We start from the raw sequence: 57671 nt of genomic DNA on the forward strand, positions 1-57671 counted from the left end.
GGACGCCACCGGGCGCCTGATGTTCCAGACCACGGCCATCCACAGCACGCTGCCGTCGGACCTGCCCATGGGCAAGGCCGACAACCAGATCCTGGGGGTGGTGCGCGCGCTCCAGGAAAAGTACGCCGACCGCGAGGTGGTGCTGGTGTCGAAAGACATCAACATGCGCCTGAAGGCCCGCGCGCTGGGCATGGCGGCCGAAGACTATTACAACGATCACGTCCTCGAAGACTCCGACCTGATGTACTCGGGCGTGATGCAGCTGCCCGAAGACTTCTGGAACAAGCACGGCAAGGACGTCGAATCGTGGCAACAGGGCGGCACGACGTTCTACCGCATCCGCGGCCCGCTGTGTGCGCAGTTCGTGGTGAACCAGTTCGTCTTCTTCGAAGGCCAGATGCCGCTGTACGCGCAGGTGCGCGAGGTCAGCGGCAAGACCGCCGTCCTGGCCACGCTGCGTGACTACACCCACGGCAAGAACAACGTCTGGGGCATCACCGCCCGCAACCGCGAGCAGAATTTCGCGCTCAACCTGCTGATGAATCCCGAATGCGATTTCGTGTCGCTGCTGGGACAGGCCGGTACCGGCAAGACGCTGCTCGCGCTGGCGGCCGGCATCACCCAGGTGCTCGAGACCAAGCGCTACACCGAGATCATCATGACCCGCGTCACGGTGCCGGTGGGCGAAGACATCGGCTTCCTGCCGGGTACCGAAGAAGAGAAGATGCTGCCCTGGATGGGCGCGCTCGAGGACAACCTCGACGTGCTCAACATGGGCGATGGCGAAGGCGGGGCCGATTGGGGTCGCGCCGCCACCATGGACCTGATCCGCTCGCGCATCAAGGTCAAGTCGCTGAACTTCATGCGCGGCCGCACCTTCCTCAACAAGTACCTCATCATCGACGAGGCGCAGAACCTCACGCCCAAGCAAATGAAGACGCTGATCACGCGTGCCGGCCCCGGCACCAAGGTGGTCTGCCTCGGCAACGTCGCCCAGATCGACACGCCCTACCTCACCGAGGGCAGCTCGGGCCTGACCTTCGTGGTCGACCGCTTCAAGGGCTGGCCGCATTCGGGCCATGTCACGTTGCAGCGGGGCGAGCGTTCGCGTCTGGCCGACTACGCCGGCGACGTGCTCTGACCCCACGCCGCGTCATCGCGCCATCCCCGACCCGCGCTTCGGCGCGGGTTTTTTCTGGCTCGGTGTAGCATCCTATATTGTCACGGTTACGCCTGCCGCTCCTCCCGCCCCTCCATGACCGAATCCGCTCCCGCTTCCTCCGCCCTGCCCGTGGGCATCACCATGGGCGATGCCGCCGGCATCGGCCCGGAGATCATCGTCAAGGCCTGCGCCCAGGGCTTGGGCGCGCCGGTGGTGGTCTACGGCGATGCCGGGGTGCTGCGCCGGACGATCGAGGCGCTGGGCGCAAGGCTGGCGGTCCGCGAGATCGACGACGCGCGCGAGGCCCGGCCGGACGCCGGAAGCATCGACGTGGTCCGCACCGTCGCGCCGCTGGCGGCCGACCTGCCCTTGGGCAAGGTCAACGCCGCCGCCGGCCAGGCCGCCTACGACTATCTCTGCGCGGCCATCGACGCGGCGCAGGCCGGCACGATCCGGGCGATCGTGACCGCGCCCCTGAACAAGCACTCGATGCACCTGGCCGGCATCGACCAGCCGGGTCACACCGAAATCCTGGCCGAGCGCTCACAGACCCGCCAGTTCGCCATGATGCTGGCCAACGACGAGCTGCGCGTGCTGCTGGTCACGATTCACGTCGCGCTCGCCGACGTGATGGCGCTCATCACGCCCGAGTCCGAGCTGGGCGCGATCCGGCTGGCCGATCGCGCCTGCCGCCAGATGGGCATCGCCCGTCCCCGCGTGGCCGTGGCCGGCCTGAATCCGCATGCCGGCGAAGACGGCAAGTTCGGCCGCGAAGACATCGATATCATCGCGCCGGCCGTGGCGCAGGCGCGGGCCGAGGGCCTGGATGCCTCCGGCCCCTGGCCCGGCGACACCATTTTCATGCGGGCACGCCGCGGCGAGTTCGATATCGTGGTCGCCCAGTACCATGACCAGGGCCTGATCCCGGTCAAGTATCTGGGCATCGACCACGGTGTCAACGTCACCGTCGGCCTGCCCTTCGTGCGCACGAGCGTCGATCACGGCACCGCCTTCGACATCGCCGGCCAGGGCATCGCCGATCCGGCGTCGCTGGTGGCCGCGTTCGACCTGGCCCTGTCCATGACGCCCTGAGCCTCACCCCCGACTTCAGAACATTCATCACCATGTCCAGTCTCATCGTTCACGGCGGCACCCCGCTACGCGGCGAAATCCATCCGTCGGCCAACAAGAACGCGGTGCTGCCGATCCTGTGCGCCACCCTGCTCACCGATGCGCCGCTGCGGCTGCATGGCGTGCCCGACATCACCGACGTGCGCAAGATTCTCGAGATCTTCCGCACGCTGGGCAGCGACGTGAAGCTCGACCCCGTCACGCGCACGCTGGATCTGCACCATCACGCCACCACGTTCGACGCCAGCCGCCATCGCCTGCCGGAGGAGATGCGCTCCTCCATCATGCTGGTGCCGCCGCTGCTCGCCCGCTTCGGCGTGGCGCGCCTCGAAGACAACGTCAAGGGCTGCACGCTGGGCGTGCGCGAGATCGATCCGCACGTCGAAGTGTTCCGCCGTTTCGGCGGTGAAGTCGAGCGCGCCGAAGGCTCGTTGCTGGTGCGCGGCGCGCGCCTCACGCCCACCGATCACTGGCTCGACTACGCCTCCGTCACCACCACCGAAAACTTCGTGCTGTGCGCGGCCGCCGCGAGCGGCGCGTCCACGCTCACGAACGCCGCCTCCGAGCCCCACGTGCAGGAGTTCTGCCGCTTCATGACGCTCATCGGCGTGCGCATCGAAGGCCTGGGCACCTCGCGCCTCACGGTGCATGGCGGCCAGCCCTTCAAGGGCGGAGAGTTCCGCTTCGCCGAAGACTTCCACGAGATCACCACCTTCCTGGCGCTGGGCGCGATCACCGGCGGCGACGTCGTCGTGCGCAACACCACGCCCGAAGACTTCCCGCTGATCGATCGCACGTTCGCCAAGTTCGGCGTGAAGATCGTCCACGAAAACGGCTGGTCGCGCGCGCTGCGCGATGGCCCGCTCAAGGTGCAGACGCCGTTCACGAGCAACGTGCTGACCAAGGTCGAGGCGGCGCCGTGGCCGTACGTGCCGGTCGATCTGCTGCCCATCTTCATTGCGCTGGGCGTGCGGGCACAGGGCAACGCGATGTTCTGGAACAAGGTCTACGACGGCGCGCTGGGCTGGTCCACCGAGCTCGGCAAGTTCGGCGCTCACGTGTTCCAGTCGGATCCGCATCGCCTGATCACGTTCGGCGGCGGGCCGCTCACGCCCGCGGTGGTCGAAAGCCCCTACATCATTCGCGTGGCCATCGCGCTGTTCATGGTGGCGGCCAGCATCAGCGGGCGATCGGAGATCCGCTATGCCGCCCCGATCCGCCGCGCCCACCCGCACTTCGTCGAAAACCTCCGGGCACTCGGCGCGGATGTGGAGTGGACGGCCGAAGACTGACGCCTCCTGTCATCGTGCGGGCGCCGTGGCGCGCCCGCACGATGTCCGCCTGTCCGCAGACCTGAATACAAACTGACCGACAGACCTTGCAACGAGGTCTACAATAGCGGCGCTTCATCGGTCCAACCTCACGCTTGCCCCATGTCCCGCCTCGCCCGCTTTCTGCCCGACCGCTTCACCCTGCTCCTCGTCACCACCGTCATCATCGCCAGCCTGCTGCCCGCGCACGGCCAGGGCATCGAGATCTTCGGATGGATCACCAATATCGCGGTCGCCCTGCTGTTCTTCCTGCACGGCGCACGACTCTCGCGCGACGCCATCGTCGCCGGCGTCACGCACTGGCGGCTGCACCTGACGATCTTCTCGGCGACGTTCCTGATGTTTCCGTTGCTGGGCGTGGCGCTCAAGCCCGTGCTCGAGCCGCTCGTGACGCCCGAGCTCTATCTCGGCATCCTGTTCCTGTGCTGCCTGCCGGCCACGGTGCAATCCGCGATCGCCTTCACCTCGATGGCGCGCGGCAACGTGCCGGCCGCGGTCTGCAGTGCGTCGGCCTCGAGCCTGCTCGGCATCTTCATCACGCCGCTGCTCGTGGGCACGGTGGTCGCCAGCACGGCAGCCGCGCCGATCTCCTTCGATGCCGTCGGCAAGATCATGCTGCAGCTGCTGCTGCCCTTCGTGCTGGGCCAGCTGCTGCGCCCCTGGATCGGCGCCTGGGTCCACCGCCGCAAGTCGATGCTGAAATGGGTCGACCAGGGCTCGATCCTGCTGGTGGTGTACACGGCGTTCTCCGAGGCCGTGAACGAAGGCCTGTGGCAGAACACGCCCGTGCCCGCCCTGCTCGGTCTGCTGGCTTGCTGCGCCATCATCCTGGCGCTGGCGCTGCTGGGCTCGCAACTGATGGGCAAGCTGTTCGGCTTCGACGTCGCCGATCGCATCACCCTGCTCTTCTGCGGCTCCAAGAAGAGCCTGGCGAGCGGCATTCCGATGGCCCAGGTCATCTTCGCCGGCCAGGCCGTCGGCGCCATCGTGCTGCCGTTGATGCTGTTTCACCAGATCCAGCTGATGGTGTGCGCGGTGCTCGCCTCGCGCTACGCGCGCCGCCCGGAGTGACATCTCCGGCGCCCCATGCAAAACGGCCCCGCGGGGCCGTTTTGTTTTGGGTAGCGCCTGCGCTCAGTACTGCGGCTGCGCGGTGTAGTTGAGGAAGCGCGTGCTCATGCCCTGGAAGGTCAGGCGCACGGTGCCGATCGGGCCGTTACGCTGCTTGCCGATGATGATCTCGGCCGAGCCCTTGTCCGGCGAATCGGGGTTGTAGACCTCGTCGCGGTAGATGAACAGAATCAAGTCCGCATCCTGTTCGATGGCGCCCGATTCGCGCAGGTCGGACATCACGGGACGCTTGTTCGGACGCTGCTCGAGGCTTCGGTTGAGCTGCGACAGCGCGATCAGCGGGCAGTTCAGCTCTTTGGCCAGGCCCTTCAGCGAGCGCGAGATTTCGGACACTTCGGTGGCGCGGTTCTCGCCCGCCGAGTTGGCCGACATCAGCTGGAGGTAGTCGATGATGATGAGGCCGAGCTGACCGCACTGGCGCGCCAGGCGACGGCAGCGCGCGCGCACTTCCATCGAGCTCAGTGCCGGCGTTTCGTCGATGTAGACCTGGGCGTCCTGCATCAGCTGCACCGCGTGCGTGACGCGGGGCCAGTCTTCGGCGATCAGTTTGCCGGTACGCATCCGGTGCTGGTCGAGCATGCCGACCGAGCCCAGCATACGCATGGCCAGCTGCACCGCGCCCATTTCCATCGAGAACACGGCCACGGGCAGGCCCTGCTCGATGGCGACGTGCTCGCCGATGTTCATCGAGAACGAGGTCTTGCCCATGGACGGACGGCCCGCCACGATGACGAGGTCGCCGCCCTGCAGGCCGGAGGTCATCTTGTCGAGATCGGCAAAGCCCGTGGGCACGCCGGTCACGTCGGAGTCGCTGTCGCGGTGATAGAGCTCGTCGATACGCTCGACCACCTGCGTGAGCAGCGGCTGGATTTCCTTGAAGCCGCCGCCGCCCTTGTCGCCTTCCTGGGCGATCTTGAAGACCTTGGACTCGGCCTCGTCGAGCAGCTGCCGTGCTTCCTTGCCTTGCGGGTTGAGCGCGCCGGCGGCGATTTCGTCGGCCACCGTCACGAGCTTGCGCAGCGTGGCGCGCTCGCTCACGATCTCGGCGTAGCGGCGGATGTTTGCGGCCGACGGGGTGTTGTGCGCCAGGGCGTTCAGGTAGGCCAGGCCGCCCACGTCCTCGGACTTGCCGGCCGTGGTGAGCGCCTCATTGACCGTGATCACGTCGGCGGGACGCGCCAGCGAGATCAGCTTGGCGATCGACTGCCAGATCAGGCGGTGGTCATGACGGTAGAAGTCCTCTTCGGTCAGGACGTCGGCAATGCGGTCCCAGGCGGCGTTGTCCAGCAACAGCCCGCCCAGCACCGATTGCTCGGCCTCGATCGAGTGAGGCGGCACACGCAGATATTCGAGCTGCTTGTCGGCAGGGGTATTCATCGCAGAAAAGACCTCAGGGTGTCGGCCACCCGGAAAAAAGCACGGACGTCGCTGCCGGGAATCTTGCCGGCCAGGGGCTGCAGCACGCGAGCCAGGCCGCAGATGATGCGGGCGAGGCGGTTCAGCGCGGCGCGCACGGCGGGATCGGGATTGACGTCGAAATAGGTTTCGAGAATCAGTTTACCCATGACTGGCCGGTCGGCGTCGGGGATGCGCCCGAGCGCGATGACCGAGTTCAGGGTCTGGTACAGATCATAGGCCTGCGCCAGGGGCAAGGACAGCGCCCCGCCGATGTTCTCTTCGAAATCGATGCGCCAGAGCAGGCCGTCGCGCATCGTGACGTTGCGCACCTGGGCGCCGCCGTGCCAGAGTCCGCGCACATGGAAAGCCGCCAGATCCGCGGCCAGCATGCGGGTCAGGCGCAGGCGCTCGGCCGTGTCGGCCTGGCGCAGCAGCGGCGGCAGCGATTCGCCCACGTATTCGAGCACGACGGTACCGGGCTCCTGCCACCACACTTCGGGGACGCGGCAACCGGTCTGCAGCAGGCGGCGCAGACGCTGGGCTTCGTATTCCAGGCCGTTGCGCAGCAGCACGCCGGGGCGCGGAAACTCGCCCAGCAGGATCTTGCAGCCCAGTCCGAGCAGAAAGGCGCGCAGATATCGCAGCACGTAGCTCAGGCCGCGCATCACGCTGGGCCGGCGCCGTTTGACGACGCAACGCACGCCGTCGATGGTCACTTCCTTGACCGACTTCACCCGCGCCGCTTCGGCGCTTTCCAGCCAGGCACGCAGGCCGGGCGGCGCATTCTGGTGTAGTGGCGACTGTGTCAAACCAATCCTCTGAAACATCAAGGGCGCACCGGGGGCAGGTGCTGCCGTATGCGGAATCCCGCATTATCCGCCATGCGGATGAAAGCACGTCGCGCGGCGCCGGCGCGGTGGCGGGCGCCCTGCGCGCGCCGCGCGGGACAGAAAAAAAGCCGGCACGAGGCCGGCTTTTTTCATGCCTGTGCGGGCAATGGCTTTAGGCCATTTCGCCTTCGACCAGGACGGTCACGTCGACCAGCACGTCAGCGTGCAGGGCAACTTGAACCGGGTACTCGCCGACGGCCTTGAGCTGGCCGTTGGGCAGGCGAACCTGCGACTTCTCGACGCCTTCGAAACCAGCCTTGCGCAGACCTTCGGCGATGTCGGCATTGGTGACCGAGCCGAACAGACGGCCATCGACACCGGCCTTCTGCGAGATCTTGAGCTGGTAGCCGTTCAGGCGCTCGCCCAGGGCTTGGGCAACGCCCAGCTTCTCGGCCTGGATCTTTTCCAGTTCAGCGCGGCGGGCTTCGAATTCCTTCAGGGCGGCGTCGGTCGCACGACGGGCCTTTTTCTGGGGAATCAGGAAGTTACGGGCATAGCCGTCGCGCACACGCACGACTTCGCCAAGGTTGCCCAGGTTGACGACTTTTTCGAGCAGGATAACTTGCATGTCAGGCCCCCTGGATCAATTGTGGTTGTCGGTGTAGGGCAGCAGAGCCAGGAAGCGGGCACGCTTGATAGCGGTGTCCAGCTGGCGCTGATAGATAGCCCGGGTACCGGTCAGACGAGCCGGAATGATCTTGCCGTTTTCTTGCACGAAGTCGCGCAGCGTGTCGAGATCCTTGTAGTCGATCTCTTCAACACCAGCGGCCGTGAAACGGCAGAACTTGCGGCGCTTGAACAGCGGGTTCTGCTGCGTGAACTTGCGTTTTTCTTTGCGTTTTCCGAAGAAAGCCATGATATGTGCCTCTTTGTTTGGGGTCGGGACCGGCCGAAGCCGTATCGCCGTAATCTGTCTGGTCCTGCCTGGCGCTCAAGCCGTGAGGGGATCCCTGCCCACGCTGCCGCTCAACCTGCGGGCCAGCTGCAAGTGCAGCTTGACCTTCACCGAATCCTTGCGGGCCGGGGCCAGAAAGCCCTCTACCTGCAGTTCGGTCCCTAACGGGATGTTGGCCATCAACGTGGCGATATCACCCAAAGCCACTGCGGTGATCGTCAGTTCGACGCGGCGCGGATGCCCCGCTTCGATCACTTCCGATTCATGCCCCAGCAGCATCTCCAGAGCGGGCAGTCCTGCCGGGGTGTGGCGCAGCGGGTCACATTCGAGGACTCGCGCGTTCAATACCAGCTTGTTCATGCCTGTTGCTTCCGGAGGGCTCTGACGCCAGACTTTGCACCCGGACATTCAAGCCAATCAGCTCGTTTGCCGGATCGCAGTCTCGGACCTGCCTGTCCTGAGCTTCATCAGCCCAAGACGTGATCACTGAATTGTCAGTTACTCGGCCTGGACGGCAGCGGCTTCAGCCGACGCCTTGCGGGCTTCTTCACGCTCGACCGACTTCATCATGATCGAGGGAGCGGTAACGGCCTTCTTGGTCTTGATGACCAGGTGGCGCAGGACAGCGTCGTTGTAGCGGAACGAGTGCTCGAGTTCGTCGAGGGTGGCTTGGCCGCACTCGATGTTCATGCAGACGTAGTGCGCCTTCACGAGCTTCTGGATCGGGTAGGCCAGTTGACGGCGGCCCCAGTCTTCCAGGCGGTGAACCGTGCCGCTTTGGCCGGTCACGAGTGCCTGATAACGCTCGACCATGGCGGGCACTTGCTCGCTTTGGTCGGGATGGACGATAAACACTACTTCGTAGTGACGCATGTATTACTCCTTGAGGATGTCTTGCGCCGGAAACATGTAAACCTGCGCAAGGGGCAGCCCGCCATCGAAGATGGAGCGAGCAAGAAAGCTCTCGATTATCGCGCATCGGATGCCGATGTGCAAGCAAAAGGCACAGCCCGCCGGGAAATCGTCCCCGAAATCGTCACCTGACGTCGCGCGAAGGCCACTCGGCCAGGAACGTGGCGCGAAGGGCACCCGATCAGGAAACGGCGGCCGCCGCCGGCATGCCCTGCGGCTCGCGCGCCCCTGCCCCGCCATAGGGCATCGGGCGATTCACCGCGCTCACCATCACGTAGCTGATGATCATCAGCAGGAACCACGACCCCAGCTTGGCCAGCGACACGAGCTGCCAGCCGGCCGCCTGATTGGGATAGCGCCAGGCATGCGCGAAGGTGCCGATGTTTTCGGCGAACCAGATGAAGAGCGCCACCAGCACAAAGCCCAGCAACAGCGGCATGCGGCGATGCGCTCGCCAGATCCGGAAGTGCACCCAGGTGCCGCGAAACAGCCAGGCCGTCCAGGCGAACAGGATCCAGCGCGCATCCGGCACATAGTGATGCGAGAAGAAATTCACGTAGATCGCCAGCGACAGCAATGCCGTGGCGCGCAACGACGGATGGCGGGTGAAGCGGAAATCGAACAGGCGCCACACCCGCGCGAGATAGCTGCCCACCGCGGCGTACATGAACCCGGTGAAGAGCGGCACCCCACCCAGACGCAGCAGACTGGCCTCGGGATAGAGCCAGGAACCGGCCGCCGTCTTGAAGATCTCCATGGCGGTGCCGACCACATGGAACATCAGGATCACGCGCGCCTCGTCCCAGGTTTCCATGCGCGTCATGAGCAGCACGCCCTGAATGGCGATCGCGGCGAGGGTCAGGAAGTCGTAGCGGGCAAGCGCCGCCCCCTGCGGGTACCACCAGAAGGTCGCCAACAGCAGCGCGCACATCAGGCCGCCGAACAGACAGGCCCACGCCTGCTTGACGCCGAATCGCACGAACTCGTAGACGGCGGTGCGCCATCGGCTCTCGCCCGTGAAGGCATCGGCCAACGCACCCTCGCGTTGCTGCCAACGCGCGATCAGAGGCCATTCCCGGGCGGCCGGATCCAGCGGCATAGTGAAATTCCGTAGCGTCAGTCAGCGTATGGGGAGGGGGGACCGGCTTTTTCAGGGCCGCCGGCGCGGCGACGGCCGCGCTCCGGAAACACGACGGCCGCGGGATCTCCCGCGGCCGCTGCTGCCGGCACGGCTACCAGGCCCTGCCCGGCACCGCGCCCGCCCTGCATCAGAACAAGCTCAACCCTCGACCACGGCATAGGCCGAGTGGTTGTGGATCGATTCGAAGTTTTCGGCTTCGACCGTGAAGCGCGCGATGGCCGGATGGGCCTTCAGGCGTGCCGCCACGTCGCGCACCAGGTCTTCGACGAACTTCGGATTGTCGTAGGCGCGTTCGGTGACGTACTTTTCGTCGGGCCGCTTCAGCAGGCCCCAGAGCTCACACGAGCCTTCGTCTTCGACCATGCGGATCACCGCGTCCATCGCGATGTCGCTCGACAGAATGGCCGAGACGGTGACGTGCGAGCGCTGGTTGTGCGCGCCGTATTCGGAGATCGCCTTGGAGCACGGGCACAGGCTGGTGACCGGCACCAGCACCACCAGCTCGAACTCGACCTGGTCGCCCTGGGCGCGTGCGATCCACTTGACCTCGTAGTCGAGCAGGCTTTGCACGCCCGACACCGGGGCGGACTTGTTGATGAAGTACGGGAACGACGCCGTGATGTCGCCGCGCTCGGCATGGAGCAAGCCCAGCATGTCGCGCGACATGTCGGCGAACAGCGCCGGGGTCATGGGCGTGGTGCGGTACTTCTCGAGCAGCGCGATGAACCGCGACATGTGGGTGCCCTTCTCTTCGGAGGGCAGCGCCACGGTGAGCGTCCAGTTGGCGACGGTGGGCTGGGCCACGCCGTCGCTGCCGACGACCAGCATCGGGTGGCGCACGCCACGGATGCCGACGCGCTGGATCGGGATGTGTCGGGTGTCCGCCGTGCTCTGGATGTCGGGCATCACGATGGCGGAATCGATCGGGGAATTCATGTCGTTACCTGTCAGGGCGGATGGGATACAGCCAGCCCCCTGTTATCTAACCGGGGAACCATTATTACCCAATCCGGGTGCGGGAATGGGGAAAACCCTTTTATTCGTAGGCCGCCGCCCGGGACACACTGTTGCGTCCATGCGGCAAACGGCCGGCCCGCGGGCCGGCCCGGGTTTTCACAGATCCGAAAAACGGCGCCGGATCGAGGCCTCGATGCCGGCGGCATCCAGACCCAGCCCGGCCAGCAGCGCGCCCTGCTCACCGTGATCGATGAACTGGTCGGGCAGTCCGAGCTGAAGCACCGGCATCGTGATGCCGGCCTCGTTGAGTGCCTCGGTCACGGCGCTGCCGGCGCCGCCCATGATGGCGGCCTCTTCGACGGTGACGAAAGCCGCATGGCTGGCGGCCAGCTCGGCCAGCAGCTCGCGGTCGATCGGCTTGACGAAGCGCATGTCGACGACGGTGGCGCCCAGCGCCTCGCCCGCAACCAGCGCGGGTTGCAGCAGCGTGCCGAACGCCAGAATCGCGATGCGCTCGCCCTGGCGGCGCACCACGCCCTTGCCCAGCGGCACCGTTTCGAGGTCGGTGCCGGGATCGGCGCCGCAGCCCGCGCCGCGGGGATAGCGCACCGAGGCCGGTCCGGGGTACTGGTAACAGGTCGAGAGCAGGAGACGGGTCTCGCGCTCGTCGGACGGCGTTGCCACCACCATGTTCGGTACGCAGCGCAGGAAGGCGATGTCGTAGTTGCCGGCGTGGGTGGCGCCGTCGGCGCCCACCAGGCCCGCGCGATCCAGCGCGAACGTCACGTCGAGGTTCTGCAGGGCCACGTCGTGGATCAGCTGGTCGTAGCCCCGCTGCAGGAAGGTGGAGTAGATCGCCACGACCGGCTTCTGGCTTTCGCAGGCCAGGCCGCCCGCGAACGTGACGGCGTGCTGCTCGGCGATGCCCACGTCGAAATAGCGCAGCGGAAAGCGCTTCTCGAACTCGACCATGCCGCTGCCTTCGCGCATGGCCGGCGTAATGCCGACCAGGCGTTCATCCGCTTCGGCCTGATCGCACAGCCACTGGCCGAAGACCTGGGTGAAGGTGCGGCGCGAGGGCGTCTTGGCCGGCGTGATGCCGACGGCCGGATCGAACTTGCCGGGGCCGTGATAGAGCACCGGATCGGCTTCGGCGAGCTTGTAGCCCTGGCCTTTCTTGGTGACCACGTGCAGGAACTGCAGGCCGCGCAGCGCCTTGAGATTCTGCAGCGTCGGCACGAGCGCATCGAGGTCGTGACCATCGATGGGGCCGACATAATTGAAGCCGAACTCTTCGAACAGCGTGGCGGGCGTGACCATGCCCTTGGCATGCTCCTCGAAGCGGCGCGCCAGCTCGAGCACCGGCGGCACGTGCTGGAGCACGGCACGGCCGACGTTCTTGGCGGTTGCGTAGAAACGGCCCGACATGAGGCGCGCCAGGTAGCGGTTGAGCGCCCCGACCGGCGGCGAGATCGACATGTCGTTGTCGTTCAGGATCACCAGCAGATTGACGTCGGAGGTGACGCCGGCGTTGTTCATGGCCTCGAAAGCCATGCCCGCCGACATCGCGCCGTCGCCGATCACCGCGATGTGCTGACGCTCGATGCCCGCGTTGCGCGAGGCCACGGCCATGCCGAGCGCGGCCGAAATCGAGGTCGAGGAGTGCGCGGTTCCGAACGCGTCGTACTCCGACTCGCTGCGCTTGGGGAATCCCGAAATGCCGCCCTGCTGTCGCAGCTTGGCCATCCCGGCGCGGCGGCCGGTGAGAATCTTGTGCGGATACGACTGATGGCCGACGTCCCAGACGATGCGATCGTGCGGCGTATCGAACACGTAATGCAGCGCCAGAGACAACTCGACCGTGCCGAGATTGGAGGACAGGTGCCCGCCCGTCTTGGACACGGACGCCAGCACGAACTCCCGCAGCTCCTGCGCGACCTTGCGCAGGTCACGGCGATCGAGTTCGCGCAGTTCGGCCGGAAGTTGGAGGCGGTCGAGGAATTCAGTCGTCATGCTTGATGGTTGTCTCGAGAGGCCGCGCGCAGGGCGCACGGCCAGATAAGGTTTCAGCGGTCGCGCAGCACGATGAAATCGGCCAGCTGGGCCAGGCGCGCACTCGAATCACCCAACGGCCCGAGAGCCTGAAGGGCCGTCTGCCGCAACTCGCCGGCGAAGGCGCGCGCACCCTCCAGCCCGAGCAGCGACACGTAAGTCGGCTTGTTGTCGTCGGCATCCTTGCCCGGCGTCTTGCCCAGGGCGGCGCTGTCGGCCGTGACATCGAGGATGTCGTCGACCACCTGGAACGCCAGTCCCACGGCCTGCGCATAGCCATCGAGCGCCTGCCGTGCCTGCGAGCTCGCGCCCGCCACGATGCCGCCCAATGCCACGCTGGCGGCCAGCATCGCGCCCGTTTTCATGCTGTGCATGGTCTGGAGCTCATCCCTGGCAAGTACCGTGCCCACGCTCAGCAGATCGATGGCCTGACCACCGGCCATGCCGAGGCTGCCCGCGGCGCGGCCCAGCACCTGCACGGCCTGTCCGACCAGCGCGGGCGCGATCGGCATGCGGGCCAGCAGTTCGAAGGCCAGCGGCTGGAGCGCGTCACCGGCCAGCATCGCCGTGGCTTCGTCGAATTGCACGTGGGTGGTCGGACGGCCACGGCGCAGCGTGTCGTCGTCCATGCACGGCAGGTCGTCGTGGACCAGCGAATAGGCGTGGATCAGCTCGACGGCGGCAGCCGCGTGATCGAGCGAGGCGTTCACGGCCACGGCGCTGCCGGAGACCGGAACCGCCTGGCCCGCGGCATACACCAGGGCGGCGCGCACACGCTTGCCGCCCCCGAGCACCGCATAGCGCATGGCTTCGTGCAGCCGCGCGGGCAGGACGTCGGCGGCGGGCAGGAAATCGTCGAGCACGTGCTCGACATGCTGCGCGCGCACCGACAGCCAGTCAGGAAAAGCGAGATGGTTCTGCGTCATCGATGCAATCAGTCGTCGTCGAGCGCCGCGGGATCCAGCGGGCGCAGCAAATCGCCCTCGAGGACCTTGACCTGCTGTTCGGCCTGAGCCAAGCGATCCTGGCAGATGCGCGTGAGCGCCACGCCGCGCCGGTAGGCGGTCAGCGATTGCTCCAACGGCAGGGAGCCGTTTTCCATGGTCTGCACGAGCGATTCGAGCTCGGCGAGCGCGGTTTCGAAATCCTGCGGCAGGGAAGACGGATCGATCTGCGGATCGGCTTGCTTAGTAGAGGCCAAGCGGGTCTCCGGGCACTGAAAAGGGGGTTGTTCGATTGGATCCCCGAATTGTACGGGAATCGCGCGCTCACCCCTGGGCAGCGCTCCCCGAGAGCCGCACGGCGATCTGCCTGAGCGCCGGCGCGACCTCTTCGCGCAGGGTCTGCTCCGACAGCAGGGACGCGGGGCCGCCGCAGCTCAGCACGAAACGCCCCTCCCCCGTCAGCGCGGTGAACGGCACGGCCGCCGCATTGATGCCGGAGAGCCATTGCCCGATCGCGAAGCAGCAGCCGGTGGCCTCCATATCGGCCAGCGCGTTCTCGATCAGCTCGTTGCCCGGCGCCCGCGCGCCCATCTGCGCGAGCAGCTCCGCGCGCTGCGCCGGCGTCAGACCGGCCAGATGCGCACGCCCCATCGCGGTGTCCAGGCTCGCGCGGTACCCCACCGGCAGGCGCAGATACAACGCCGACGAGCCGTGGATCGCCTCGACGTAGACCATCGCGTCGCCGTCGAAGGTGCCGAGCGCGATGGCCGCGCCGGTCTGGGCGGCGAGCGCCGTCATGTCGGCCTTGGCGAGTTCGCGCACCTCCAGACCGGCGAGCAGACCGAAGCCCAGGGCCAGCGCCGCATGGCCGGGCGAATACTTGCCCGTATCCGTGTGATAGCGCAGGTAGCCCAGCTGGATCAGCGTGTAGGTGATGCGGCTGATCGTGGGCTTGGGCAGCCCCGTGGCGCGCGCGAGCTCCAGATTGCCCAACGGTCCGCCCGCATGACTGAAGACGCGCAGGATATCCAGCCCGCGCGCCAGCGCGGTGATGAACTCCGGCGAAGACCGCCCCGACTCGAGCGAAGCGCGCTTGCGGCGGGCGGGCCCGCCGGGGGAATCGGAAAAAGGTTGCATTTCGCGTCTCGGATTTTTATAGTTAGTTTCAACTAACAAAATTAAATTTCGTATTCCGGAATTTAAACCGTTCTGCCGTGTTTTGGAAAGCCTTGCCGTAGTGCGCCAGTCTTTTGCCTTATCCGTGCGCAGTTACAGCATTGCCTCCCCCGGTTCGCGGTGGGTTTTGCACAATCAGCACAAGGGAAAAAGTATGCTTCGCACCACGCTCAAGATCTGCAGCGCTCTGCTGCTCTCGGCCGCCGCCGTCGGCGCCGCTCAGGCCGACACCTATCCGAGCCGCCCCATCAAGGTCGTCTCGCCGTTCCCGGCGGGTGGCGCCACCGACGTGCTCACGCGCATCCTGGCCGAACGCATGGCCAAGGACCTGAGCCAGTCGATCATTGTCGAAAACAAGGCGGGTGCCGGCACCTCCATCGGCGCCGCCTATGTGTCGCGCGAAAACGCCGACGGCTACACGATCCTGATGGCGACCAACTCCACGCTGGTCACCAACCGCTTCCTCTATAAAGAGCTGCCGTACGACCCGGACAGCTTCGCCCCGATCGGCATGGTCGGCATCGGCCCGCTGGTGATGCTGTCCTCGCCCAAGCAGCCGTTCAACAGCGTGAGCGACGTCGTCACTTACGCCAAGGCGAACCCCGGCAAGCTGACCTTCGCCACCTTCGGTCCCGGCACGTCGTCGCACCTGGCCGGCGAGCTGTTCAAGGAACAGGCCGGCATCGACATCCTGCACGTGCCCTTCAAGGGCGCCACCCAGGCCCTGCCGGCGGTGATCAGCGGCGACGTGGATCTGTTCTTCGACATGGTCGCCACCGGCATGCCGCAGGTCGACGCCGGCAAGGTCAAGGTGTTCGGCATCACGAGCCCCAACCGCCTCGCCTCGCAATCCAAGCTGCCGACGCTGGCCGAACAGGGTTACCCCAAGTTCGACATGAGCGCGTGGTTCAGCTTCGTCGCGCCCAAGGGCACCCCGCCTGAAGTGCTGGCGCGCCTGCAGACGGCCCTGGCGAACACGCTCAAGGACGAAACCGTGCGCAAGCGCATGCTCGACATGGGCATCGACCCGCGCACCGGCACCGCCGAAGAACTGACGCAAAAGATGAAGACCGAGCAGCCCGTCGTGTCGCAGCTCATCAAGCAGGCCAACATCGTCCTGCAGTAAGGCTATTCCGCGGGAACCCGCCGGTTTCCCGTTCTTTTGCCGCCCCGCGCCGCCCGGCCCAGGGCGGCTTTTTTTATGCGCCACGCACGCGCCGGGCAAATGCGTTAACGATTGCGGCGCTTTGCAACCACATGGAAACGTGCGGCGCGGGCCCTGGCAGCAGGCACGGGGCTTGCAGTAACCAAGGGCAAACACAGCCGCTAACGGCTCGATACAGGATGGCCCTGTTGCGCTGATATGGTCGGGACTCGGTGTCGCCGACACGCAACATCCAGGAGCTGCATGGTTCACCCGCCCTCGCCCCTCACCCGCACCGCCCCGCGTCCCGACGCGCTGCCGGATGCGGACCGATACGCCCGGCTCGACGCCGCCCGCTGGCTCGCCGCGCTCGCGGTCGTGCTGTTGCACAGCGCCGCTTCCATCGTGTCGGAACCGGCAAATTACGGCAGCAATGCCTGGCTGGCGGCCAACCTCTACGACTCCGCCGCCCGCTGGTGCGTGCCGGTATTCGTGATGGTGAGCGGCGCGCTATTGCTGGACGGCTCGCGGCCCCAGGACGCGCGCAGCTTCTATAGCCGGCGCGTCGCGCGGATCTGCGCCCCCCTGCTGTTCTGGACCGTGTTTTTCCTGACCTGGCGCAGCGCCCTGGACTGGTGGGATGGCGGCCTGGTGGACTTTTCGTTCTGGCCGCGCAAGGTCGCGGCCGGCGAGCCCTACTACCACCTCTGGTACCTGTACATGATCGTGGGGCTGTATCTCTTCGCCCCGCTGGTGCGCGCCCTGTACCTGCGTTCGAGCGTGGCCGCGCGCCGCCTGTGGGTGGTCGGCATTCTGAGTGTGGCCATTCTGGACGCGCTCTACCGCCAGGCGCTGAACGCGCCGCACGGCTTCTTCCTCACGTGGTTCCTGCCGTATCTGGGCTACTTCGTGGCGGGCCGCATGATTTTCGACGGCGAACTGCGGATCCCGCGTCCGGCGCTGGTACTGGCGCTGAGCGTCGCGGCGACGGCCTGGGGCGTCGCGCACTTCTCCGATACGCAGACGCTCAATCTGTATTTCTACGATTACTTCAGCATCACGGTGCCCTTCATGTCGCTCGCGGCCTTCCAGTGCATCGTGTCGAATCCCCGCCTGCCGGCGCTGCGCAACCTGGCGCCGCTGACGTTCGGGGTGTACCTCGTGCATCCCGTCTTTCTGGACGTGGCGCACCGGGTGGGCGCGCCCTCGCAGGCGCAGGCATGGCACGTGCCGGCGCTCGCCCTGGCCGTGTTCACCTTGTCGCTCGCGACCGCGTGGCTGCTGCGGGGGAACAAACTCACGCGCAAGCTGGTCTAGTTTTGAAGGGCAGGAAAATGGCGCGGACAGCAGCTGCGCCATGGTCCGCCAGCCGGCACTGAAGCTAACCGTACATAATCGGCCCGCGCGCCGGAAAGCAAGTATTCACGGGGATTACGCCCGTCCGCCCTGGCCCCCTGAACCCTGTATTCGGGTACAATGCAAGGTTTGGGATCGGCCAGTCCGATTTTTCTTCGCGCCAGAACGGCTGACGGGCATATCAGAGATAAAACTCGCGCCCTGACCGTCCTGGCTTTTTCATCCGAGCGGAGGGAATCATGACCGACATTGGTCGGATGGCACATGTGGTGCCAGCTCGCACCCAGCTTCCGGTCAGCGCCTATTTTGACGAAGCCCGCTTTGCCCGCGAGCAAGAACTCATTTTCAAGCAGTCGTCCATTTATGTCGGCCACGAAAAACTCGTGCCCGAGATTGGCGATTGGCGGACTTTGGTCCAGGAGAACGGGGGACGCGTACTGGTTCGCAACCAGAAAGGCGTCGAACTCATCTCGAATGTGTGTCGTCATCGCCAGGCTCTGATGCTGGGAGGCGAGGCAGGTAACGTCAGTGGCAATGTGAACAACAGCGGTTCGCTGAAAGGCACCGGGGGCAATATCGTCTGCCCCCTGCACCGCTGGACGTACAACAATCAAGGCGAACTGCTGGGCGCGCCCCAGTTCGAGTCCACCCCCTGCATGAATCTGCAGCGCTACACGCTGCGCGATTGCCATGGCCTGCTCTTCGAGGGCCCGCGCGACCCCGCCACCGACATGGCGCCGCTCTTCGGACGGCCCGAGTTCGATTTCGGCGACTACGTGCTGGACCACGTCGAAGTGCACCAGTGCAATTACAACTGGAAGACCTTCATCGAGGTCTATCTGGAGGATTACCACGTCGGGCCGTTCCATCCGGGCCTGGGCCGTTTCGTGACCTGCGACGACCTGAGCTGGGAATTCAACGACTGGTACAGCCTGCAAAAGGTGGGCGTGCATCAGGCCCTGGCGCAGCCGGGTTCGGATGTGTATCGCCAGTGGCATGATCGCCTGCTCGATTTCCGGGCGGGTCAGGCGCCGGACTTCGGCGCGGTGTGGGCCACGTATTTCCCGACCCACATGATCGAGCTGTATCCGCACGTGGTGGTGCTCTCGACGCTCTACCCCAAGAGCCCGCAGGAAACCGTGAACGTGGTCGAGTTCTATTACCCCGAAGAAATCGTCGCTTTCGAGCGCGAGTTCGTCGAGGCACAGCGCGCGGCCTACATGGAAACCGCGGTCGAAGACGACGAGATCGCCGAGCGCATGGATGCCGGCCGCAAGGCCCTGATGACGCGCGGCGTGAACGAAGCCGGGCCTTATCAGTCGCCGATGGAAGACGGCATGCAGCACTTCCACGAGTGGTATCGCACCATCATGGAAGAGCCGGGCGCCTGACACGCCCTCCTTCCTGCCCGAACAACCCCGGCCAGCGTGTGCGTTGGCCGGGGTTTTTCTCGGGTAACGCCGGCGGCTGGCTCAGCCCAGTACCTGCGCCACGGCATTCTCGCCCAAGGCCAGCCCCACCGTCATGCCCACGCCCGAGTGCATGACCGCCACCGTGGTCTGCGCATCGGCCCGCATCACCGAGTACGGCGCGGGGCCGTGCGCACCGTACACGCCCTGCCAGCGTTCGAGCACGCGCAGCGGCGCGCCCAGTGCCTGCGAGGCAAGCGCCAGCATGGCGTCGTCGACCGCCTCGTCATTGAACGGCGGCGCATCGGCGCCATAGCGATGCGAGTCGCCCACGATCAGTTCGCCGTGCGGCGTGGGGCTCACCAGCAGATGGATCCCCTCGCGCATCAGGAACGGGCTGCGTTCCTCGAACACCTGCCGCAGCCGGACGGCGCTCGGCAGGTCCGAGAAGGCGCCGTAATGCACGCAGGACAGCCCGGTCAGCAAGGGGCGATCGAGCGCGAAGCCCTGCCCCGCGAACGCCACCCGCAGCATCTGCAGCCGCGACACTTCCAGGTCCAGCGGCGCGAACAGCTCCGGCCACAGCGTGAGGTAATCGTGGCCCGGGCACACGAACACGTGCGGCGCGCGCAGCTCCCCCGCCGTCGTGTGCACCTCGCCCCCTTCGGCGCGGCGCGCCAGCGTGCCCGTGATCATGGTCACGCCCAGGTCCTGCTCGAGGTGCCGGGTGATGGCTGGCAAGGCCTCGCGCGAATAGATCTGCAGGTCGTCGGTGCCCCGCAGCGCCGCGCAGTGGTGGTCCAGGCGGCCGTCGTACAGCGCGCCCAGCTCACGACCGCTCAGGAGTTGCGCGGCATAGCCCTCGGCCTGCAGGCGCGTGGCGGCGAACTCCTCCAGCACGTCCTGCTCATGCGCGTTGCGCGCCAGGACCAGGCTGCCGTTGGCCCGCACATGAAAGCCGGCGCCTTGCGCCAGACCCAGCCACAGCTCGCGCGTCTGCCGCGCGAGCCGCGCCATGTCGCCCGGCGCCTGGCCGGTCACGAGCACCTGACCGAAGTTGCGAATCGTGGCGCCATGCGCCTGGCGGGCGCGCTCGACCACCGCCACCCGCAGGCCACGGCGGGCGCAGGCCCACGCGTGGGCCATGCCCAGCATGCCGCCGCCCACGACGATCGCGTCGAATGTCTTCATCTCAATTCTCGTCCTGCGTTGAAAGGGGCGCACGCACGCGTGCGCCCGGGAAAAATCACTTCTTGCGCGGCTCGGACTTGCCGTCGTAACGACGCGACCACTCGGCGAGGATGCGATCACGCTCGGTCGCGGCCCAGACGAAGTCGTTCTTGATCATGCGCGCGGCCAGATCCGCGGGGAGATGCGGATTCGAGGTGGCCACGGACGGAATGGCGAGCACGGCGAAATTCGCCTTGTAGAGCTCGTTGGCCGCCCGGCTGGCCGAAAAATCGGCGACCTTGCGCGCCGCGTCGGCGTGCTTGGTGCCGCGCACGATCGCGGTGGCTTCGACTTCCCAGCCCAGGCCTTCCGACGGGAAGATCGGCTCGATCGGCGCGCCGTCGGCCTTGAGCTTGGCGGCGCGGTAATCGAACGACACCCCGATCGGAAACTCGCCGGCGGCGGCCAGGTTGCAGGGCTTGGATCCCGAATGCGTGTAAGAACCGATGTTCTTGTGCAGCGCGTCCATGTAGGCCCAGCCCTTCTCTTCGCCGAACATCTGCAGCCAGGCGCTCACATCCAGGAACCCAGTGCCCGACGAGGCGGGGTTCGGCATGACGATCTTGCCGGCATAGACCGGCTTGGTCAGGTCCTGCCACGAGGTCGGCGCGGGCAGGTTCTGCTTTTTGGCTTCGATGGTGTTGAAGCAGAGGGCCGCGGCGAAGGCATCCATGCCGACCCAGGCCGGCACGGTCTTGGCATCGCGCATGTGCGGCGCGATCTGATCCAGGCCCTTGGGGGCATAGGGTTCCAGCATGCCTTCCTTGTCCATCAGGCCCAGCGAGGTGCCGGCCAGGCCCCAGATGACGTCGGCCTTGGGATTGTTCTTTTCGGCCAGCAGCTTGGCCGTGATGATGCCGGTCGAATCGCGCACCCACTGAATCTTGATGTCGGGATGCTCGCGTTCGAACGCGGCCTGATAGGCCTTGATCTGGTCGGCCTCGAGGGCGGTGTAGACGGTGAGCGTGGTCTGGGCCACGGCGGCGCCGGTGGCGGCGGCGCTCAACGCCAGGGTCAGCAGGCAATAGCGGGAAAACCGGTACATGGAGTCGCTCCAGGTGAGAAAGCAAAAAGGGGAAGCCGTGCGGCTGCAAGCGTCGGGATCAGGGGCGTTCGCCTCGCGCGAGGCGGGCCGCGATATCGGTGAGCACGTCGGGGAGCTCGGCGACGGTGTCGATCAGGTAATGCGGCGCGGCCGGCGCCAGCACGGCGCGCGCACGCTCGCGCGCGGCCTCGCGGCCCGCTGCGTCGAGCGCGAGATAGTCCTGCAGGGTCAGGCCGGCGGCGTTGCCCGAGAGCAGCAGGCCCACCGACCACATGCCGGCACGCCTGCCCTCCTCGATGCCCACGTCCGTGTCGTCGACCTTGACGCAACCCGCCACATCGGCGAGGCCGAGCGCGATCACGTTGTGCAGGGCCATGGCCGGCGCGGGGCGCGCACGCGGCACCTCGTCGCTGGCCACCACGCAGTCGGGCGCGATGCCGCCCTGCGCGGCACGGGCCAGCACGCGCTGCATCACGCTCGCCGGATAGCCTGAGCACGACCCGACCTTCAAGCCGCGCTCGCGCACGGCGCGCAGCGTCTCGAGCGCGCCCGGAATCACGTCGGAGTACTGCGCCACCTTCTCGAGCTGCATCGGCAGGAAGCGCTCGTAGATCGACGTCACCGCGGCATCATCGGGCAGGCTGCCGAAGCGCGCCTCGTATTGGCGCCCGATGACAGGCTCATCGCAGAGGGCGCGGATGTGGTCCCACTTGCCCATGCCCATCGGACCTCGGGCCTGCTCGAGCGTGATCGCGACACCGAACTGCGCGAAGGCCTCGACGAACACACGGGTGGGCGCGAACGAGCCGAAGTCCACGAGCGTGCCGGCCCAATCGAAGATCACGGCCTCGAGCCGGGGAAGATATGCAGTCATGAATGCGGGTCCAGTTGAAAGAAAAGAGACACGGGGGCTCAGTCGCGCGGCGCGAGGCGCCAGGCCTGCGTCCGGCGCACCAGCGCGTGGCTGGCGGCGTGCAGGAGCAACGCGACGGTGGCGGACGTGGCCATGATCACCGTGCACATCGCGGCCGCCGGGCCGATCGAGCCGGCGTCGTCCATGTTGAGCACCGCCACGGCCGACAGCACGGTCGAAGGGCTGTACAGAAACACCACGGCCGAGACCGTCGTCATGGCGGACACGAACAGATAGCGGGCGGTGGCCAGCACCGCGGGCAGACACAGGGGCAGCGTCACGCGCCAGAACGTCACGAAGGCGGGCACCTTGAGGGCGGCCGAGGCCGACTCGAACTCCGGGTCGAGCGCCCCCAGCGCCGTCACCGCCGTGAGGTGCGCGCTGGTATAGAAATGCACGACGGTGCAGGCCACCAGCAGCGCCATGCCGCCGTACCAACCGTTGAGCGGATTGGACGGGCTGTTGAAGAAAAAGATATAGCCCAGGCCGAGCACCAGGCCCGGCACCGCCATCGGCGTGAGCGCGAGCAGGCTGACCACGCCGCGCAGACCCCGCGCCGCGCCGCGTGCGGGCAGCTTTTCCATCATCCACGCGCCGCAGAACACCACGGCCGTGCCGATCAGCGCGGTCGAGGCCGCGAGCTGCAGGCTGTTGCGCCAGGCGAGCCAGCCGCCGCCATCCATATTGTCGAAGTCGTAAGAGCGCAGCGACAGCGAGAGGTTGTACGGCCACATCTTGATGAACGAGGCCCATACCGCCACCCCCACCAGCAGAAGCAGCGCCCCCGCGATCACGGCACTGGCAAGCACAAAGCTTGCGTCCCGCACCGCATGCGGTCCCGGCGCGTATCGCTGCGCCCGGCCGCTCAGGCCGCCCCCTTGACGCGTACGCAGATGGCGATCGAGCAGGAAGGTCAGCACGGCGGGAATCAGCAGCATCAGCCCGATCGCCGCGCCGCGAGCGAAGTTCTGCTGGCCCACGACCGCCTTGTAGGCCTCGATCGCCAGCACGTTGTAGTCGCCCCCGACCACCTTCGGCACGCCGAAGTCCGTGACCGTGAGCGTGAAGACCAGGCAGCACGCCGAGAACACCGCGTAGCGCGTGCCGGGCAGCGTCACCGTCAGGAACGTGCGCAACGGCCCGGCGCCCATGGCGCGCGCCGCGTCGTATAGGCGGCCATCCGCCAGCGTCAGTCCGGTCACGAGGATCATCAGCGCGTGCGGGAAGGTGTAGAAGGCTTCTCCCGCGACGATGCCCCAGAAGCCGTAGATCGTCGCGCCACCCAGCAGGTCCTTGAACAACCCCTGATTGCCGAACAGATAAATCAGGGCGATGCCGGGCAACAGCGATGGCGCGAGCAGCGGCAACAGGGCCAGCACGCGCCAGAGCCCTTTGCCGGGCAGCCGGGTGCGGGTCAGACCGTAGGCAAAGCAGTAGGCGCACGGCACCACGATCGCCAGCGTCGTCAGCCCCACGGCCAGGCTGCGCCCCACCATGGCAAGAAAGTCGGCCTGTAGCACGATGTCGCGCAGCAGCGCCCGTCCGCCGGCGTCGCCGGCCGCGGCATTCATCAGCACGGCCGCGAGCGGCAGCGCGAGAAACACGATCAGCGCGAGCGCGTACGCGCCCTGCCCGGCCAGCAATGCACTCCGGCCCAGGCCCCCGGGCAGCGGCCGGCGCGCGATCGATTGCGATAAGGCGGGAACGGCGGCGGCGGACCGGCCAGCGTCGGCCTTGTTCGGAGGCATCGGGGCCTCAAGCGTAGGGACGTAGCGCATGACGCGGCAGCTCCACCCAGCAACGGCCGGCAGCATGTTGGTCGAGCAGGCCATCGCCCGCCTGCGGCGACACCACCGCACGCAGGGTGTGTCCCGGCATGCCGTCGATGCGCAGCGCGACGCGGTAATGGCTACCCAGAAAAACGCCATCCTCGACCTGAGCCAGGAAGGTGTTCGGCGCCGGCGCCGAGCCGCCGGCCTGGCCGGCCTCGGGCGCGGCACTCAGCCGAATGGCCTCGGGACGCACGAACAGCCGGCCCCGCGCGGCGGGCGCCGCCGCATCGAGGTGCAGCGTCTGCCGCCCGACGCGTACGGAATCGCCGTCAGCCCCTTCGTAGGACAGCCAGTTCGCCTCGCCGACGAAATCGGCGATGAAGGCCGTGGCCGGGCTGCGGTAGAGCGACCGCGGGGTGCCGTACTGCTCGATCCGGCCGCCATTCATCACGGCGATCCGGTCGGCCATTTCCATGGCCTCTTCCTGGTCGTGCGTCACCATCAGGGTCGTGATCGCCAGCCGGCGCTGCAGCGCGCGCAGCTCGGCACGCAGATGGGTGCGCACGCGGGCGTCGAGCGCCGACATGGGCTCGTCGAGCAACAACAGCGACGGCGACGGGGCCAGCGCCCGCGCCAGGGCCACGCGCTGCTGCTGCCCGCCCGACAGTTGCCCGGGAAATTTGTGCGCGGAGCCCGCCAGTCCGACCAGATCCAGCATTTCGTCGACGCGGGCCGCCACGCGCTGGCGCTCGCCGCGCCGCCCGCTCAGCCCATAGGCGACGTTCTGCGCGACGGTCAGGTTGGGAAAGAGCGCGTACGACTGGAACAGAATGCCGTAGTCGCGCTCGGCCGGCGCCGCCCGGGAGATATCGCGGCCCGACAGCACGATGACGCCGCTGTCCTGCGGATCCAGCCCGGCAATGGCGCGCAGCAGCGTGGTCTTGCCGCAGCCCGAGGGGCCGAGCAGGCAGACCAGTTCGCCCGCCCGAATATCCAGGGACACATCTGCCAGCGCGGTGTGAGCGCCGTAGCGCTTCACCAGATTGCGCACCGACAGAAAAGTGTCGTTGCCGTGGATCATTTCCCCTCCCGTTCTCGTCTCAGGCCTCGTGCCTGGCGGTCAGTATCGGGAGGGCGCATTGAGCGTCCATGACAGTTCGCGCAAATGCAGTAATAAAAACATCAAATTATTTTGGTGTACTGGCGATCCTGCTCCTTCTGGACACGCCGCCGGCGTGCCGTCCTCCTTGCTCGTCGCCGAACTCAAATCCTTCTATGCCGTGGCTCGCTGCGGCACCGTGACGCGCGCGGCCGCCCAGCTCGGGGTGAGCCAGCCGACCGTCACGGGGCAACTGCGCCAGCTGGAATCGCGCTATGGGATCGAACTGTTCCACCGCCAGGGCCGCGGCCTGCGGCTGTCGGACGCGGGCCACCGCCTGATGCCGCTGGTCGAACGGCTGGTGCAACAGGAAAGCGAGATCGAGTTCCGCCTGCGCGACGCCAGCGAGCTGCGCGAGGGCCAGTTGCGGGTGGGCGCCACGGGCCCCTTCTACATCATGGAGACGGTGCGCCAGTACAACCAGCGCTACCCCGGCGTGGAGCTCAATCTCAGCATCGGCAACTCGCAGAGCATGCTGCAGGCCTTGCACGAGTACCGCATCGACGTGGCGACCTCGTCGTATGCGCTCGACGACAAGCATCTGTACCGCCGCATGATCGCGGCGGATCCGCTGCGCGTGGTGGTGCATCGCGAACACGCGCTGGCCGCCCGCGGCGAGGTGCGCCTGGCGGACCTCGCGCCTTACACCCTCCTGCTGCGCGAACCCGGCTCGATGACACGCCAACTCACCGAGCAGGCCCTGGCCGATGCGGCCGTCTCACCCGCGCGCGTGCTGGAAATCGGCAGCCGCGAATCGATCCGACAGGCCGTGCTGTGCAATCTCGGGCTGAGCCTGATCCCGGCGCGCGAAGTGCCGGCCCATCCTCAGCTCGCCGCGCTGGCGCTGGCCGATGCCCGCATCCTGATGCACGAATACCTCTATTGCCTGCGCGAACGCCAACCGGTGCAACTGATCGCGCGATTTCTCGAGCTGGCGCCCCTGGCCGCCGAGCCCCCGAGCGTCCTCGACGCGCCGCCCACCGAAGCGCCCGCCGCGCCCTGAGCGGCCCGGCCCCCGGAGTCCATCATGCCCCTCTCGCTCTACGACATCGAACACATCTTTCTGGAACGCGGCCATCGCTCCTACGACGGCGAACCGGTTAGCCATCTGAAGCATGCCCTCCAGACCGCGACGCTGGCCGAGCAGAACGGCGCTCCGGCGGCCTTGATCACGGCCTGCCTGCTGCACGATCTGGGTCACCTGATCGCCGACGATCCCGACACACCCACGCTGCGTGGCGTGGACGACAAGCATCAGTATTTCGTGCTGCCCTTCCTGCGCGGTCTGTTCGACGCGCAGGTGCTCGAGCCGATCCGCCTGCACGTCGAGGCCAAGCGGTATCTCTGCTATGTCGAGCCCGGCTACGCGATGATGCTGTCCGACGACTCGCGCCGCAGCCTGCGGCTGCAGGGCGGCGCCTTCGAGGCCGGTCAGGCGCTCGACTTCGCCTCGCTACCGGGCGCCCCCGACGCGATCAAGCTGCGCCGCTGGGACGACCAGGCCAAGTCGCCCGGCATGGTCACCGGATCGCTGGTGCACTTTCTGGAGCTGGCCGAGAGCATCAGCAAACGCGCCCGCCTCGCGGCGGTGAGCTGACGCGCCCGCCTCGTGGCGGTGAGCTGACGCGCCGCCGGGCGCAGGGTTCAAGCTTGGGAACCGCGCCCGGCGCTGCGCTCAACCCTTGGCGACCGGACGCGCCGGATCGCTGCACCATTCGCTCCAGGAGCCCGGATACAGCCGCGAGCCGGCGAGGCCGGCGATTTCCATCGACAGCAGATTGTGGCAGGCGGTGATGCCCGAGCCACACTGGTGCACGATCGTCTCCGGCGCGCGGCCGTCGAGCAGGCGGGTGAACTCATCGCGCAGTTGATCGGCGGGCTTGAAGCGGCCATCGGCGGCGAGGTTTTCGCCGTTGGGGCGGTTCAGTGCGCCGGGAATGTGACCCGCGACCGGGTCCATCGGCTCGACTTCGCCGCGGTAGCGGTTGGCCGCGCGGGCATCGATCACCGTGAACGCGGGCGCGTCGATATTGGCCAGCACGGCGTCGGCATCGACCGTCGGCGCCAGCGACGGCGCGGCGGTCACGTCCTGCCGCGGCGCCACCGCGGCCTGCGGGCCCGTCGCCTCGGGCTGCCCGGCCGCCTGCCAGGCCTGCCAGCCACCGTCGAGCACGACGACGCGGTCGTGACCCATCCAGCGCAGCATCCACCACAGGTGGGCGGCATACATGCCACCGCTCGCGTCGTACGCGACGACCAGCGTGCGCGGCGTCACGCCGTGCGCCGCCATCAGGCCGGCCAGCGCGCCGCGCTCGGGCAGAGGATGGCGGCCGTTCTTGCCCGTCCGGGGCGCGGCCAGCTCCTTTTCGTGGTCCAGGTAGATCGCGCCGGGAATGTGGGCCGCGTCGAAGGCGCGGCGGCCGGCGGCATGGTCCATCAGGTCATGGCGCACGTCGAACACGCGCACGTCGGGCTCGCCCAGCCGGGCGGCGAGATCGGCAACGGAAATCAGCGTCTGGGACATCGAAAGCTTCCTTCTAGTAACGGGCGGGCCGGACGATCGCGCCGTGGGCGTCGCTCAGGCGCCGGCCGGATCCCGCATGGTACGCCACACCGAAAGCAGGCCCGCGAGAATGATCAGGCCCATGCCCATCCAGGCCAGTGTGTCGAGGTGATCGTTCCACACGCCCATTCCGATGAGTGCGGCAAAAATGATGGTGGTGTATTGCAGCGCCGCCGTCAGCAGCGCCGAGCCGTGCCCGAACGCGCGGGTCATGGCGAGCTGGCCGAAAAGTCCCGCCGCCCCCACGCCCAGCAGCGCCAGGTAACCCTCCAGATCGGCCCGGCCCCACCCCTCGAGGAGCAGGCCGATCGCGCTGCTCAGGCACACCCCGACAGAGAAGAACAGCACCGTGCGCCACTCGGGCTCGCCGATACGGCCGAGCTGGCGGATCTGCAACATGGCGACGGCCGACATCGCGCCGGCGCACAGGCCCAGCAACGCGGCGAGCCACTGGTCATCGGTGATGCTGGGCCGCAACACCGTGATCACCCCGAGGAAGCCCAGCGCGACGGAGGCGATACGAACGGGATCCCGTTGCGTGCCGCCCCACCCCAGCATCCAACAGGCGATGAACAGCGGCGCGGTGTAGTTGAGGCTGGTGGCGGTGGCCAGCGGCAGATGGGCGATGGCGAAGAACCCCAGCCACATCGACGACACCCCCGACACATTGCGCCAGAGGTGCAGCTTCCAGCTGGTGGGGACGATGGACTGGCGGGCGGCGCGCGCCCACAGCAGCAACAGGATCACCGAGGGCAGACCGCGAAACAGCACGATCTGGGGCAAGGACGCCCCGTGCTCGGTACCCAGCTTCACGAAAGACCCCATGACGGCGAACATGGCCGACGCCACTAACATCCAAAGTGCCTGCATGGGGGGGCTGCCGCTCGAGAAAAGGGGTAAAGATGGGGAAAGCGATACTATACTCCCCCCGTAAAACCCCGCCGGCATTCCGGGGAACCGTACGCTCGCCGTACGGTCGAACGGGGGACCATAAACAAACGGAGCGGGTGACGCGCCGTCCGGATCGGGGTCCGGAACGTCCGCGCCACCTCTCGCATAGGGAATCAATCAAGCATGAAGCGTATCTTCCTGTTTTTGCTTACCAACTTTGCCGTCATGCTGGTGCTGTCGGCAACGCTGCGCATCCTGGGCGTCGACCGGTTCATCACGGCCAACGGCCTGAACCTAAACGCACTGCTGGTGTTCTCGCTCGTCATCGGCTTCGGCGGATCGTTCATTTCGCTGCTGATGAGCAAATGGCTGGCCAAGCGCAGCACGGGCGCCGAGGTCATCGACCCCAACGCCCCGCGCAGTCAGCGCGAAGCCTGGCTGGTCGACACCGTGCATCAGCTGGCCGACCGGGCCGGCATCGGCCGCCCCGAAGTCGCGATCTACGAAGGCGCGCCCAACGCGTTCGCGACCGGCGCGTTTAAAAACGACTCGCTCGTGGCCGTCTCGACCGGCCTGCTCGAAAGCATGAGCGAAGAAGAAGTCACCGCCGTGCTGGGCCACGAAGTGGCGCACATCGCCAACGGCGACATGGTCACCCTCACCCTGATCCAGGGCGTGGTCAACACCTTCGTCGTGTTCTTCGCGCGCATCGTCGGTTACTTCGTCGACAAGGCCATCTTCCGCACCGAACGCGGCATCGGCCCCGGCTACTACATCACCGTGATCGTCTGTGAAATCGTGTTCGGCATCCTGGCCTCCATCATCGTGGCCTGGTTCTCGCGCCAGCGCGAGTACCGTGCCGACGCCGGTTCGGCTCAGCTGCTGGGCGCGCGTGAGCCGATGATCAACGCGCTGGCCCGTCTGGGCGGTCTGGAGCCGGGCGATCTGCCCAAGTCCTTCCAGGCTGCCGGCATTTCGGGCCGTGGCGCGGTCTCGGCGCTGTTCGCCTCGCACCCGCCGATCATGTCGCGCATCGCCGCCCTGCAAAACGGCCGCGCCAGCTGATCGACCGCGTCCGGGGGGCTCGACGCCCCCGCGCCGCAGCCGCGGCAAGCGCAAAAAAACCCGCGAAGGTCAGACCTTCGCGGGTTTTTTCTTGCCCGGCCGAAGCCGCGCCGCTCAGTCGAGCGTGAGGATCGTTGCGCCGGTGGTCTTGCGCGACGCCAGGGCGGCCTGCGCGTCGCCGGCCTGTTCGAGGCTGTAGCGCTGGTCGATGCGCACCTTGATCTGCTTCTTGCTGACCAGGCCGAACAGCTCGTCGGCGGCGGCCTTGAGCTTCTCGGGGGTGTTCACGTGCACACCCAGCGACGGACGGGTCAGGTAGAGGCAGCCCTTCTGGTTCAGGATGCCGACGTTCACGCCGGTGACCGGGCCGGAGGCGTTGCCGAAGCTCACCATCAGACCGCGCGGCTCCAGGCAGTCGAGCGAGGTTTCCCAGGTGTCCTTGCCCACGCCGTCGTAGACCACCGGGACTTTCTTGCCACCGGTGAGCTCGAGCACGCGCTCGGCCACGTTTTCACGCGAATAGTCGATGGTTTCCCAGGCGCCGTTCTCGCGGGCCAGGGCCGCCTTTTCGGGGCTCGACACCGTGCCGATCAGCTTCACGCCCAGGGCACGCGCCCATTGGCAGGCAATCAGGCCCACGCCGCCGGCGGCCGCATGGAACAGAATGGTTTCGCCGCCCTGCAGGCGGTAGGTCTGGCGGAACAGATACTGCACCGTGAGGCCCTTGAGCATCAGGGCGGCCGCGTCGTCGAAGCTCACGCTCTTGGGCAGCTTCACGACCTGGGCGGCGGGCACGTTGCGCGCCTGGGCGTAGGCACCCAGCGGGCTCTGGCCGTAGGCCACGCGATCGCCCACCTTCAAATGCTTGACGTCGGCGCCCACCGCCTCGACCACGCCGGCGGCCTCGAAGCCCAGACCGTGCGGCAGCGGATGCGGGTACAGGCCCGTGCGGTAGTAGATATCGATGAAGTTGAGGCCCGCGGCATGCTGGGCGATCGTGACTTCATTGGCCGCGGGCGGCGGCACTTCGACCTCGACCACCTTCAGGACTTCGGGACCGCCGTGCTGTTCGATGCGGACTGCCTTGACGAGCTTGCTGGCCATGCGGGCCTCCTTGCGGAAATGACGATGAAAAGGAAACAAACGAATTCGAAGCACCGGCGCGAAGCCGCCCCGGCTACCCGGGGGCACGCCGCCGGCTGGTCAGAACGAGCACGCCACCCAGCACCAGCGCCGTGCCGGCCAGCTGCCAGGCGGTGATCGGCTCGTCGAGGAACCATGCCGCCAGGAACAGCACCGAAACCGGGCCCATCATCCCCAGCAGCGACGCGGTCGGCGCGCCGATCAGCGCGACCGCCCACATCAGCATGAACACCGGCACCACCGTGTTGAGGGTGGCGTGGATCAGGGAATAACCATAAACACCGGCCGGCTGCAACAGCACCTCGGGCGGATGCACCAGGAAGAACTGGATCACACAGGCCACGCAGGACACCAGCATGGCGTAGGCCACCAGACGGGTCGCGCCCACGCGCTTGACCAGCTCGCCGGAGCAGATCAGATAGACAGAATAGCTGAGCGCGGAGCCGAAAACGAACAAAGACCCCAACAGCACCTCGGATCCGGCGCTCTGCCCCACGTCATGGGCGAAAACCAGCACCACGCCGGCGTAAGACAGGACCATGGCCCAGGCCTGCTGCCGCGACACGCCGCGCTTGAACCACCATGCCGACAGCAGGACCACGAGCGAAGGAGAGAGGAACAGGATCAGTCGCTCGAGCCCGGCGGACACGTAGCGCAGCCCCAGAAAATCCAGGAAGCTCGACAGGTAATACCCCAACAGTCCGAGAAGTATCAGCTGGACCCGCTCGCGGCCCGTCAGCACGGGAATCTCGCCGCGGGCCGCGCGGCGGGCCTGCCACCAGGCCACGGCGGCAAAGAAGGGCATCGCGAACAGCATCCGGAAAGCAATCAGCGTGACCGCATCGATCCCGTAGCGGTAGGTGAACTTGACGACGATGGCCTTGGCCGAGAACAAAATGGCACCGAGGCCCGCCATGGCATAGCCGGCCACCATCTGGGCCTGGCGCGAGCCCTGCAAATGCTCTTGAAGTGGATTCATGCGATGATTTTAGTTTGTCCCCCGACGCACTCCCATGACTCGCCAACGTGCCCTGCTTTACATCCATGCCGCCGCCGTCCTTTTCGGCCTGACCGGCGTTTTCGGTGAGTTGATTCAGGCCAGCGCGGCCGTGATCACGGCGGGCCGGGCGATCTTCGCGGTGCTCTCGCTGGGCGTCTTCGCGCGGATCCAGCGCCGCTCGATGCTCGGCGTGCTGACGCCGGCCCAGATTTTCGTGCTCGTGATCGCGGGCGCCCTGCTCGCCGGCCACTGGGTCACGTTCTTCATCTCGGTCAAGGTGGGCGGCATCGCCATCGCCACGCTGGGTTTTGCCAGCTTCCCGGCGTTCATCACGCTGTTCGAAGGTCTGGTCTTCCGCGAAAAAGTACGTGCCGCCGAGTGGGCGGTGCTGGCCCTGGTCACCCTGGGACTGGTGCTCGTGACGCCGTCGTTCGATTTCGCCGACCAGGGCACGGTGGGGCTGCTGTGGGGCCTCGCCTCCGGGCTCTCGTTCGCCCTGCTGGCCCTGACCAACCGGCGCGCGGCCGCCGGCATGGACGCCATGCAGGTGGCGGGCTGGCAGAACGCCATCGTCGCGCTGATCGTCCTGCCGTTCGCGGTCGGTCAACTGCCGGCGCTGGGCGCCATGGACTGGCTCTGGATCGCGCTGCTGGGCGTGTTCTGCACGGGCCTTTCACACTATTTGTTCGTGTCGAGCCTCACCAAGCTCAACGCCCGCAGCGCCGGCCTGGTGATCGCGCTCGAGCCGGTCTACGCGATCGGGTTCGCCTGGGTCCTGTTCGCCCAGGAGCCCACCGGCCGCATGCTGGCCGGCGCTGCCCTCATCGTGGCGGCCATCGTCTGGTCGGGCTTGCGCAAACCCGCCCACTGACACGGCGGCGGCCAAAATAACGAAATAACGACCGATCTCGACAAAATTTCCGCCACCTCAGCACGCCAGGGCGGCCACGAATCGCACTTTTTCTATATTTCCGAATCCTGACGATCGATAGCCTGAGTGTAGTAACCAAGGTGAAGTCACCATGTCTACGCTCGATCCCAGGTCCACATCGCCCCTCGCCCATTCGTCTGCACTGACGCCCGCCCCCACCGGCCGAAGCGCATTCGCCAATCTGCCGCATCGGCCGCATCCGCGCCGGCCTGCGCGCGCCTGGCTCGCGCCCGCGTCCCGGCGCAGCAGGTTGTTCGCCCGGAGCGAGCCCACCCCCAGCACCGACCATGCCCCGGCCAGCCGCACGGTCGAGCGCGTGGTCGCGTGGATGCCCGCGGCGCTCGCCCTCCTGGTCACCATCTTCTATGCGGGGCTCGTCGCGCTCTGGCTGCTTCCTTCGTGCATCACCCCCGTCGACCTCGGCGCGCTCCACTGGTCGAACAAGGTCTTCTACGGCGCGTGCGTGCTGGTCGCGATCGCCCTCGCGCTGGCGCCCTGGGCGGCGCTTCATCGGCATCACGCCTCCGACCTCGACCACGCGCATGCCTTACCTTGAGATATCCCCGCCCCGGCGCACGCGCCGGGGCACCTTTCACCGCTCCCCCAACCGCCCTGCTTCAGGGTATTCCCTGGGGGCGGCATGTCTCTGTGATATTCGTCGTTATCCCCGAAGGATTCCTATAGTAAAACCGACAGAGAGCATCCGTCCCCTAGCGCCTGGCCTCCTCACACACTCCGGTACCAGACAAAGAAAAATATGTTTCCAGGTCGCACTTCCTCTTGTCGCGTCGTCGTGGCGGACGATCATCCGCTCGTTCAGATCGCGATTTCGCAAATGCTCTCCGCCGACGGCGACTTCACCGTCGTGGCATCTGCAAACTCCGGCGAAGAGCTGTTGCACACCCTGCAGGCCACCCCTTGCGATCTGATCGTCACCGACTTCGTCATGCCTCCCTTTGAAGAAGCATCGACCAGCAATCTCGATGGCATCCGTCTCATCGGCCTGCTTCGGCGCAAGCACCCCTCGATCCCGATCGTGGTTTCGACCACCGTGCCCAACGGCGGCATCCTCAAAAGCATGATCACGGCCGGAGTACACGGCATCGTCGGCAAGGACGAGCCGAGCCAGATCCTGGCCCAGATCTGCAAGAGCGTGATGTCCGGCGCAAAGCCGCCGGTGCTGAGCCCTCGGGTCGCGATGCGGCTGGGCCATTACGTCGCGCCGTCGCAGATCGCCACCGTTCAGCAGTTGTCCCAGAAAGAGAGCGAGGTTGTCCGACTCTTCGCGCAAGGGCACTCCCTGACCGACATCGCGCGCCAGCTCAACCGGGCGATCACCACCGTCGCCACCCAGAAGCGCTCGGCCATGCGCAAACTCAACGTCAACAACAACGCCGACCTGATCCGCTACGCGGCCGACACGGGCATCGTCTAAATGGAGCGCTATCTTTCGTCGTCTCGCAGTTCGCCGCTGCGGGCCATGCAGGCCCTCGAGAAAAACCTCAAGCGAGAACAGCGCATGTTCTCGCTTTTCCTGGGGATTCTCGTGTGCGTGCTGGTGGGGTCGGCCTTCGTCATGCTGGCCAGCAAGGTGTCCCACACGCTGCGCCTGTACGAACAATCCGTGCGGCTTGCCGATGAGTCCGCCAGTGCGGTGGTGGTGCGCCGGCTCGCCATGCTGGACACGGCCCGCTACCTCCTCACCGCCCGCACGCCTTCGGGCGAGCTTCAGCGCGATGTCGAGACCAGCTCGCTGTGCCGGGGCGAATCGCTCACGCTGCAGCAGAGCGAGTATCCGCTGTTCAGCGCCTGCCAGGACGCGACCGCCCTGCTCGTGGCGAATGGCGGCGACGCCCCCTTGCTGATCGCCGACCTGACGACGGATGCCCTGGTCGAACACAACTTCCCCACGGCCCGCACCGACCAGCTGATCATGACCTCGGCCGGCCTCACCTACATGCGCGAGCAGTATCTCAATCATGTTTCCGAGGGGCCCCGCAGTCTGGCCGGCGCCAAGTACGGTGCCGCCCGGCGTGTGGTCTGGGCCGTCCCGCCGGCCGAATGGAACCTCGGTCAGCACACCCTGCTCGGCATGGCCGCCGTCAGGAACAGCACCGGCATGCAATTGCTGCTGGCCACGTCCATCGAGCTCTCCGACCTGCGCCCCACCTTCGCCCACGACACGAACCAGGGCAACATCGCGCTGATCGATGCCGGGGGCCACGTGCTGGCCGGCACGCTTCCGATCCCGGACGCGGCGGTGCTGTTCCAGAGCACCAGCCCGATGGCCGATGGCGAATTCAAGTTGATCACGCCGTTCGAATGGGGCATGCGCTGGTCATCGCGCTCGTTCGAGGGCGCCACGATCGTGGCCGTGGTCCCCTGGACCGAGCTCGCGAGCGTGCTGCGCACCGAGCTGCTGCTCGGCTCCTGCCTGACCTTGCTGGCGGTCTCGGCCCTGCTGGCCGGCGGCAAATTCTGGCGCTACCAGTTCATTGGCCGCACCTACCGCGAAGCCAAGCTGGCGCTCGAACGCGAAATGCTGCATCACTTGCTGGTGCACGCATCGCCCATCGGCCTCGGCGTGGTTCGACGCGAAGGGTTCCGGGTGATGGTGGCCAACGACCATTTCCGCCGGGTGCTGCAGCTCGAGGCCAACGCCTCGGAGCTGCCGACCGCGTTCGTGGCCGCCTTCGCCACCCAGACCCTGGAACGCGCAGCGCCCGACGGCGACGACCCCGACATCCGCAAGTTCTCGTTTTCCTTCACCGTCGACGACAAGGAAGCGAATCTCGAGGTCACGTTCGCGCCCGCCACGCTCAACGGCGACGCCGTCTATTTCTGCGCCATCGCCGACATGACGACCCACGTCCAGGCCGAGAACGCCCTGCGCCAGGCCAAGGCCGCGAGCGACCAGGTCGCGAAAGCAAAGCTGCAGTTTTTCGCCTCGATGAGCCACGAGATCCGCACGCCGCTGACCTCCCTCACCGGCAACCTCGAGCTGGTGTCGCGCGGTCCGCTGTCCGCGGAGCAACGCGCGCGGGTCGTAGCCATGCAGTCGTCCACCAACGATCTGCTGCAGGTCGTCAACGACGTGCTGGATTTTTCCAAGATCGATGTGGGTCACCTGCAGCTCACGCCCGAGTGGACGCCCCTGCTCGAACTGCTGAGCAACGTGGCCATCGCGCATCTGCCCGTGGCCAACCGCCAGAAGCTCGATTTCTATCTGGTGGCCTCGGAGCACCTCCCGGGCCGGATCCGCATCGACGCGCTGCGGCTCACCCAGGTGCTCAACAACATCATCAGCAACGCGTTCAAGTTCACCAAGTCGGGCAAGGTCGTCCTGCGCGCGGACTGGATCGATGCGCAACTCGTCCTGACATTGACAGACTCGGGCATCGGCATTCCCGAAGACCTCCTGCCGCGGCTGTTCCAGCCTTTCGTGCAGGGCGATCAGCACCGCCTGACCCAGATCCGCGGCACCGGTCTGGGCCTGTCGATCTGCTCCCGCCTCGTCACGATGATGGGCGGCACGATCGCACTGCACAGCACGCTGGGCGTCGGCACCCGCGTGGATATCCGCCTTCCGTTCGACAGCGCCGATCAGGAGCCCGCGACCGGCTCGCGCTTGCCCGCGCCGGCACGCATCGCGGTGCTGGCCCAGGCATCCGAATACACCGAATGGTTCAACGGCGTGTTCGCGGGCGAAGCCACGGTGCTTCATGTCGCCAGCCCGGCCGAGACCGGCCTGTCCGCGCGCTACGACTGCCTGGTCGCGACCGACGAGTTCGACCTGTCCGCCATCGAGGTCGTGTGGGGCGGCACATCGGGCATCGTACTGGCGGGCCAGGCCGGGCCGCTACACCCCGAACCCACCCCGGCCGGCGCGCTGCGTGTGTGCGCGTACAGCCTCGCCGGTCTTGTCGCCGCCGTGGCCGACCCCAGGCCAGCCACTGCGACGCGCGCGTCGGCCGACTCCGCCGCCACCTCGTCGCATGCGTCCGCCGGCACGCCCTCACCGGCCGCGTCGACGCTGCCTGACACGAGCACCGACGCCTCCGGCCAGCCCGAGGGCACGCCTCTCGTGATGACCGGGTTGACCGTACTGGTCGCCGAAGACAACGCACTCAACCTCGCCTTGCTGCAAGACCAGCTGCGCACGCTGGGCGTGGACACCATCCCCGCACACGACGGCCTGCAGGCGCTCGAGCAATTCAAGAAACACCGCGTGGATGCCGTGCTCACGGACGTCAACATGCCTGGGTTGGGAGGCTACGAGCTTCTCAGCGCATTGCGTGAGCGCGATCCCGACCTGCCCGTCTATGCGATCAGCGCCAGCGTGCAGCCCGACGACATCCGCTCGGGACGCGACCACGGCTTCACCGACTACCTGACCAAGCCCTTGCCCCTCGCTGCGCTCGAGGCGGTGGTGCAGGATCTGCTCGCGACGGCGCGGGCACCCGAGGGCTCGCCGGACCTGCCCGACGTGCCCGACATCTACCGCGACATCCTGGCCACGCAGATCGAGCGGGATCTGAGCGCACTGCCCGACGTCCGCGCCAGCCAGGACGTGGCGCGACTCGAACGCTGGATTCATCGCGTGTGCGGCGGGCTCATGCAACTGGGCCCTTCCGGGCTCGCCGACCTGTGCAGCGAGCTGCTCGACATGAGCAGAGCGGGCGGCGCCTGGACAGAAGACATCGACGCGCTGACCACCGAGGTCGCGCAGGGCCTGCAGACGCTGCTGAGCCAGACGCGACGCGCACCGCCCGCGTGAGGCGGTAGCGCGCACGAGACGGCAAGGCAGCTCGCGTCGTAAGCCGGGCGCGCCGGCTGCCGCTTATCGAACCCGGCGCGTGTTGACATTAATTGCCTAGGCAGTAAAATCCAGCCATGAGCTCGTCCCCTGTCCCGTCCGGCGAATCCGCCATCCCTGTCGTCCACTATCGCGCCGACAGCGTGTGCATGTCGGACGACAACATCGGCTTTCTGATCAAGCTGGTCTACAACTCCATGAACCGCATGCTGGATCAGGAGATGGCGCCGCTGGATCTCACGGCCATGCAATGGCGGCCGCTGGCCATGATTTTCCGAGGACGGGCCGACACGCCCGCCGAACTGGCGCGACTGATCGGCGTCGATACCGGCGCCATGACGCGCACGCTCGACCGTCTCGAGGCCAAAGGCCTGCTGCGGCGCGTGCGCAGCCAGGAAGACCGGCGTGTCATCAAGCTCGAACTGACCGACGACGGCCAGGAGAAGGCCCGGGAGATTCCGCAGTACATTGCCAAGGTGCTCAACTTGCACCTGCGTGGTTTTTCGGCCGACGAGACCGCGCAGGCGCGCCACCTGCTGATGCGCATGCTGGCCAACGGCTCCGCCGCCGGACTGCCCGCAGTGCGCTGAAGGCCCCTGCTTCCGCCCGCGTCCCACCGACGCGGGCAGGCTGCCGGGCTTTTTTTGGCCTAATTAATTGCCTAGTCAAATACCAACTTGATCAACTACTTTCAGCAAATCGTCAGGATGAAACGCCTACTTATCACCGCATGGGTGCTGACCCTTTCGGGCTGCGCCCTGATGGACCCGGCGCCCGAGCCGGTGGCGCAATGGGATGCCGCCCAGCATGGCCTGAGCGTGCAGGAGACGGCCTGGCCCGACGCACGCTGGTGGCAACGATATGGCGATCCGCAGCTCGATGCGCTGGTCGACGATGCCATGGCGGGCAACCCGTCGCTGACCGCGGCGCAGGCACGCCTGGCGCAAGCCAACGCGGCCGTGGCCGGTGCCCGTGCCCCGCTGTTCCCGCGGGTGGATGCCAACTACCAGCTCAGCCGCGAACACCTGTCGGGCAACTATATCCAGCCCGCGCCATTGGGCGGCTCGGTGGTGAGCGACAACCGGCTGGCGCTGGATTTCAGCTATGAGCTCGACTTCTGGGGCAAGAACCGCTCGCGCCTGCAAGCCGCCGTATCGCAACGGGATGCGGCCGAGGCCGACGCCCAGGCAGCGCGCAATCTGCTGGCCCGCTCGGTCGTGGCCAGCTATCTCAACCTGCAGAACGCCTATGCGCAACGTGACGTGATCTCGCGCGTCATCGCGCAGCGCGACGACGTCCTCAAGCTCACCCGCGACCGCGAGGGCGCCGGTCTGGACACGCAGGTCGAGGTCAAGCAGGCCGAGTCCGCCTCCGCCGCCGCCCGTGTGCAGCTCACGCAGGTCGAGACTACGCTCGCGCAATTGCAGAATCAGCTGTCGGCACTGACGGCGGCGGGCCCGGATCGTGGCCGGTCCGTTCGGCCCTACGCGCTCACCGCGCCCGATGGCGTCGTGCCGCAGGCCGTCTCGCTCGAGCTGCTGGGCCACCGCCCCGACGTGACCGCCGCCCGCTGGCGCGCCGAAGCCGCGCGCCATGGCATCGACGCGGCCAAGGCCGAGTTTTATCCCAACGTGAATCTGGTCGCCTTCGCCGGGCTGCAATCGCTCGGCACCAACATGCTGTTCGATCGGTTCTCGCGCACGGCGGGCATCGGTCCCGCCATCACGCTGCCCATCTTCCATGGCGGCGAGCTCAACGCCAATCTGTCCGGCCGGCGCGCCGATGCCGATCTGGCGGTGTCCGACTACAACCAGACCGTGCTCGACGCGGTGCGGCAGACGGCCGACGCGATCGATTCGCTGCGCCTGATCGACCGCGAGAAGGCCGAACAGCGCCAGGCGCGCGAGGCCATCGACGCCGCGTATGACCTGGCCGTCCGGCGCTACCGCAACGGCCTCGGCAACTACCTGGCCGTGCTGCTGGCACAGGACAGCGTGCTGACCCAGGCCCGCCTGGACACCGACCTGAAGAGCCGCGCCTATCAGCTCGATGCCGACCTCGCCTATGCGCTGGGCGGCGGCTACGACGCGAAGGCCACCGCGCCCGTCTCACCCTCTACCCACTGATCCGCGGATTAGACGTCATGACCGATACCCCTAAAACCCATCCCGCCCGCAAGCGCCTGCTGTTGCTGGCCACCGGGGCGTTCATCGTGCTGGCCCTGGCCTATGCCATCTGGTGGTTCCTGTTCGGATCCCACTTCGAAAGCACCGACGACGCGTACGTGCACGGCAATCTCGTGCAGATCACGCCGCAAGTGCCGGGCACCGTGATCGCCATCGAGGCCGACGACACCGAAACCGTCAAGGCCGGCCAGCCCATGGTGCGCCTGGACCCCGCCGACACCGACGTGGCGCTGCAGCAGGCCGAAGCCAAGCTGGCGCAGACCGTGCGGCAGGTGCGCACGCTGTACGTGCAGAACGATGCCCTGGCCGCCGACGTGGACGTGCGTCAGGCCGACATCGAGCGCGCCCAGGCCGACCTCGCCCGGGCGCAGAGCGATCTGAAGCGGCGCCAGTCCCTGGGCCGTTCGGGGGGTGTCAGCGGCGAAGAAATCCTGCACGCCGAGACCGCGCTCAAGACCGCGCAATCCGGCCTGGCACAGGCCCGCGCGGCGCTGGCCGCGGCGCGCGCCCGCCTGGCCACCAACCTGGCGCTGACCCGCGGCACCGACGTGGCGCAGCATCCCGATGTGCGCGAAGCGGCCGCCGCCCTGCGCAACGCCTGGCTGAATCAGTCGCGCACCGTCCTGCCCGCGCCGGTTGCGGGCGTGGTCGCGCGCCGCAATGCCCAGGTGGGGCAACGCGTCGCGCCCGGCTCGGTGCTGATGAACATCGTGCCGCTGGATCAGGTGTGGGTCGAAGCGAACTTCAAGGAAGGTCAGCTGCGCCACATGCGCATCGGCCAGCCGGTCACGCTCAAGGCCGACCTGTACGGCGGCGACGTGGTCTATCACGGCAAGGTCATCGGCCTGGATGCCGGCACCGGCAGCGCGTTCGCCCTGCTGCCGGCGCAGAACGCCACCGGCAACTGGATCAAGGTGGTGCAGCGCGTGCCGGTACGCATCGCGCTCGACCCCGAAGACCTGAAGCAGCATCCGCTGCGCATCGGACTGTCGATGGACGTCGAAGTCGACATCGGCAAGGACGACGGCAAGCCGCTCACTGAAGTGCAGCGCGCCGAACCCGTGCTGTCGACCACCGTGTTCGAACCCGGCCACGGCGAGGCCGACGCACTGATCGCCAAGATCATCAAGGCCAACCTCGAGTAATCATGAGCGATCAAGCCCGGCCCGCCGCCGCCCCGGCCGCCCCCTATCCGCCGCTGAACGGCGCGACCCGGATCATCGGGTCGATCGCCCTGTCGACGGCCGTGTTCATGAACGTGCTGGACACCTCGATCGCCAACGTATCGATCCCGACCATCTCGGGCGATCTGGGCGTGAGCTCGAGCCAGGGCACGTGGGTGATCACCTCGTTCGCCGTCGCCAACGCGATCACGGTGCCGCTGACGGGCTGGCTCACGCAACGCTTCGGTCAGGTCAGGCTGTTCCTGATCTCCACCCTGCTCTTCGTGCTCGCCTCGTGGCTGTGCGGCTTCGCGCCCACGCTCGAGGCGCTGATCGCGTTCCGCGTGTTGCAGGGCGCCGTCGCGGGCCCGATGATCCCGCTGTCGCAGGCGCTGATGCTGTCGAGCTTTCCGAAGGAGAAGGCCGGCATGGCGCTGGCAGTGTGGTCCATGACCACGCTCGTGGCGCCCGTGGCCGGGCCGCTGCTGGGCGGCTGGATTTCCGACAACTACACCTGGCCCTGGATCTTCTACATCAACGTGCCCGTGGGCCTGTTGGCGGCGTGGATCAGCTGGCGCATCTATCGTGACCGCGAGTCGGTCACGCGCAAGCTCCCGATCGACAAGGTGGGGCTGGTGCTGCTGGTCGTGTGGGTCGGCGCGCTGCAGATCATGCTCGACAAGGGCAAGGAGCTGGACTGGTTCGCCAGCCCGGTCATCATCCTGCTGGCCGCGATCGCCTTCGTGGCCTTCGTGTTCTTCCTGATCTGGGAGCTCACCGACGCGCATCCGGTGGTGGACCTGCGGCTCTTCAAGGAGCGCAACTTCACGGTGGGCGCGCTGACGCTCGCGGTGGCTTACGGCGTGTTCTTCGGCAATGTCGTGCTGCTGCCGCTCTGGCTGCAAAGCACGATGGGCTACACCGCAACCTATGCGGGCCTGGTGACCGCGCCGGTGGGGCTTCTGGCCATCCTGCTCACGCCCATCGTCGGCAAGATGCTGGCCACGCGCGACCCGCGCCAGCTGGTGACCGTGGCGTTCATGATCTTCGCGCTGGTGTGCTTCATGCGCTCGGGTTTCAACACCCAGACCGACGTGCGCACGCTGATGATCCCGACCATCATCCAGGGCGCCGCCATGGCCGCGTTCTTCGTGCCGCTGACCTCGATCACGCTGTCGGGCCTGGAGCCGGGCCGCATCCCGGCGGCATCGGGCCTGTCGAACTTCGCGCGCCTGACCGCGGGCGCGTTCGGCACCTCGATCTCGACCACCCTCTGGGAAAACCGGACCACCCTGCACCATGCGCAACTGACCGAGGTGGCCCGGCCCGGGCAGCAGGCGTTCGACCAGATCTCGGGCGCGCTGCAGAACAGCGCCGGGCTGTCGCACGAGCAGTCGCTCACCGTCATCGACGGCCTGATCAATACCCAGGCCGCGACCATGTCGGCCACCGACGTGTTCTATGCCTCGGCGCTGATCTTCGTTCTGCTGATCGGCACGGTCTGGTTCGCACGGCCGCGCATCAACAAGGGCAAAGGCAAGGACGACGGCGCCGCCGAGGCCGCCGCCGGGGCGCACTGAGCGCTCAGCCGCCCATCGCCTGGATGAGCCTGAGCGTGGTGCGCAGCTGCTCATAGCGGTTGTCCAGCACGTCGGATTCGGCTTGCCGCGTCGATTGCTGCGCATCGAGCCAATCCTTCAGGCCATCCTGGCCCGCAAGATAGCGCGCGCCGCTGATGGACTCGACCTTGCGCGCCCGGTCCAGCACGGCCTGGCGCAGCGCGCCCTCGTCGCGCTGCTGCAGCGCCACGGCCAGCCCGCGTTCCACCTCGATCAGCGCGTTGTACAGGGTGCGGCCGAACTGCAGCCCCACTTCCTCATACTGAAGCTGCGCCTGCGTCACGGTGAACTGCGCTTTGCGAAACTGCAGAAATGGCAGCGCCAGGGTGAAGCCCAGCGAACCCAGCGGATTGCTCAGGATGTCGCCCAGGTCGCGCGATGCACCGCCCGACCGGCCGGCGCCCAGCAGAATGGTGGGATAGAACTGCAGCCGTGTGACTTCGGCGCGCGAATATGACGCACGCAGGCGAGCTTCCGCGGCCTGCACGTCGGGCCGCCGCGCCAGCACCGCGGCCGGTTGATCCAGCGCCACGTCCGGCGGTGGCTCCGTCGGCAAGGCCAGCGGCTCGAGCGGATTGACCCAGCCGGCCTCCTCGCCCAGCAGCGCGGCAAGACCCAGGCGCGTCGTGTGCAACTGCGACGCCAGCTGCCGCGCCACGATCCGCTGCGTCGCCAGGTCTTGCGCCGCCCGTTCGGTATCGGCGGTGCCGGCGAAACCGGACTGCCTGCGCGCCAGGATCAGGGCCATCAGCCGGCTTGCCCGCTCGATGTTGCGCGCCTGGATCTCCACCTTCTGCTTGAGCAGGGCGATGGTCCAGTAGGTTTCGGCGACGCTGGCCACCAGCGTCAGCGCGGCGGCGCGCCGGTCGTACTGCGAGGCCTGCAGCGCCCAGTCGGCGCCATCGATCGCCGCGCCGTACTTGCCCCAGAGGTCCAGCTCGTAGCCGACGTCGAAGCGGCTCGAGTAGTCCCGCTGGCTCGGGTTGCCGTGCGCGAGATCCTTCGTGACCCCGCCGGTCGCGCTCGGCGTGAACTCCGGCGTCAGGATCGTGCCCATCAATCTGGCGTCGTTGCGTGCCTGCCGCACGCGCAGCATGGCGATGTGCAGGTCGAGATTGCGCGCCAGCGCCAGATCGACAAGCCCGTCGAGCCGCTGATCGCCAAAGACACGCCACCATTGCGCCGATGCGCTCCCCTCGGCCGGTGCATTGCCCAGCGCCGCGGCGGCGTCCCAGCGGTCGGGCACCGCCTGGCGCGAAAGATAGGTTTCGACCGGCACCGCCGGGGCCGCGCATCCGCTCAGCCACAGCGCGCACAACAACGGCACATAGGAATAAAAGCGTCGCCTCATGATGCCGTCCCGTCATTCGTTGGCCAGCGCATCCACTGGCCTCAAGCGTGAGGCCCGCCGTGCGGGCGCATAACCAAAGACCAATCCGATGACCGACGAACAAAGCAGCCCCGCCGCCACCGAGGGCCAGGAGAAGACCACGGGCACCTCGGGCAGGAACACGGGCAGCAGCACCCTGAACGCCACGGAGACGGCCACGCCGGCCACACCGCCGAGCGCGCACAAGACGAGCGCCTCGGTGAGAAACTGCGTCAGCACGTCGGCGGCGCGGGCGCCGAGCGCCATGCGCACGCCGATCTCGTGGGTGCGCTCATAGACCGACACCAGCATCATGTTCATGACGCCGATACCGCCCACCACCAGCGATACCGCCGCGATGGCGAGAATCATCAGCGAGAACGTGCGCGCCGCCTTGGCCACGGCGATCTGGATCTGCTCGAGCGAGCGCGTGTAGAAGTCCTGCGCGCCACGGCTCGTGCGCAACACGTCGAAGATGCCGGCCTGCGCCAGCCGGTTGGGCACGCCCGGCGGCACCCGCACCGCGATCATCATGTGCTGCGCCTTGTCGAGCCGCAGGCCCACGCTGGTGTGGGGCACGTATGCCTGCAACACCGCCCGGCTGTCCGCCACGCCGTCGGAGCTGCGCTCCACGCCCACGATCGTCAGCGCCATCGGGCCGACCATGATCTGCCGTCCGAGCACCGATATGCCCGGAGGAAACAGGCGCTCGCGCAGGTTCTGGTCGATCACCACCACCGGTGCGGCGGCGGCCACGGCGGCGCGCCCGAAGAAGGCGCCCTCCAGCATCCTGCGCGCGTAAACCTCCGGAAAATCCTCGCTCACGCCCAGCACCGCGACCTGCAGCGACGCGCGTCCCGCGCGCACGGTGGCGGACGCGCTGGTCACCGGCGTCGCGGCGTCGATCCGGGTCTGTTCGACCAGCAGCGCGGCATCGCGCGAAGACAAGGGACGACGGCCGCGCGAGTCGAGATCGCCCAGCCCGCTGCCCGCGGCGACCTCGATGGTGTTGGCGCCCAGCGACGAGATATTGCGCAGCACCTTGTCGCGGCTGCCCTGCCCGACCGCCACCACACTGGCCACGGCGCCGACCCCGATCGCGATGCCCAGCATCGTCAAGGCGCTGCGCAGCGGGACCCGGATCAGAATGCGCGCGGCTTCGCGCAGCGCCAGGCGCAGAATGCCCGCGCGGCGCCGCAGCGGGCTGTCGGGCCTGACGCCGCCCGCGTGAGCCGCGCCCGGCGGCGTCGCGCCGGCGGCGGCGTCGGTGCGGATGTCGCTGACCATCCGGCCATCCTCGATCTCGATGACGCGGGCCGCGCGCGCCGCGACGCCGGCGTCGTGCGTCACGATCACCACCGTGTGTCCGGCCGCGTGCAGCGCGCACAGAATGTCCATGATCTGCGCGCCGCTGCGCGCATCGAGCGCGCCGGTGGGTTCATCGGCAAAAATCACCGAGCCCCCGTTGGCCAGCGCCCGCGCGATCCCCACCCGCTGCTGTTGCCCGCCCGACAATTGCGCCGGCCGATAGTGCAGGCGGTCGTGCAGGCCGACCTGGACGAGCCGGTCGCGCGCCATGCGCTCGGCTTCGGCCCGCCCTGCCCCGGCGTACGAAAGCGGCACGCACACGTTCTCGAGCGCGGTCAGATGGGGGATGAGGTGATAGCGCTGAAACACGAAACCGAACAGTCGGCTCCGAATCGCGGCGAGCGCGTCGGGCGCCATGCCGCCGACGTCATGGCCGTGAATGCGATAGCTGCCGCTGGACGGGAAGTCGAGGCCCCCCAGGATGTGCAGCAGCGTCGACTTTCCCGATCCGGACGCGCCACGGATGGCGACCATTTCACCCGCCCGGATACGGAGGCTGAAGCGATCCAGAACGATGGAGCGGCCGGCGGCGGTATCGTGCCAGCGCGACACGGCGTCCATTTCGATCAGCGCGGGCGCCGAGCCGCGAGCGACGGACCGCGTCATGGTGCCTGCCCCGCGCCCTCGGCCTCGTCGAGCTCGTCGGGCAGCCGGCCCAGCACCACGCGCTCGCCCTCGTCGAGCCCGGCACGGACTTCGACCCATCCCCCGCTCACCGGGCCGAGCTGCACGGTACGGGGCGTGGTGTGCCCGTCGCGCCCCACGACCCGCACCGTCGCGCCGTCGTCGCCGACATGACGCCGGATGGCCGCCACCGGCACGGTCAGCACTTGCTGGCGCACGCCCTTGACGATGCGCACATCGGCCGTCATGAACGGCAGCAGGACGTGGTCGGCATTGTCGACGTCGAACGTGCCGTAGTAGTAGACCGGCAGATCGCCCCGGGGCGCGCCCTCACCCGACTGGCGCAATGCGCGCAGCGACTCGGCCGGCAGCTCGACGCTCTGCAGCGTGCCGCGATACGTGCGCGCGTCCACGCCCACGACCGAGAACGAGGTTTCGACGCCGGGCTTCAGGCCCACCACATCGGCCTCGGACACCCGGGCCCGCACCCGCATGCGGTCGATGTTGCCCACCACCAGCAGGGCCGGCGAGGCCTGCGCCGACACCAGGGTCTGCCCGAACTGGGCAAAGATCGCCAGGACCTCGCCGTCGATCGGAGAGGAAATCTGCGTGTAGGTCAGATTGACCTCCGCGCTGCGCACGTCGAGCCGGGCCTGCACGATCTGCGACGCGACGACGGCGAGCTCCGACTTGGCCACCTCGTACTCGAGTTCGGCCTGCTCGACATCGAGACGCGTGTTCGCATCCTCGCGGGCGAGCGCGCGCTGGCGCGCCAGGATGGACTGCCGATGGGCCAGCGTCGCCCGCCTGGCCGTCAGTTGCGCCTCCATGCTGGCGAGCGAGGCGCGGGCCTTTTCGAGCGCCGCTTCCTGCAACTCGGGATCGATCACGACCAGCAGATCGCCGCGGCGCACGCGATCGCCCTGCTGCACGGCGATGCGTTTGATCTGCCCGTTGACCTGGGCACCTATCGTGACGATATCGACCGGCTCGAGCGTCGCCACCGCCTCCACCGCGACCTCGAGATCGGCGCGCGTCACCAGCGCGGACCGAATCTGCGCTGACGTGACGTCGGGCGCCTCGCGTAGGCCGAGCCAGGCCGCGCCCACCAGGCAGACGCCGAGCAGTGGCAGGCGGGCCGCACGCCACATCCGGCGCCCCCTTGCATTGGCGGCGTTGCCGGCATCCGTCATGGCGTCCGCTCCCTCAGACCCGCTGCGCCCAGCTCGAACACCCGATCGAAGCGATGCAGGTGCGCGTGCTCGTGGGTGGCCACGATCACCGTGCCCGCGCTGGCGAGAATGGCATCGAAGGTCAGCGCCGCGGCCTCGTCGTCCAGGTTGGACGTGGGCTCATCGAGCAGCACGAGATCGCGCAGGCTGCACAGAGCCCGCGCCACCATGACACGCTGGATCTGGCCCGAGGACAGATGAGGATTGGCGGCCGAAAGCTCGGTGTTCCAACCGTGGGGCATCGCTTCGATGGCGGAAGTCAGGCCCAGGCTTGCCAGCAGCGCGCGGGCATCCTGCCTGCGCTTGTCGGCGAACCCCCACGATCCCGGCAGCAGGACGTTGTCGAGAACCGTATTCTGGAACAGGACTTCGCGCGCCTGGTGGCAGTAAGCCAGCCCCCGCAGCGCCCGCCGCCCCACGGCGGCATCGTCCACCACGACCTCGCCGTCCGTGGCGGGATAGAGGCCTCCCAGCACCTTCAGCCAGGTGCTTTTGCCACTGCCCGATGCGCCGATCAGCGCAATCTTCTCGCCGTAGCGCAGCTGCAGCCGATCGAGCTCGAAGACGCGGGTGCAGCCCACATAATGAAAGCGCAGTCCGGTCAGCACCATGCGCTCGCGCATCCTGATGACCGGCGCGCCTTCGGCCGGATCCTCCGCGCCCTCCAGCAGATCATGGCTGCGCTGCACCAGGATGTTCTGCTCGCGCCGCCGCATGGCGGTCCAGTACAGACCGGTGACGCTGTCCAATGCGATCTGCTTGAAGAACACGTATGACACCAGCCCACCCACCGACAGCAGGTCCGACCGCACCAGCCCGGCACCCAGCATGAGCACCACAATGGCCTCGGCGTAGCCCAGCGTGCGCGACGCGGCCGACTCGTGCACCGAGAGCTGGCCCAGGGCCAGCGCGGTGTCGGCGAGCGAGGCCTGGCTTTTGCTGAACTGCAGCTCGCGGTGCGGGCCGAGGCCGGCGCTCTTGACCGTACCGATGCCGCTCAGCGTTTCGAGCACCAGGTCGTTGTGCCGGCCGCTCATCTCCTCGACGCGCAACAGCAGCGGCGCGCGGCGCTCGGAGAAGTACCGGCTGATACCCCAGTACCCGATCACGACCACCAGCGTCACGAGCGCCAGCCGTACGCTGATCCAGGCCATGATGCCGCCGATGACCAGCGCCATCAGGCCCGAGCGCAACAGCTCGAGCGTGGTGATCCCGCGTTCGCCCACCAGCCTGCCGTGCGAAAACAGGCGTTGAAAGACGTCGGTGAGGAGCCGCCGCTCGAAGTAATCGACGCGTTTGCGCAGCAGCCTGGCAAAGAGCTCCGACATCCGCGTCCGGCTGATGCCCTGCGCATCGACGTTGCGTCGTGTGTCGGCATAGACGGTGATCAGCACGCTGATCAGCGCCACCACGAACGCGGCGGCGAACGGCATCCAGTCGTTGAATGCGTGGATCATCGACGCGTCGTCCAGCGTGGCTGCATACATGACCGGCACGACAAACCCGAGCACGCCTGCCGCCAGGCCCGCCAGCAGCAGCGGCCAGAATCGCGGCAGGCGCGTGTGCCGCCAGACATCGGGGCGCGCCGGCACATCGACGCGTGCGCCCGGGACCCTCAACGGCCGCGAGCGATCCAGCACCAGCGCATAGCCCGTGATGTGCTCGCGCAGGTGCTCGACCCTGACCACCGTGCTGCCCGTGGCCGGATTGAAGACGCGCAGCGCGCCGCCCGACCGGCGGGTGCACAGCACGAAATGATTGCCACCGTAGTGCAGAATGGCCGGCAACGGCAGCTCGGCGAGTTGGGCCGGGTCGAACCGCACGGCAAGGGCAGGCGCGCCGGACCTCTCCAGAATGCCTTGAAGGTCGAGCAATGACGCCCCCGCCGTGGAAACCGGAAACCTGCCCCGCAGGTCCGCCAGGGACGCGTCGCCTCCCAAGGCGTCGATCATCATGGCGGCGCAGGCCAGGCCGCATTCGGCGACCTCGCCCTGAAACACCATGGCGGGCTTGCGCGTGGAAGTGTCGATGTCGCTCATCGTCTAGCGATCCGCGGAGTTGAAGGAGAACAGCGAAGGCGTGTGCCAGAAGAGCCACTCGTGCGGGTGCGCGAGGATGGCGCGCTCGATGATGTCGGGCATGCGCTCGCCCACGCGATCGGCCGGCACGCAGGCCGCGACGTCGGCGTGAAAACGGCCGCCACGGCGGGTCAGGCAGACAAAAAGCACGCGCGCGCCGGTCAGCCGGGCGAGCTCGGGCAGACCGCGGTGCACCCGGGCCGGATGACCGAACATCCGGCAGTCGTAGGTGCGCATGGCCCGCTCGAAGAGGCGCTGGGTCGCCTCCGGCGGCGCGTCAGGAAACGCCACCAGCGTGCCCGCCCCGTTGCGCACCGCGCGCAGGAAGGCCAGCAGCTCACCGGCGCCGTGATCGAGCGGATTCAACAGGCGGATCTCGATGCCACCGTGCCGCTTCAGCAGGGCCTCGTCGGATGCCGTCACGGTGCTCGCATCGTGGGCGGTGATGACCGCCACCGGCCCGGCGCATGCGCGGGCACACATCAGGGTCGCCAGCAAATCCGAATGCATGTGCAGCGGCGCCAGGATCACCGGCTGGCCCGCCGCACCCTCGCGGCGCAATGCCTCGGCGAGCTGGCGCGCGCAGTCCTCGAGCTCCTGGATGAGCGTGCGATTGCGGAAGTACAGCGCCGCCTCGAGCACGATCTTGTGACGCCAGAGCCGCGCATGGCCCGCCCCGGCCCGCGCGCGGCCCGCCGCCTGGTGGAGATTGAGGCCCGCGAACGCCGCGCGCCGGCGCGCATCGCGGCGATGCTGCGGCACCACGTCGATGGCCCTGGCGCCCGCGAGCAACAGCCGATACGGCAGGTGGCGCAGCAAAGGCGCCATCACGGTGTCGCGCGCGCATCGGGCGCAGGCGTGCAACCCGGACCGGACGGCGCTCGCCAGCCGATCCCTCGCGCCCGCGAGGACGAGCTCTAAATCGCGGCGCCGCAGCCAGGCAAGCGCGTGTGTGGCATGCCAGCGCAACGCCGGCAGCGAGGGGGAGGACGGACGCATGATGTGAGAGAAGGACGGCGCGTACGGATATCGAAAGAGACTGACGGCGACGGGTTCGGATCCGGTCAGGATCGGCGTCAGCCGGGCCAGCGCCGCGCGATCAGGACGGCGTTGTTGCCGCCGAAGGCGAACGAATTGCTCATGACGTGGCGCAGGTTTGCGGGCCGGCCGACGTTGGGCACGAAGTCCCAGCCGGCGGTGGCGGGATCGGGCGCCACCCAGTTGAGCGTGGGCGGCACGCACTGCATGCGCAGCGCGTAGAGGCAGGCGAGCATTTCGATCGCCCCGCTCGCGCCGAGCAGATGGCCATGGGCCGCCTTGGTGCTGCTGATCGGGATCCGCTGCGCGCCTTCGCCGAACACCGCGGCGATCGACGCGCACTCGACCGCGTCGCCGAACGGAGTGCCCGTGCCGTGGGCATTGATGTAGCTCACGTCCGACGGTGCGATATCCGCACAGGCGAGCGCATGCGTCATGGCGCGAATCTGGCCTGCGCCGTCGGGTCGCGTGATGTGGGAAGCGTCGTTGCTCGCGCCATAGCCGACGAGCTCGGCAAGCACCTCGGCACCGCGCGCCATGGCGTGCTCGTAGGATTCGAGCACGAACGCGGCGGCCCCCTCGCCCAGCGCGAAACCCTGGCGGTCGCGATCGAAGGGCCGGCAACCCGACGGGATGCCTTCGCGAGGGTCGTCGCACAGGACCCGCATCGCGAGCCAGCCTTTCAGCACGCCCGGCAGCAGCGCGCACTCGCTGCCGCCCGCGATGGCCACATCGCGCAGACCCAGAGCGATACGCAGGAAGGCCTCGCCGATCGCAACCGATGCGGACGAGCACGCCGTGGAATAGGTCAGGCACTCGCCCCGCACGCCGTGGCGAATGGAGACTTGCGCGGCCGGTGCGTGCACCATGGCCGCGGGCACCGTCATCGCGGCGCCCGATCCGCCCGATCCGCCAGGTGCAGCGCCATAGAAGCGACCGTAGCTGGCCTCGATGGTTTCGAAGCCGCCGCCGCCCGTGCCCCAGTAGACGCCGGCGTTGGCATCGGGCGCGAGGGTCACGCCGGACTCGTGCATCGCCTGCTCGCTCGCCACCAGGGCGAATTGCGTGCCGCGATCCAGGCTCAGCAGCTCGAGCCGCGAGAAATGCGCAGTGGCGTCGAACGCGGCGGCTCCCACCGCGCGGAGCAGCTCCGTGTCGGGCTGGCACACGATGCCGGCCTGACCCGACTGCAGGGATCGATGGAATTCTGGGGGGCTGTTTCCGAGCGCGCTCACCACGCCGGCGCCGGTGATCACCACGCGCCGCCGTGCAGTGCCCGGATGACGAGGCGACTCAGCCATGGGCCTGCATCCGCTCGAGGACGATGGCAGCGAGTTCGGAGACATTGACCGGCAGCACATCGCCGGGCTGCATGGTGGGAAATTCGATTTTGTATTCGGCCTCGAGCAGGAACTGCACCTCGAGCAGCGCGAGCGAATCGAACTTGCTGTCGATCTCGGTGAACGCGGTGTCGGCCAGCAGCGCCGCGGCGGAGATGCCGAACTCGGCCTCGAGCAAGGCCGCGATGCGATGCCTTACGGCATCTGAAGTGGGAATGTCGGACATGACGAAGAACACAGCCTCGGCGGACGAACCGCGATACGGCGCCCCCATCGCGCTCGCCATGGGGGCACCGGCGTTTGAGGGTCAGCCCTTGCGCTGCTTGGCGGAGCCTTTTTCCGTCTGGCCCGTCTTACTGTTGTAGCAACCCCTGTCGTTGGGGACATCGGACCAGTAGACGTCGCCATCGGTGTCCCAGCATTTGTAGATGAAGGCGCTCTTGGGCGTCGGGCCGAAAGTGACGGAAGCGCCGCCGACGATCTGGCGGGCCTGGCCTTGGGAGAGAGTGGTGAATTGCATGGCTTTCCTTTGATGTGACGTGACAGGGAATGGCGACGCGCCACGACGCCTACGGCATGATCGAGAACCGATGGGTGACCGCATGACGCCGCATCCGAAGGCATGACGAATCGAACACATCGAACATGCGCGATGCCTGATCGAACTTTGCGTAATTTGGTCCGAGTGAACTATCGAAGAAGCGCTAAAGTGACTCGATGAGTAACAGCTTCGTATCGTCGCCCCGCGAAACGGCGCGCCGGCTCGACCCGGGCGCGACATGCCCGGAGCGCCTTGCACGCCCCGGCGTTTGCATTCCGTTCGGACAAAAAAAAGCCAGCCTTGCGGCTGGCCTGGTACTCGACTGAAGCGGCTTAACCGGCGACGATGCGCGCGATGGCCTCGCCCACGTCCTTCGTGCTCGCTTTTCCTTGCATGTCGGGCGTGCGCGGACCGTCGGCCAGCACCTGCTCGATGGCCGCGACGATCGCCTTGGACGCGTCTTCGTAGCCCAGGAAGTCCAGCATCAGCGCGCCGCTCCAGATCTGGCCGATGGGGTTGGCCACGCCCTTGCCGTAGATATCGGGCGCGGAACCGTGCACCGGCTCGAACAGCGACGGGAACTTGCGTTCGGGGTTGAGGTTGGCCGACGGCGCGATGCCGATGTTGCCGGTGCACGCGGGGCCGAGATCGGACAGGATGTCGCCGAACAGGTTGGACGCCACGACCACGTCGAACCAGTCCGGGTGCTGCACGAAGTGCGCGCACAGGATGTCGATGTGGTACTTGTCCCAGCGCACGTCCGGATACTTCTCGCCCATCTCGGCCACGCGCTCGTCCCACCACGGCATCGAGATCGAAATGCCATTGGACTTGGTCGCGGCAGTGAGGTGCTTGCCCCGCTTGCGCGCCAGCTCGAACGCGAACTTCAGCACGCGCTCGGCGCCGATGCGCGTGAACACGCTTTCCTGGATCACGACTTCGCGTTCGGTGTTGGCGAAGAGCCGGCCACCGCTATTCGAGTATTCGCCCTCGGTGTTCTCGCGCACGATGAAGAAGTCGATGTCGCCCGGCTTGCGGTTGGCGAGCGGCGAAGGCACGCCCGGCATCAGGCGCACGGGCCGCAGATTGATGTACTGATCGAACTCGCGGCGGAACTTGAAGAGCGACTCCCAGAGCGCAACGTGGTCGGGCACGGCGTCCGGCCAGCCGATGGCGCCGAAGAAGATCGCCTCGTGCCCGCCGATTTGCTTGGCCCAGTCGTCCGGCATCATCTTGCCGTGCTTGGCGTAGTAGTCGCAGCTCCAGTCGAAATGATCGAACTCGAAACCGATGTCATAGCGGCGTGCCGCCGCCTCGAGCACGCGCAGGCCCTCGGGCACGACTTCCTTGCCGATTCCGTCTCCAGGAATCACGGCGATCTTGTGTTTCTTTGCTGCCACCCGAACTCTCCGTTTTGTGATGGGGGATAAAACCTGATCCCGCATCATAGGCATAAATGCGCCCGCTGCAAAAGGCGGCCGGCGCCGCCGCGTTCAGGCGGGTGCCACTGGTGCGCGGGGTGCCGCTGGCGCCACGGCGTGCCGCTCGTGCCGTCCGCCGGACGCCGTCAGGCGCCGCTCCACGCCTCGGCGTTGAGGCGGTCGCTGTAGGTCGGGCGGCGCTGCGAGCGCTCGCGGTGCTCCAGCGCCGGCGTGATGACCTGCACCAGCCGCTCGAAGGCCGGCTGGATTTCCTCGTCGGGCACGCAGGCATAACCGAGCAGTAGGCCCGGGCGCGCCTCACGCTCGGTGGCGTAGTATCGCGACAGCGGCCGCGCATTGAGACCGAGCGTGCGCGCGGCGATCGAGATGCCCAGATCGTCGGTGCCGTCGGGCAGGTGCATCACCAGATGCAGCCCGGCCTCCTGCGTGGAGATGGGCCAGTCGGCGCCGAAGTGCGTGACGATGGCTTCGCGTAGCAGCGCCTGCCGCGCGGCGTAGCGCTGCTTCATGCGGCGGATATGGCTCGCATAGTGGCCGCCTTCGATAAAGTCGGCCAACACCGCCTGATCCATCAGCCGGCCTTCGCGATAGAGCTCGGAGAGCCCCGTGGCGAAATGCGGCGCCAGGCGGCGCGGCAGCACCATATAGCCCAGGCGGATACCAGGAAACAACGTCTTGGAAAACGTGCCGAGGTACAGCACGCGATCGTGCTGGTCCAGGCCCTGCAGCGATGCGATGGGACGGCCGTCGAAGCGGAACTCGCTGTCGTAATCGTCTTCCACGATCCAGGCGCCGCGCTTGTGCGCGTACTCGAGCAGCATCCGGCGCCGCGCCAGGCTCATCACCATCCCCAGCGGATACTGGTGCGACGGCGTGACGAAGATGAAGCGCGGCGGCTCGCGCAGCTGTTCGGGGCTGGGCGCCATGCCTTCGTCGTCCACCGAGACCGGGATGGGCGTGATGCCGCAGGCCGCCAGGGTCGAGCGGGCACCCCAGTAGCCGGGGTTTTCCATCCACGCGGTGTTGCCGTTGTCGCCCAGCAGGCGCGACAGCAGGCTGATCGACTGATGGATGCCGGTGGTGAGCACCACCTGATCCGCCTCGCACTTCACCGAGCGAGACAGTCGCAGATGCTCCGCCAGCGCCTGGCGCAACGGCATGTAGCCCGCGCCATGCGCATACGTCAGCAGCTCGGGCGTCTGCTGGCGCCAGCGCCGGCTCTGCAGGCGGGTCCAGACGGCCCGCGGGAATAGCGACACATCCGGCACGCCGGACACGAAGGCGCCCCACTGGCGATCGGACGCCGACGCCTCCCGGACCAGCTTGGTGCCGCGGCGTGACAGTGTGAATGGCTGAGGCTGAGCGGGCGCGCCATCAGCGCTCGCATCAGACAGTGGCTCTTGCGTGGCTGGAACGGTATCCGAAACGAAGGTACCACTTCCGAACGCGGATACGAGATAACCCTCAGCCAGCAACTGATCGTACGCGTGCAGCACCGTATTACGGGATAACCCTGTGTCAGTGGCGAGGGCCCGCGTGGCAGGGAGTTTGGTGCCGGCCGGCAGGTCGCCCGCCAGAATCAGCTCTCGCAGAATGTCATAGATCTGGCGCGACAGCGGGGACGCGCCGCCCCGTTCGAGGCGCTGCAGCAGACACTCGGCCAGAATCAACTCTTTCAAAGTGGCACCACCAACGAAAAACGATTTGGACCTATCGAGAGTACCAAATATTAAGTACGCTGCAAGCGAAATGAATAAGTAGTCCAAAGATTGCAAAGGGGAAAAACTTGCAACCGGACACGCTCCACATGCTGATCGCCGCGAGCCGCACAGACGGCCGCGACAGTCCGGGCCGACCCGCCCATTCCTGCACGCCGCATCGTACGCGGCATGCGTCGCCCTGCCCGCTCGCCACGCGACGAGCGCGGCGCGCGCATGCCGGCTTCGCCGGGGCCGTCACGCGACGCTTGCCGCGATCGCCGCAGGAACCGACGCACTGAATGCACCACCACGATGCCGAAGCGCCCCGCGCCCGGCCGGCCGCTGCACCGACATGCAGCACCACGCAGTCGCTTCACTTAGCCGTCAAACCGAGAAAAAGTTGGCATACCCGTTGCTTTCGCACAGGGGCAGCTTGCACATCCTTTCTCAATCAAGCCGGGAGGCCCGCAGTGAAACTCAAGCAATTCCTGAAACTCTCCGCCGGTGCGCTGGCCCTGGCCGCCGCGCTGCCCGCTGGCAACGCGCTCGCCCAGACCAAGGGCGGCACCCTCAGCATGATCGTGCAGCCCGAGCCGCCGATCCTGATTCCCGCCCTCAACCAGCAAGGCCCCACGCAGTTCGTGGCGGGCAAGATCTACGAAAGCCTGCTGACCTATTCGTTCGACCTGAAGCCGCAGCCGGGCCTGGCCAAATCGTGGGACGCCGCGCCGGACGGCCTGAGCTACACCTTCCATCTGCAGGAAAACGTGAAGTGGCACGACGGTAAGCCGTTCAGCGCCGACGACGTGGTGTTTTCGCTGGGCGAGCTGCTGCCCAAGACCCATGCGCGTGCCCGCGTGATCCTGACCAAGTTCATCGACAAGGTCGAGAAGGTCGACGACAAGACGGTCACCATCAAACTCAAGACGCCGTTCCCGGCCTTCATGCTGATGTTCGAACCGGGCTTCGCGCCGATGATGCCCAAGCACATCTACGAAGGCACCGAGTACGCGACCAACCCGGCCAACCAGAAGCCGGTCGGCACCGGTCCGTTCATGTTCAAGGAATGGAAGCGCGGCGAATACATCAAGCTGGCCCGTAACCCGAACTACTGGAAGGAAGGCAAGCCCTACCTCGACGAACTCGTGTTCAACGTGATCCCGGACTCGGCTTCGCGCGCGGTGGCCTATGAGCGCGGCAGCGTCGATGTGCTGCGCGGCGGCGACGTCGACAACGTCGACGTGAAGCGTCTGCGCGCCCTGCCGAACACGGAATACACCACCAAGGGCTGGGAGATGTTCTCGCCCCAGGCGTATCTGATCCTCAACATGCGCAAGCCGCCCTTCGACAATCTGAAGGTGCGCCAGGCCGTGATGCATGCGCTCAACCGCAAGCTGATCGTCGACAACATCTTCTTCGGCCTGGGCAAGGTCTCGACCAGCCCGTTCGTCACGACGGAAATGTTCTACGACAAGAACATGCCCGCGTACGACTTCAACATGAAGAAGGCGCGCGAGCTGATCAAGGAATCGGGCATCAAGCCCGAGGATTACACGATCCGCCAGCTCGGCTTCCCCTACGGTTCGACCTGGGACCGCCTGGGCGAGTACACCAAGCAGGCGCTCGAGCAGCTCGGCTTCAAGGTCAATCTCGAGTCCACCGACGCCGGCGGCTGGGCCAGCCGCACCGGCAACTGGGACTTCGACGTGACGACGAACTTCACCTACCAGTACGGCGACCCCGCGCTGGGCGTGCAGCGCCTGTACATCTCGTCGAACATCGTCAAGGGCTCGCCTTTCGCGAACGTGCAGGGCTACAGCAACCCCGAGACCGACAAGTGGTGGACCGACGCCGCCTCCGAGATCGACCCGGCCAAGCGCCAGGAGCTCTACACCAAGCTGCAGCAGCAGATCGTGAAGGACGTGGGCAATGGCTTCCTGGTGGACATGGAGTTCCCCACGATCCACCGAGCCAAGGTCAAGAACCTCGTGAAGACCGCCATCGGCCTGAACGAAAGCTTCGACGACGTCTACATCGAGAAGTAAGCACACCCGGGCGGCGGCGACGCCGCCCCGTTCTGCCCGACCCGCCGCGCGGCGCGCCACGACGCTCCGCGCGGTGCGGCCTGTAGCACTAGACCTGTCGCCCGTGCCGGCGCGGCCTGGAGAAGCACCATGAAATTTCTTTCGTTTTTCGCCTCGCGCCTGGGTAAAGCCCTGGTGGTCGTGCTGGGCGTGGTCATCATCAACTTCTTTCTCATCCGGCTCGCGCCGGGCGACCCCGCGGCCGTGCTTGCCGGCCAGGCGGGCGCCGGCGATCCGGCCTACGTCGAACAGTTGCGTGTGCAATTCGGGCTGGACAAGCCGGTGCTGACGCAGCTCGCGATCTACCTGAAGGGCGTGGTCCAGCTCGAC

General features: G+C 67.2%; 51 protein-coding genes (2 of these 51 cut by a window edge). 20 read left to right on the top strand and 31 right to left on the bottom strand.

Annotation, left to right across the window (positions count from 1 at the left end; translation table 11 throughout):
* The 4 genes from CAL25_RS16765 to CAL25_RS16780 form a co-directional block, all read left to right on the top strand.
* Positions 1 to 1141, top strand: partial view of a PhoH family protein gene (locus CAL25_RS16765; protein WP_094802049.1) — the 3' portion only. 530 nt of this gene lie to the left of the window's left edge; only the last 1141 of its 1671 coding nucleotides appear in the window; the start codon falls outside the window, past its left edge; it ends in the stop codon at positions 1139 to 1141.
* Between the two features lie 114 nt (positions 1142 to 1255).
* Complete coding sequence (pdxA, locus tag CAL25_RS16770) at positions 1256 to 2254, top strand: 4-hydroxythreonine-4-phosphate dehydrogenase PdxA (RefSeq protein ID WP_094802051.1); 999 nt, start codon at positions 1256 to 1258, stop codon at positions 2252 to 2254.
* Between the two features lie 32 nt (positions 2255 to 2286).
* Entirely contained in the window at positions 2287 to 3585 is a 1299-nt protein-coding gene (locus CAL25_RS16775) for a UDP-N-acetylglucosamine 1-carboxyvinyltransferase (RefSeq protein WP_094802053.1), read from the top strand.
* Between the two features lie 141 nt (positions 3586 to 3726).
* The gene (locus CAL25_RS16780; RefSeq protein WP_094802055.1) at positions 3727 to 4695 is read left to right on the top strand and encodes a bile acid:sodium symporter family protein; all 969 of its coding nucleotides are present in this window, start codon (positions 3727 to 3729) and stop codon (positions 4693 to 4695) included.
* A gap of 63 nt (positions 4696 to 4758) precedes the next feature.
* On the opposite strand, the gene CAL25_RS16785 is transcribed toward CAL25_RS16780, so the two are convergent.
* The 12 genes from CAL25_RS16785 to CAL25_RS16840 all read right to left on the bottom strand — a co-directional run bounded on the left by CAL25_RS16785 (position 4759) and on the right by CAL25_RS16840 (position 15081).
* The gene (locus tag CAL25_RS16785) at positions 4759 to 6132 is read right to left on the bottom strand and encodes a replicative DNA helicase (protein WP_094802057.1); all 1374 of its coding nucleotides are present in this window, start codon (positions 6130 to 6132) and stop codon (positions 4759 to 4761) included.
* Entirely contained in the window at positions 6129 to 6962 is an 834-nt protein-coding gene (locus tag CAL25_RS16790) for an RIO1 family regulatory kinase/ATPase (RefSeq protein ID WP_094802059.1), read from the bottom strand. Before CAL25_RS16790 ends, CAL25_RS16785 begins: the two co-directional genes overlap by 4 nt.
* 193 nt (positions 6963 to 7155) lie before the next feature.
* Positions 7156 to 7611, bottom strand: a complete 456-nt coding sequence (gene rplI, locus CAL25_RS16795; RefSeq protein WP_094802061.1) for a 50S ribosomal protein L9 — start codon at positions 7609 to 7611, stop codon at positions 7156 to 7158.
* A 15-nt stretch (positions 7612 to 7626) separates the two neighbouring features.
* The gene (rpsR, locus tag CAL25_RS16800; protein ID WP_029579690.1) at positions 7627 to 7899 is read right to left on the bottom strand and encodes a 30S ribosomal protein S18; all 273 of its coding nucleotides are present in this window, start codon (positions 7897 to 7899) and stop codon (positions 7627 to 7629) included.
* A 75-nt stretch (positions 7900 to 7974) separates the two neighbouring features.
* A complete protein-coding gene (gene priB / locus CAL25_RS16805; RefSeq protein WP_094802063.1) occupies positions 7975 to 8298 on the bottom strand; it encodes a primosomal replication protein N in 324 nt (107 codons plus the stop codon).
* A 138-nt stretch (positions 8299 to 8436) separates the two neighbouring features.
* Positions 8437 to 8811: a 30S ribosomal protein S6 gene (gene rpsF / locus CAL25_RS16810; protein WP_094802064.1), complete on the bottom strand. Its 375-nt coding sequence runs from the start codon at positions 8809 to 8811 to the stop codon at positions 8437 to 8439.
* A 220-nt stretch (positions 8812 to 9031) separates the two neighbouring features.
* Entirely contained in the window at positions 9032 to 9949 is a 918-nt protein-coding gene (locus tag CAL25_RS16815; RefSeq protein ID WP_094802066.1) for a DUF817 domain-containing protein, read from the bottom strand.
* Positions 9950 to 10129: 180 nt separating this feature from the next.
* Positions 10130 to 10927: a GTP cyclohydrolase FolE2 gene (gene folE2 / locus CAL25_RS16820; protein WP_094802068.1), complete on the bottom strand. Its 798-nt coding sequence runs from the start codon at positions 10925 to 10927 to the stop codon at positions 10130 to 10132.
* A 177-nt stretch (positions 10928 to 11104) separates the two neighbouring features.
* Positions 11105 to 12961, bottom strand: a complete 1857-nt coding sequence (gene dxs / locus CAL25_RS16825; RefSeq protein WP_094802070.1) for a 1-deoxy-D-xylulose-5-phosphate synthase — start codon at positions 12959 to 12961, stop codon at positions 11105 to 11107.
* Between the two features lie 53 nt (positions 12962 to 13014).
* Positions 13015 to 13926, bottom strand: coding sequence for a polyprenyl synthetase family protein (locus CAL25_RS16830; RefSeq protein WP_094802072.1), 912 nt, complete (start codon positions 13924 to 13926; stop codon positions 13015 to 13017).
* Between the two features lie 8 nt (positions 13927 to 13934).
* Complete coding sequence (locus tag CAL25_RS16835; RefSeq protein WP_094802074.1) at positions 13935 to 14201, bottom strand: exodeoxyribonuclease VII small subunit; 267 nt, start codon at positions 14199 to 14201, stop codon at positions 13935 to 13937.
* 67 nt (positions 14202 to 14268) lie between these two features.
* Complete coding sequence (locus tag CAL25_RS16840; RefSeq protein WP_094802076.1) at positions 14269 to 15081, bottom strand: IclR family transcriptional regulator; 813 nt, start codon at positions 15079 to 15081, stop codon at positions 14269 to 14271.
* A gap of 193 nt (positions 15082 to 15274) precedes the next feature.
* On the opposite strand from CAL25_RS16840, the gene CAL25_RS16845 reads away from it, so the two are divergent.
* From CAL25_RS16845 to CAL25_RS16855, 3 genes are all read left to right on the top strand, one after another.
* Entirely contained in the window at positions 15275 to 16246 is a 972-nt protein-coding gene (locus CAL25_RS16845; protein ID WP_094802078.1) for a Bug family tripartite tricarboxylate transporter substrate binding protein, read from the top strand.
* Positions 16247 to 16528: 282 nt separating this feature from the next.
* Positions 16529 to 17581 (top strand): acyltransferase, encoded by a 1053-nt coding sequence (locus tag CAL25_RS16850; protein WP_094802080.1) that lies wholly within the window; start codon positions 16529 to 16531, stop codon positions 17579 to 17581.
* 278 nt (positions 17582 to 17859) lie between these two features.
* Complete coding sequence (locus tag CAL25_RS16855) at positions 17860 to 19011, top strand: aromatic ring-hydroxylating oxygenase subunit alpha (RefSeq protein WP_094802082.1); 1152 nt, start codon at positions 17860 to 17862, stop codon at positions 19009 to 19011.
* Positions 19012 to 19092: 81 nt separating this feature from the next.
* Here CAL25_RS16855 and CAL25_RS16860 read toward each other — a convergent pair whose 3' ends face one another.
* From CAL25_RS16860 to CAL25_RS16880, 5 genes are read right to left on the bottom strand one after another with little or no spacing between them, the layout of a single operon-like run.
* Positions 19093 to 20220: a TIGR03364 family FAD-dependent oxidoreductase gene (locus CAL25_RS16860; RefSeq protein ID WP_094802084.1), complete on the bottom strand. Its 1128-nt coding sequence runs from the start codon at positions 20218 to 20220 to the stop codon at positions 19093 to 19095.
* Between the two features lie 55 nt (positions 20221 to 20275).
* Positions 20276 to 21304: a putative 2-aminoethylphosphonate ABC transporter substrate-binding protein gene (locus CAL25_RS16865; protein WP_094802086.1), complete on the bottom strand. Its 1029-nt coding sequence runs from the start codon at positions 21302 to 21304 to the stop codon at positions 20276 to 20278.
* Positions 21305 to 21362: 58 nt separating this feature from the next.
* Positions 21363 to 22178, bottom strand: coding sequence for a phosphonoacetaldehyde hydrolase (gene phnX, locus CAL25_RS16870; protein ID WP_094802088.1), 816 nt, complete (start codon positions 22176 to 22178; stop codon positions 21363 to 21365).
* Positions 22179 to 22216: 38 nt separating this feature from the next.
* On the bottom strand, positions 22217 to 23965 hold the full coding sequence (locus CAL25_RS16875; protein WP_094802090.1) for a putative 2-aminoethylphosphonate ABC transporter permease subunit: 1749 nt from the start codon (positions 23963 to 23965) through the stop codon (positions 22217 to 22219).
* A 7-nt stretch (positions 23966 to 23972) separates the two neighbouring features.
* Positions 23973 to 25070 (bottom strand): putative 2-aminoethylphosphonate ABC transporter ATP-binding protein, encoded by a 1098-nt coding sequence (locus CAL25_RS16880; RefSeq protein WP_094802092.1) that lies wholly within the window; start codon positions 25068 to 25070, stop codon positions 23973 to 23975.
* Between the two features lie 166 nt (positions 25071 to 25236).
* Here CAL25_RS16880 and CAL25_RS16885 point away from each other — a divergent pair, with 166 nt between their 5' ends.
* Complete coding sequence (locus tag CAL25_RS16885; RefSeq protein ID WP_094802094.1) at positions 25237 to 26151, top strand: LysR family transcriptional regulator; 915 nt, start codon at positions 25237 to 25239, stop codon at positions 26149 to 26151.
* Between the two features lie 24 nt (positions 26152 to 26175).
* A complete protein-coding gene (locus CAL25_RS16890; RefSeq protein WP_094802097.1) occupies positions 26176 to 26745 on the top strand; it encodes a phosphonate degradation HD-domain oxygenase in 570 nt (189 codons plus the stop codon).
* Between the two features lie 78 nt (positions 26746 to 26823).
* Here the strand turns inward: CAL25_RS16890 and CAL25_RS16895 are convergent, their stop codons facing one another.
* The gene (locus CAL25_RS16895) at positions 26824 to 27672 is read right to left on the bottom strand and encodes a sulfurtransferase (protein ID WP_094802099.1); all 849 of its coding nucleotides are present in this window, start codon (positions 27670 to 27672) and stop codon (positions 26824 to 26826) included.
* A gap of 54 nt (positions 27673 to 27726) precedes the next feature.
* Complete coding sequence (locus CAL25_RS16900) at positions 27727 to 28581, bottom strand: DMT family transporter (RefSeq protein WP_094802101.1); 855 nt, start codon at positions 28579 to 28581, stop codon at positions 27727 to 27729.
* 204 nt (positions 28582 to 28785) lie between these two features.
* Between CAL25_RS16900 and htpX the strand changes: the two genes are divergently transcribed.
* Positions 28786 to 29667 carry a protease HtpX gene (gene htpX / locus CAL25_RS16905; RefSeq protein ID WP_094802103.1) on the top strand — a complete coding sequence of 294 codons (882 nt, stop codon included), beginning with the start codon at positions 28786 to 28788 and terminating at the stop codon, positions 29665 to 29667.
* Between the two features lie 114 nt (positions 29668 to 29781).
* Here htpX and CAL25_RS16910 read toward each other — a convergent pair whose 3' ends face one another.
* Together CAL25_RS16910 and CAL25_RS16915 are read right to left on the bottom strand one after the other, a co-directional pair.
* Positions 29782 to 30771, bottom strand: a complete 990-nt coding sequence (locus CAL25_RS16910) for a quinone oxidoreductase family protein (protein ID WP_094802105.1) — start codon at positions 30769 to 30771, stop codon at positions 29782 to 29784.
* 73 nt (positions 30772 to 30844) lie between these two features.
* The gene (locus CAL25_RS16915) at positions 30845 to 31789 is read right to left on the bottom strand and encodes a DMT family transporter (protein WP_094802109.1); all 945 of its coding nucleotides are present in this window, start codon (positions 31787 to 31789) and stop codon (positions 30845 to 30847) included.
* 34 nt (positions 31790 to 31823) lie between these two features.
* Between CAL25_RS16915 and CAL25_RS16920 the strand changes: the two genes are divergently transcribed.
* The 8 genes from CAL25_RS16920 to CAL25_RS16955 all read left to right on the top strand — a co-directional run bounded on the left by CAL25_RS16920 (position 31824) and on the right by CAL25_RS16955 (position 42486).
* Positions 31824 to 32681, top strand: a complete 858-nt coding sequence (locus CAL25_RS16920; protein WP_094802111.1) for a DMT family transporter — start codon at positions 31824 to 31826, stop codon at positions 32679 to 32681.
* 151 nt (positions 32682 to 32832) lie between these two features.
* Positions 32833 to 33297: a hypothetical protein gene (locus tag CAL25_RS16925; RefSeq protein ID WP_141217944.1), complete on the top strand. Its 465-nt coding sequence runs from the start codon at positions 32833 to 32835 to the stop codon at positions 33295 to 33297.
* A 201-nt stretch (positions 33298 to 33498) separates the two neighbouring features.
* Entirely contained in the window at positions 33499 to 34176 is a 678-nt protein-coding gene (locus tag CAL25_RS16930; protein ID WP_094802115.1) for a response regulator transcription factor, read from the top strand.
* Positions 34177 to 37518, top strand: coding sequence for an ATP-binding protein (locus CAL25_RS16935; protein ID WP_094802117.1), 3342 nt, complete (start codon positions 34177 to 34179; stop codon positions 37516 to 37518).
* Between the two features lie 116 nt (positions 37519 to 37634).
* Positions 37635 to 38147 carry a MarR family winged helix-turn-helix transcriptional regulator gene (locus CAL25_RS16940; RefSeq protein ID WP_094802119.1) on the top strand — a complete coding sequence of 171 codons (513 nt, stop codon included), beginning with the start codon at positions 37635 to 37637 and terminating at the stop codon, positions 38145 to 38147.
* 117 nt (positions 38148 to 38264) lie between these two features.
* The gene (locus CAL25_RS16945) at positions 38265 to 39683 is read left to right on the top strand and encodes an efflux transporter outer membrane subunit (protein WP_094802121.1); all 1419 of its coding nucleotides are present in this window, start codon (positions 38265 to 38267) and stop codon (positions 39681 to 39683) included.
* A 17-nt stretch (positions 39684 to 39700) separates the two neighbouring features.
* Complete coding sequence (locus CAL25_RS16950) at positions 39701 to 40888, top strand: EmrA/EmrK family multidrug efflux transporter periplasmic adaptor subunit (RefSeq protein WP_094802123.1); 1188 nt, start codon at positions 39701 to 39703, stop codon at positions 40886 to 40888.
* A gap of 2 nt (positions 40889 to 40890) precedes the next feature.
* Positions 40891 to 42486 (top strand): DHA2 family efflux MFS transporter permease subunit, encoded by a 1596-nt coding sequence (locus CAL25_RS16955; protein WP_094802125.1) that lies wholly within the window; start codon positions 40891 to 40893, stop codon positions 42484 to 42486.
* 4 nt (positions 42487 to 42490) lie between these two features.
* Here CAL25_RS16955 and CAL25_RS16960 read toward each other — a convergent pair whose 3' ends face one another.
* The 10 genes from CAL25_RS16960 to CAL25_RS17005 form a co-directional block, all read right to left on the bottom strand.
* Positions 42491 to 43876 (bottom strand): efflux transporter outer membrane subunit, encoded by a 1386-nt coding sequence (locus CAL25_RS16960; RefSeq protein WP_094802127.1) that lies wholly within the window; start codon positions 43874 to 43876, stop codon positions 42491 to 42493.
* A gap of 12 nt (positions 43877 to 43888) precedes the next feature.
* Positions 43889 to 45868 (bottom strand): ABC transporter permease, encoded by a 1980-nt coding sequence (locus tag CAL25_RS16965; RefSeq protein ID WP_170948517.1) that lies wholly within the window; start codon positions 45866 to 45868, stop codon positions 43889 to 43891.
* Entirely contained in the window at positions 45865 to 47079 is a 1215-nt protein-coding gene (locus tag CAL25_RS16970; protein ID WP_094802131.1) for an efflux RND transporter periplasmic adaptor subunit, read from the bottom strand. Before CAL25_RS16970 ends, CAL25_RS16965 begins: the two co-directional genes overlap by 4 nt.
* Positions 47076 to 49157, bottom strand: coding sequence for a peptidase domain-containing ABC transporter (locus CAL25_RS16975; RefSeq protein WP_094802133.1), 2082 nt, complete (start codon positions 49155 to 49157; stop codon positions 47076 to 47078). The genes CAL25_RS16970 and CAL25_RS16975 overlap by 4 nt, the downstream gene beginning before the upstream one ends.
* Positions 49158 to 49160: 3 nt before the next feature.
* The gene (locus tag CAL25_RS16980; protein ID WP_141217945.1) at positions 49161 to 50024 is read right to left on the bottom strand and encodes a hypothetical protein; all 864 of its coding nucleotides are present in this window, start codon (positions 50022 to 50024) and stop codon (positions 49161 to 49163) included.
* Positions 50025 to 50272: 248 nt separating this feature from the next.
* Positions 50273 to 51535 carry a beta-ketoacyl-[acyl-carrier-protein] synthase family protein gene (locus CAL25_RS16985; protein WP_170948518.1) on the bottom strand — a complete coding sequence of 421 codons (1263 nt, stop codon included), beginning with the start codon at positions 51533 to 51535 and terminating at the stop codon, positions 50273 to 50275.
* Complete coding sequence (locus CAL25_RS16990; protein ID WP_141217946.1) at positions 51528 to 51860, bottom strand: acyl carrier protein; 333 nt, start codon at positions 51858 to 51860, stop codon at positions 51528 to 51530. The genes CAL25_RS16985 and CAL25_RS16990 overlap by 8 nt, the downstream gene beginning before the upstream one ends.
* A 21-nt stretch (positions 51861 to 51881) precedes the next feature.
* On the bottom strand, positions 51882 to 52094 hold the full coding sequence (locus tag CAL25_RS16995) for a hypothetical protein (RefSeq protein ID WP_094802140.1): 213 nt from the start codon (positions 52092 to 52094) through the stop codon (positions 51882 to 51884).
* Between the two features lie 353 nt (positions 52095 to 52447).
* Positions 52448 to 53560, bottom strand: coding sequence for a tartrate dehydrogenase (locus CAL25_RS17000; RefSeq protein WP_094802232.1), 1113 nt, complete (start codon positions 53558 to 53560; stop codon positions 52448 to 52450).
* A gap of 122 nt (positions 53561 to 53682) precedes the next feature.
* On the bottom strand, positions 53683 to 55236 hold the full coding sequence (locus tag CAL25_RS17005; protein ID WP_094802142.1) for a PLP-dependent aminotransferase family protein: 1554 nt from the start codon (positions 55234 to 55236) through the stop codon (positions 53683 to 53685).
* Positions 55237 to 55727: 491 nt separating this feature from the next.
* Between CAL25_RS17005 and CAL25_RS17010 the strand changes: the two genes are divergently transcribed.
* Both CAL25_RS17010 and CAL25_RS17015 read left to right on the top strand, forming a co-directional pair.
* On the top strand, positions 55728 to 57302 hold the full coding sequence (locus CAL25_RS17010; protein ID WP_094802144.1) for an ABC transporter substrate-binding protein: 1575 nt from the start codon (positions 55728 to 55730) through the stop codon (positions 57300 to 57302).
* Between the two features lie 129 nt (positions 57303 to 57431).
* On the top strand, positions 57432 to 57671 hold the 5' end (the start) of the coding sequence (locus CAL25_RS17015) for an ABC transporter permease (protein WP_094802146.1). The gene runs 768 nt beyond the window's last position; 240 of the gene's 1008 nt are visible here — the first part of the coding sequence; its start codon is at positions 57432 to 57434; its stop codon lies off the right edge, out of view.

It is taken from the genome of Bordetella genomosp. 5, assembly GCF_002261315.1.
Taxonomy (GTDB): Bacteria; Pseudomonadota; Gammaproteobacteria; order Burkholderiales; family Burkholderiaceae_B; genus Bordetella.

Coding starts and splice junctions, on each gene's coding strand:
- pdxA (WP_094802051.1), top strand. CDS start 1,256: ATGACCGAATCCGCTCCCGCTTCCTCCGCCCTGCCCGTGGGCATCACC.
- CAL25_RS16775 (WP_094802053.1), top strand. CDS start 2,287: ATGTCCAGTCTCATCGTTCACGGCGGCACCCCGCTACGCGGCGAAATC.
- CAL25_RS16780 (WP_094802055.1), top strand. CDS start 3,727: ATGTCCCGCCTCGCCCGCTTTCTGCCCGACCGCTTCACCCTGCTCCTC.
- CAL25_RS16785 (WP_094802057.1), bottom strand. CDS start 6,132: ATGAATACCCCTGCCGACAAGCAGCTCGAATATCTGCGTGTGCCGCCT.
- rplI (WP_094802061.1), bottom strand. CDS start 7,611: ATGCAAGTTATCCTGCTCGAAAAAGTCGTCAACCTGGGCAACCTTGGC.
- rpsR (WP_029579690.1), bottom strand. CDS start 7,899: ATGGCTTTCTTCGGAAAACGCAAAGAAAAACGCAAGTTCACGCAGCAG.
- priB (WP_094802063.1), bottom strand. CDS start 8,298: ATGAACAAGCTGGTATTGAACGCGCGAGTCCTCGAATGTGACCCGCTG.
- rpsF (WP_094802064.1), bottom strand. CDS start 8,811: ATGCGTCACTACGAAGTAGTGTTTATCGTCCATCCCGACCAAAGCGAG.
- CAL25_RS16815 (WP_094802066.1), bottom strand. CDS start 9,949: ATGCCGCTGGATCCGGCCGCCCGGGAATGGCCTCTGATCGCGCGTTGG.
- folE2 (WP_094802068.1), bottom strand. CDS start 10,927: ATGAATTCCCCGATCGATTCCGCCATCGTGATGCCCGACATCCAGAGC.
- dxs (WP_094802070.1), bottom strand. CDS start 12,961: ATGACGACTGAATTCCTCGACCGCCTCCAACTTCCGGCCGAACTGCGC.
- CAL25_RS16830 (WP_094802072.1), bottom strand. CDS start 13,926: ATGACGCAGAACCATCTCGCTTTTCCTGACTGGCTGTCGGTGCGCGCG.
- CAL25_RS16840 (WP_094802076.1), bottom strand. CDS start 15,081: ATGCAACCTTTTTCCGATTCCCCCGGCGGGCCCGCCCGCCGCAAGCGC.
- CAL25_RS16845 (WP_094802078.1), top strand. CDS start 15,275: ATGCTTCGCACCACGCTCAAGATCTGCAGCGCTCTGCTGCTCTCGGCC.
- CAL25_RS16850 (WP_094802080.1), top strand. CDS start 16,529: ATGGTTCACCCGCCCTCGCCCCTCACCCGCACCGCCCCGCGTCCCGAC.
- CAL25_RS16855 (WP_094802082.1), top strand. CDS start 17,860: ATGACCGACATTGGTCGGATGGCACATGTGGTGCCAGCTCGCACCCAG.
- CAL25_RS16860 (WP_094802084.1), bottom strand. CDS start 20,220: ATGAAGACATTCGACGCGATCGTCGTGGGCGGCGGCATGCTGGGCATG.
- CAL25_RS16865 (WP_094802086.1), bottom strand. CDS start 21,304: ATGTACCGGTTTTCCCGCTATTGCCTGCTGACCCTGGCGTTGAGCGCC.
- phnX (WP_094802088.1), bottom strand. CDS start 22,178: ATGACTGCATATCTTCCCCGGCTCGAGGCCGTGATCTTCGATTGGGCC.
- CAL25_RS16875 (WP_094802090.1), bottom strand. CDS start 23,965: ATGCCTCCGAACAAGGCCGACGCTGGCCGGTCCGCCGCCGCCGTTCCC.
- CAL25_RS16880 (WP_094802092.1), bottom strand. CDS start 25,070: ATGATCCACGGCAACGACACTTTTCTGTCGGTGCGCAATCTGGTGAAG.
- CAL25_RS16890 (WP_094802097.1), top strand. CDS start 26,176: ATGCCCCTCTCGCTCTACGACATCGAACACATCTTTCTGGAACGCGGC.
- CAL25_RS16895 (WP_094802099.1), bottom strand. CDS start 27,672: ATGTCCCAGACGCTGATTTCCGTTGCCGATCTCGCCGCCCGGCTGGGC.
- CAL25_RS16900 (WP_094802101.1), bottom strand. CDS start 28,581: ATGCAGGCACTTTGGATGTTAGTGGCGTCGGCCATGTTCGCCGTCATG.
- htpX (WP_094802103.1), top strand. CDS start 28,786: ATGAAGCGTATCTTCCTGTTTTTGCTTACCAACTTTGCCGTCATGCTG.
- CAL25_RS16910 (WP_094802105.1), bottom strand. CDS start 30,771: ATGGCCAGCAAGCTCGTCAAGGCAGTCCGCATCGAACAGCACGGCGGT.
- CAL25_RS16915 (WP_094802109.1), bottom strand. CDS start 31,789: ATGAATCCACTTCAAGAGCATTTGCAGGGCTCGCGCCAGGCCCAGATG.
- CAL25_RS16920 (WP_094802111.1), top strand. CDS start 31,824: ATGACTCGCCAACGTGCCCTGCTTTACATCCATGCCGCCGCCGTCCTT.
- CAL25_RS16925 (WP_141217944.1), top strand. CDS start 32,833: ATGTCTACGCTCGATCCCAGGTCCACATCGCCCCTCGCCCATTCGTCT.
- CAL25_RS16930 (WP_094802115.1), top strand. CDS start 33,499: ATGTTTCCAGGTCGCACTTCCTCTTGTCGCGTCGTCGTGGCGGACGAT.
- CAL25_RS16935 (WP_094802117.1), top strand. CDS start 34,177: ATGGAGCGCTATCTTTCGTCGTCTCGCAGTTCGCCGCTGCGGGCCATG.
- CAL25_RS16940 (WP_094802119.1), top strand. CDS start 37,635: ATGAGCTCGTCCCCTGTCCCGTCCGGCGAATCCGCCATCCCTGTCGTC.
- CAL25_RS16945 (WP_094802121.1), top strand. CDS start 38,265: ATGAAACGCCTACTTATCACCGCATGGGTGCTGACCCTTTCGGGCTGC.
- CAL25_RS16950 (WP_094802123.1), top strand. CDS start 39,701: ATGACCGATACCCCTAAAACCCATCCCGCCCGCAAGCGCCTGCTGTTG.
- CAL25_RS16955 (WP_094802125.1), top strand. CDS start 40,891: ATGAGCGATCAAGCCCGGCCCGCCGCCGCCCCGGCCGCCCCCTATCCG.
- CAL25_RS16960 (WP_094802127.1), bottom strand. CDS start 43,876: ATGAGGCGACGCTTTTATTCCTATGTGCCGTTGTTGTGCGCGCTGTGG.
- CAL25_RS16965 (WP_170948517.1), bottom strand. CDS start 45,868: ATGACGCGGTCCGTCGCTCGCGGCTCGGCGCCCGCGCTGATCGAAATG.
- CAL25_RS16970 (WP_094802131.1), bottom strand. CDS start 47,079: ATGACGGATGCCGGCAACGCCGCCAATGCAAGGGGGCGCCGGATGTGG.
- CAL25_RS16975 (WP_094802133.1), bottom strand. CDS start 49,157: ATGAGCGACATCGACACTTCCACGCGCAAGCCCGCCATGGTGTTTCAG.
- CAL25_RS16980 (WP_141217945.1), bottom strand. CDS start 50,024: ATGGCGCCTTTGCTGCGCCACCTGCCGTATCGGCTGTTGCTCGCGGGC.
- CAL25_RS16985 (WP_170948518.1), bottom strand. CDS start 51,535: ATGGCTGAGTCGCCTCGTCATCCGGGCACTGCACGGCGGCGCGTGGTG.
- CAL25_RS16990 (WP_141217946.1), bottom strand. CDS start 51,860: ATGGCGAGCGCGATGGGGGCGCCGTATCGCGGTTCGTCCGCCGAGGCT.
- CAL25_RS16995 (WP_094802140.1), bottom strand. CDS start 52,094: ATGCAATTCACCACTCTCTCCCAAGGCCAGGCCCGCCAGATCGTCGGC.
- CAL25_RS17000 (WP_094802232.1), bottom strand. CDS start 53,560: ATGCGGGATCAGGTTTTATCCCCCATCACAAAACGGAGAGTTCGGGTG.